Origin of the sequence: Vibrio sp. 1641 (assembly GCF_033339995.1) — a bacterium.
Taxonomy (GTDB): domain Bacteria; phylum Pseudomonadota; class Gammaproteobacteria; order Enterobacterales; family Vibrionaceae; genus Vibrio; species Vibrio alginolyticus.
Genome location: NZ_JAWOVP010000008.1, coordinates 1 through 57,671, shown reverse-complemented (window position 1 = coordinate 57,671; position 57,671 = coordinate 1). Strand labels below are relative to the sequence as shown.

49 protein-coding genes and 5 tRNA genes (1 of these 54 running past the window's edge) are annotated in these 57,671 nt (G+C 46.1%); 23 read left to right on the top strand and 31 right to left on the bottom strand.

Features of this window, described 5'->3' with window-relative positions:
• Window positions 1-262 carry the 3' portion of a hypothetical protein gene (locus tag R7Z47_RS16195; RefSeq protein WP_005379193.1) on the top strand. 137 nt of this gene lie to the left of the window's left edge, so 262 of the gene's 399 nt are visible here — the last part of the coding sequence; its start codon lies off the left edge, out of view; its stop codon occupies window positions 260-262.
• Window positions 263-463: 201 nt separating this feature from the next.
• Here R7Z47_RS16195 and R7Z47_RS16190 read toward each other — a convergent pair whose 3' ends face one another.
• The 5 genes from R7Z47_RS16190 to R7Z47_RS16170 all read right to left on the bottom strand — a co-directional run bounded on the left by R7Z47_RS16190 (window position 464) and on the right by R7Z47_RS16170 (window position 3,788).
• A complete protein-coding gene (locus tag R7Z47_RS16190) occupies window positions 464-2,128 on the bottom strand; it encodes a diacylglycerol kinase family protein (RefSeq protein WP_062730778.1) in 1,665 nt (554 codons plus the stop codon).
• Window positions 2,129-2,272: 144 nt separating this feature from the next.
• The gene (locus tag R7Z47_RS16185; protein ID WP_154204927.1) at window positions 2,273-2,704 is read right to left on the bottom strand and encodes a hemerythrin domain-containing protein; all 432 of its coding nucleotides are present in this window, start codon (window positions 2,702-2,704) and stop codon (window positions 2,273-2,275) included.
• A gap of 104 nt (window positions 2,705-2,808) precedes the next feature.
• Complete coding sequence (locus tag R7Z47_RS16180) at window positions 2,809-3,006, bottom strand: hypothetical protein (protein ID WP_005379178.1); 198 nt, start codon at window positions 3,004-3,006, stop codon at window positions 2,809-2,811.
• Window positions 3,007-3,014: 8 nt separating this feature from the next.
• Entirely contained in the window at window positions 3,015-3,191 is a 177-nt protein-coding gene (locus tag R7Z47_RS16175) for a DUF1328 family protein (protein ID WP_005379177.1), read from the bottom strand.
• A gap of 45 nt (window positions 3,192-3,236) precedes the next feature.
• On the bottom strand, window positions 3,237-3,788 hold the full coding sequence (locus R7Z47_RS16170) for a BON domain-containing protein (protein WP_005379174.1): 552 nt from the start codon (window positions 3,786-3,788) through the stop codon (window positions 3,237-3,239).
• Window positions 3,789-4,224: 436 nt separating this feature from the next.
• On the opposite strand from R7Z47_RS16170, the gene R7Z47_RS16165 reads away from it, so the two are divergent.
• Window positions 4,225-5,568 carry a sigma-54 interaction domain-containing protein gene (locus tag R7Z47_RS16165; RefSeq protein WP_005382945.1) on the top strand — a complete coding sequence of 448 codons (1,344 nt, stop codon included), beginning with the start codon at window positions 4,225-4,227 and terminating at the stop codon, window positions 5,566-5,568.
• A gap of 93 nt (window positions 5,569-5,661) precedes the next feature.
• On the opposite strand, the gene R7Z47_RS16160 is transcribed toward R7Z47_RS16165, so the two are convergent.
• The 3 genes from R7Z47_RS16160 to ftnA form a co-directional block, all read right to left on the bottom strand.
• Window positions 5,662-6,855 carry an NAD(P)/FAD-dependent oxidoreductase gene (locus R7Z47_RS16160; protein WP_065274997.1) on the bottom strand — a complete coding sequence of 398 codons (1,194 nt, stop codon included), beginning with the start codon at window positions 6,853-6,855 and terminating at the stop codon, window positions 5,662-5,664.
• 180 nt (window positions 6,856-7,035) lie between these two features.
• On the bottom strand, window positions 7,036-7,359 hold the full coding sequence (gene uspB, locus R7Z47_RS16155; protein WP_005379169.1) for a universal stress protein UspB: 324 nt from the start codon (window positions 7,357-7,359) through the stop codon (window positions 7,036-7,038).
• Between the two features lie 91 nt (window positions 7,360-7,450).
• On the bottom strand, window positions 7,451-7,978 hold the full coding sequence (gene ftnA / locus R7Z47_RS16150) for a non-heme ferritin (protein ID WP_005379167.1): 528 nt from the start codon (window positions 7,976-7,978) through the stop codon (window positions 7,451-7,453).
• Between the two features lie 282 nt (window positions 7,979-8,260).
• Between ftnA and uspA the strand changes: the two genes are divergently transcribed.
• Together uspA and R7Z47_RS16140 are read left to right on the top strand one after the other, a co-directional pair.
• A complete protein-coding gene (uspA, locus tag R7Z47_RS16145) occupies window positions 8,261-8,686 on the top strand; it encodes a universal stress protein UspA (protein WP_005379165.1) in 426 nt (141 codons plus the stop codon).
• A 64-nt stretch (window positions 8,687-8,750) separates the two neighbouring features.
• Window positions 8,751-9,629: a carboxylate/amino acid/amine transporter gene (locus R7Z47_RS16140; RefSeq protein WP_017635030.1), complete on the top strand. Its 879-nt coding sequence runs from the start codon at window positions 8,751-8,753 to the stop codon at window positions 9,627-9,629.
• A 68-nt stretch (window positions 9,630-9,697) separates the two neighbouring features.
• On the opposite strand, the gene R7Z47_RS16135 is transcribed toward R7Z47_RS16140, so the two are convergent.
• The 3 genes from R7Z47_RS16135 to R7Z47_RS16125 form a co-directional block, all read right to left on the bottom strand.
• Complete coding sequence (locus tag R7Z47_RS16135) at window positions 9,698-10,270, bottom strand: hypothetical protein (protein ID WP_104975734.1); 573 nt, start codon at window positions 10,268-10,270, stop codon at window positions 9,698-9,700.
• 186 nt (window positions 10,271-10,456) lie between these two features.
• Entirely contained in the window at window positions 10,457-11,236 is a 780-nt protein-coding gene (locus tag R7Z47_RS16130; protein ID WP_053349765.1) for a class I SAM-dependent methyltransferase, read from the bottom strand.
• An 89-nt stretch (window positions 11,237-11,325) separates the two neighbouring features.
• On the bottom strand, window positions 11,326-14,451 hold the full coding sequence (locus R7Z47_RS16125) for an EAL domain-containing protein (protein ID WP_262606839.1): 3,126 nt from the start codon (window positions 14,449-14,451) through the stop codon (window positions 11,326-11,328).
• A 113-nt stretch (window positions 14,452-14,564) separates the two neighbouring features.
• Here R7Z47_RS16125 and asnC point away from each other — a divergent pair, with 113 nt between their 5' ends.
• Window positions 14,565-15,029: a transcriptional regulator AsnC gene (asnC, locus tag R7Z47_RS16120; RefSeq protein ID WP_005389595.1), complete on the top strand. Its 465-nt coding sequence runs from the start codon at window positions 14,565-14,567 to the stop codon at window positions 15,027-15,029.
• Between the two features lie 66 nt (window positions 15,030-15,095).
• Here the strand turns inward: asnC and prlC are convergent, their stop codons facing one another.
• A complete protein-coding gene (gene prlC / locus R7Z47_RS16115) occupies window positions 15,096-17,138 on the bottom strand; it encodes an oligopeptidase A (RefSeq protein WP_176311223.1) in 2,043 nt (680 codons plus the stop codon).
• 399 nt (window positions 17,139-17,537) lie between these two features.
• Between prlC and R7Z47_RS16110 the strand changes: the two genes are divergently transcribed.
• Both R7Z47_RS16110 and gorA read left to right on the top strand, forming a co-directional pair.
• A complete protein-coding gene (locus R7Z47_RS16110) occupies window positions 17,538-18,377 on the top strand; it encodes a 23S rRNA (adenine(2030)-N(6))-methyltransferase RlmJ (protein WP_005379158.1) in 840 nt (279 codons plus the stop codon).
• A gap of 259 nt (window positions 18,378-18,636) precedes the next feature.
• A complete protein-coding gene (gene gorA, locus R7Z47_RS16105) occupies window positions 18,637-19,992 on the top strand; it encodes a glutathione-disulfide reductase (RefSeq protein ID WP_005478739.1) in 1,356 nt (451 codons plus the stop codon).
• Window positions 19,993-20,073: 81 nt separating this feature from the next.
• Here the strand turns inward: gorA and R7Z47_RS16100 are convergent, their stop codons facing one another.
• Window positions 20,074-20,979: a LysR family transcriptional regulator gene (locus R7Z47_RS16100; RefSeq protein WP_222712376.1), complete on the bottom strand. Its 906-nt coding sequence runs from the start codon at window positions 20,977-20,979 to the stop codon at window positions 20,074-20,076.
• 121 nt (window positions 20,980-21,100) lie between these two features.
• Between R7Z47_RS16100 and xapA the strand changes: the two genes are divergently transcribed.
• The gene (gene xapA / locus R7Z47_RS16095; RefSeq protein ID WP_222712377.1) at window positions 21,101-21,925 is read left to right on the top strand and encodes a xanthosine phosphorylase; all 825 of its coding nucleotides are present in this window, start codon (window positions 21,101-21,103) and stop codon (window positions 21,923-21,925) included.
• 104 nt (window positions 21,926-22,029) lie between these two features.
• On the opposite strand, the gene R7Z47_RS16090 is transcribed toward xapA, so the two are convergent.
• Both R7Z47_RS16090 and R7Z47_RS16085 read right to left on the bottom strand, forming a co-directional pair.
• Window positions 22,030-22,641 (bottom strand): bifunctional 4-hydroxy-2-oxoglutarate aldolase/2-dehydro-3-deoxy-phosphogluconate aldolase, encoded by a 612-nt coding sequence (locus R7Z47_RS16090; RefSeq protein WP_025624148.1) that lies wholly within the window; start codon window positions 22,639-22,641, stop codon window positions 22,030-22,032.
• Window positions 22,642-22,650: 9 nt separating this feature from the next.
• A complete protein-coding gene (locus R7Z47_RS16085; RefSeq protein WP_012841240.1) occupies window positions 22,651-24,027 on the bottom strand; it encodes a GntP family permease in 1,377 nt (458 codons plus the stop codon).
• Window positions 24,028-24,180: 153 nt separating this feature from the next.
• Between R7Z47_RS16085 and R7Z47_RS16080 the strand changes: the two genes are divergently transcribed.
• Together R7Z47_RS16080 and edd are read left to right on the top strand one after the other, a co-directional pair.
• Window positions 24,181-24,705, top strand: a complete 525-nt coding sequence (locus R7Z47_RS16080) for a gluconokinase (RefSeq protein WP_054730470.1) — start codon at window positions 24,181-24,183, stop codon at window positions 24,703-24,705.
• A complete protein-coding gene (gene edd / locus R7Z47_RS16075) occupies window positions 24,705-26,501 on the top strand; it encodes a phosphogluconate dehydratase (protein WP_222712378.1) in 1,797 nt (598 codons plus the stop codon). Before R7Z47_RS16080 ends, edd begins: the two co-directional genes overlap by 1 nt.
• Window positions 26,502-26,575: 74 nt before the next feature.
• Here the strand turns inward: edd and R7Z47_RS16070 are convergent, their stop codons facing one another.
• From R7Z47_RS16070 to R7Z47_RS16055, 4 genes are all read right to left on the bottom strand, one after another.
• Window positions 26,576-26,905: an SMR family transporter gene (locus R7Z47_RS16070; protein ID WP_005478614.1), complete on the bottom strand. Its 330-nt coding sequence runs from the start codon at window positions 26,903-26,905 to the stop codon at window positions 26,576-26,578.
• On the bottom strand, window positions 26,902-27,306 hold the full coding sequence (locus tag R7Z47_RS16065) for an SMR family transporter (RefSeq protein ID WP_005379135.1): 405 nt from the start codon (window positions 27,304-27,306) through the stop codon (window positions 26,902-26,904). The genes R7Z47_RS16070 and R7Z47_RS16065 overlap by 4 nt, the downstream gene beginning before the upstream one ends.
• Before the next feature lie 267 nt (window positions 27,307-27,573).
• The gene (locus tag R7Z47_RS16060) at window positions 27,574-28,509 is read right to left on the bottom strand and encodes a LysR family transcriptional regulator (RefSeq protein ID WP_262606838.1); all 936 of its coding nucleotides are present in this window, start codon (window positions 28,507-28,509) and stop codon (window positions 27,574-27,576) included.
• A gap of 55 nt (window positions 28,510-28,564) precedes the next feature.
• Window positions 28,565-29,572 carry a substrate-binding domain-containing protein gene (locus R7Z47_RS16055; protein WP_017636149.1) on the bottom strand — a complete coding sequence of 336 codons (1,008 nt, stop codon included), beginning with the start codon at window positions 29,570-29,572 and terminating at the stop codon, window positions 28,565-28,567.
• Window positions 29,573-29,791: 219 nt separating this feature from the next.
• Between R7Z47_RS16055 and R7Z47_RS16050 the strand changes: the two genes are divergently transcribed.
• The 6 genes from R7Z47_RS16050 to R7Z47_RS16025 all read left to right on the top strand — a co-directional run bounded on the left by R7Z47_RS16050 (window position 29,792) and on the right by R7Z47_RS16025 (window position 37,484).
• Window positions 29,792-31,144, top strand: a complete 1,353-nt coding sequence (locus R7Z47_RS16050; RefSeq protein ID WP_318130250.1) for a serine/threonine-protein kinase — start codon at window positions 29,792-29,794, stop codon at window positions 31,142-31,144.
• Between the two features lie 13 nt (window positions 31,145-31,157).
• A complete protein-coding gene (locus tag R7Z47_RS16045) occupies window positions 31,158-32,630 on the top strand; it encodes a chromosome partitioning protein ParA (protein WP_239932356.1) in 1,473 nt (490 codons plus the stop codon).
• Window positions 32,631-32,632: 2 nt separating this feature from the next.
• Window positions 32,633-33,205, top strand: a complete 573-nt coding sequence (locus tag R7Z47_RS16040; RefSeq protein WP_065274990.1) for a sigma-70 family RNA polymerase sigma factor — start codon at window positions 32,633-32,635, stop codon at window positions 33,203-33,205.
• A 2-nt stretch (window positions 33,206-33,207) separates the two neighbouring features.
• Window positions 33,208-34,767, top strand: coding sequence for a hypothetical protein (locus R7Z47_RS16035; RefSeq protein ID WP_222712381.1), 1,560 nt, complete (start codon window positions 33,208-33,210; stop codon window positions 34,765-34,767).
• Window positions 34,768-35,029: 262 nt separating this feature from the next.
• On the top strand, window positions 35,030-37,351 hold the full coding sequence (locus tag R7Z47_RS16030; protein WP_213987260.1) for an acid phosphatase: 2,322 nt from the start codon (window positions 35,030-35,032) through the stop codon (window positions 37,349-37,351).
• Window positions 37,341-37,484 (top strand): hypothetical protein, encoded by a 144-nt coding sequence (locus R7Z47_RS16025; protein WP_012841245.1) that lies wholly within the window; start codon window positions 37,341-37,343, stop codon window positions 37,482-37,484. The genes R7Z47_RS16030 and R7Z47_RS16025 overlap by 11 nt, the downstream gene beginning before the upstream one ends.
• A gap of 74 nt (window positions 37,485-37,558) precedes the next feature.
• Here the strand turns inward: R7Z47_RS16025 and R7Z47_RS16020 are convergent, their stop codons facing one another.
• The 5 genes from R7Z47_RS16020 to R7Z47_RS16000 form a co-directional block, all read right to left on the bottom strand.
• Window positions 37,559-38,572: an SPOR domain-containing protein gene (locus R7Z47_RS16020; protein WP_186584562.1), complete on the bottom strand. Its 1,014-nt coding sequence runs from the start codon at window positions 38,570-38,572 to the stop codon at window positions 37,559-37,561.
• A gap of 157 nt (window positions 38,573-38,729) precedes the next feature.
• Window positions 38,730-39,680 (bottom strand): ABC transporter permease, encoded by a 951-nt coding sequence (locus R7Z47_RS16015; protein WP_005384239.1) that lies wholly within the window; start codon window positions 39,678-39,680, stop codon window positions 38,730-38,732.
• Window positions 39,681-39,682: 2 nt separating this feature from the next.
• On the bottom strand, window positions 39,683-40,660 hold the full coding sequence (locus R7Z47_RS16010) for an ABC transporter permease (protein ID WP_005379110.1): 978 nt from the start codon (window positions 40,658-40,660) through the stop codon (window positions 39,683-39,685).
• Window positions 40,661-40,807: 147 nt separating this feature from the next.
• Window positions 40,808-42,361: an ABC transporter substrate-binding protein gene (locus R7Z47_RS16005; RefSeq protein WP_005379109.1), complete on the bottom strand. Its 1,554-nt coding sequence runs from the start codon at window positions 42,359-42,361 to the stop codon at window positions 40,808-40,810.
• A gap of 92 nt (window positions 42,362-42,453) precedes the next feature.
• Window positions 42,454-44,169 (bottom strand): dipeptide ABC transporter ATP-binding protein, encoded by a 1,716-nt coding sequence (locus R7Z47_RS16000; protein WP_005379108.1) that lies wholly within the window; start codon window positions 44,167-44,169, stop codon window positions 42,454-42,456.
• 661 nt (window positions 44,170-44,830) lie between these two features.
• Here R7Z47_RS16000 and R7Z47_RS15995 point away from each other — a divergent pair.
• Window positions 44,831-45,556, top strand: coding sequence for an HAD family hydrolase (locus tag R7Z47_RS15995; protein WP_005379107.1), 726 nt, complete (start codon window positions 44,831-44,833; stop codon window positions 45,554-45,556).
• A gap of 338 nt (window positions 45,557-45,894) precedes the next feature.
• On the opposite strand, the gene R7Z47_RS15990 is transcribed toward R7Z47_RS15995, so the two are convergent.
• The 5 genes from R7Z47_RS15990 to R7Z47_RS15970 all read right to left on the bottom strand — a co-directional run bounded on the left by R7Z47_RS15990 (window position 45,895) and on the right by R7Z47_RS15970 (window position 46,491).
• Window positions 45,895-45,971: transfer RNA gene (locus tag R7Z47_RS15990), tRNA-Pro, on the bottom strand.
• A 64-nt stretch (window positions 45,972-46,035) separates the two neighbouring features.
• Window positions 46,036-46,111, bottom strand: a tRNA-His gene (locus R7Z47_RS15985).
• A gap of 48 nt (window positions 46,112-46,159) precedes the next feature.
• Window positions 46,160-46,236: transfer RNA gene (locus R7Z47_RS15980), tRNA-Pro, on the bottom strand.
• A gap of 69 nt (window positions 46,237-46,305) precedes the next feature.
• Window positions 46,306-46,381 (bottom strand) — tRNA-His (locus R7Z47_RS15975).
• A 33-nt stretch (window positions 46,382-46,414) separates the two neighbouring features.
• Window positions 46,415-46,491 (bottom strand) — tRNA-Arg (locus tag R7Z47_RS15970).
• A 335-nt stretch (window positions 46,492-46,826) separates the two neighbouring features.
• On the opposite strand from R7Z47_RS15970, the gene R7Z47_RS15965 reads away from it, so the two are divergent.
• Entirely contained in the window at window positions 46,827-47,240 is a 414-nt protein-coding gene (locus R7Z47_RS15965) for a c-type cytochrome (RefSeq protein WP_005384252.1), read from the top strand.
• A gap of 73 nt (window positions 47,241-47,313) precedes the next feature.
• Here R7Z47_RS15965 and rep read toward each other — a convergent pair whose 3' ends face one another.
• Entirely contained in the window at window positions 47,314-49,329 is a 2,016-nt protein-coding gene (rep, locus tag R7Z47_RS15960) for a DNA helicase Rep (RefSeq protein WP_005379104.1), read from the bottom strand.
• Between the two features lie 170 nt (window positions 49,330-49,499).
• Here rep and R7Z47_RS15955 point away from each other — a divergent pair, with 170 nt between their 5' ends.
• The 4 genes from R7Z47_RS15955 to ubiK all read left to right on the top strand — a co-directional run bounded on the left by R7Z47_RS15955 (window position 49,500) and on the right by ubiK (window position 54,724).
• Window positions 49,500-50,081 carry a TetR/AcrR family transcriptional regulator gene (locus R7Z47_RS15955; protein ID WP_005384254.1) on the top strand — a complete coding sequence of 194 codons (582 nt, stop codon included), beginning with the start codon at window positions 49,500-49,502 and terminating at the stop codon, window positions 50,079-50,081.
• A gap of 18 nt (window positions 50,082-50,099) precedes the next feature.
• Window positions 50,100-51,206, top strand: a complete 1,107-nt coding sequence (gene vmeC / locus R7Z47_RS15950) for a multidrug efflux RND transporter periplasmic adaptor subunit VmeC (RefSeq protein WP_005398173.1) — start codon at window positions 50,100-50,102, stop codon at window positions 51,204-51,206.
• A 12-nt stretch (window positions 51,207-51,218) separates the two neighbouring features.
• Entirely contained in the window at window positions 51,219-54,341 is a 3,123-nt protein-coding gene (gene vmeD, locus R7Z47_RS15945; protein ID WP_005379100.1) for a multidrug efflux RND transporter permease subunit VmeD, read from the top strand.
• 131 nt (window positions 54,342-54,472) lie between these two features.
• Entirely contained in the window at window positions 54,473-54,724 is a 252-nt protein-coding gene (gene ubiK / locus R7Z47_RS15940; RefSeq protein WP_005379099.1) for a ubiquinone biosynthesis accessory factor UbiK, read from the top strand.
• Between the two features lie 266 nt (window positions 54,725-54,990).
• Here ubiK and ilvC read toward each other — a convergent pair whose 3' ends face one another.
• Entirely contained in the window at window positions 54,991-56,475 is a 1,485-nt protein-coding gene (ilvC, locus tag R7Z47_RS15935; RefSeq protein ID WP_005379098.1) for a ketol-acid reductoisomerase, read from the bottom strand.
• Window positions 56,476-56,618: 143 nt separating this feature from the next.
• Here ilvC and ilvY point away from each other — a divergent pair, with 143 nt between their 5' ends.
• Window positions 56,619-57,509: an HTH-type transcriptional activator IlvY gene (ilvY, locus tag R7Z47_RS15930; protein ID WP_005379097.1), complete on the top strand. Its 891-nt coding sequence runs from the start codon at window positions 56,619-56,621 to the stop codon at window positions 57,507-57,509.
• Window positions 57,510-57,671: the final 162 nt, after the last annotated feature.

Here is a 57,671-nt window from a genome sequence, read left to right as displayed (position 1 = left end):
AGTGATGATCAAAAAGATGGCGAAGCTGTTCTTCGATCAAGATGGTGAACAATTCATTGCAGAAAATGCCACCGAATACGGCGTTGCCGAGTTAGGCAATTACAAAGAAATGCATTTTATGAATAAATTACTGTTAGATGATTTAAAAGCCCTGCTTAGAGCCATTGACGACACCAACTTAACCGCACTTGTTTCTTATTGGTTAGCTGCTTTACAAGTTGAAAACGATGAAATTGAAAAGCACTTACCTCAGGGTGAGTAATTGTACTCGCCCTTCTTTCACTTTGTTTAAACCACATCCCCAATCAACCTAGTAAAAGGTGCAGGTAGAAAAAAAGCCGCTGCATCTACTACGCAGCGACCTTGATAGCCTTTTTACGACGCACACCAAATCATCAAACAACACAGAAAAAGCGCCATGTAGAATACGAAGCAAATGGCGCGTTATCCGCGGATTACAGTGTTAAAGCGAAGCTGATTTACGTCTCTGGCTTGGAACAAATACGTTCAATGACTTTGGACGCAGCTTGATTGCTAGTTGCTCATCAGAATACAGTTCACCATCAATCACATACTCAATCGGTTTATTCGCAGAAATAGTGACGCTCTGAGCCGTCGCGTATTGAAAATGTGTCGATTCTTCCTGTGCGCCTACGCTCGTTAATGTCAGATCCGACAAGGCGATAAGACGTCCGCCTAAAGACTCGGTGTTATCTAAATATGTGATATGCAGCTTGCCATCATCAGGCTGCGGCGCATCACCACCTTGGGCAAGCAACGTACTAAATGGAGCGATATTCGCAACGACAAAACTATGGACTTCAAGCGTTTGTGTATTATTGTCGTGGTTTCCATCTTCAGTTGGAGCGTCTAACGAAACGGTTAAAGCTTGCGTTTCTTCCGCCACTACAGCATTAAAAAAGCCAGTGAGGTAAGCGAGTTGTCCAAAAACATTTTTCTCTTCTCGCTGAGCGTGCTCGATCATTTTCTGTTCTAGCCCAATGCCTAAGACCAACAAAATAAGCCGCTGATTACATTCCGCAGTATCAATACGTTGGCAGTGTCCGCCAAGCAACGCTTCACACGCTTTTTCGACCGGTGAGAATTTTGCGCCAACGCCATAGAGCACATGACATAACGCATTGGCAGTTCCGAGCGGAACAATACCGAGTTTTAGGTCGGTATCCACCAATTGGCTCGCCACCTCTGTTACTGTGCCATCGCCACCAGCTACGATGATTTGCTTAGCTCCACTTTCTTTTGCCTGTTGTGTTAGCTGCTCGGCGCTGAGGTTTGTGGTGGTTTGATGAATACTCAAGCGATATTTTTTGGTTAGTTCACGAATCAAGTGCTGTTCGTTTTCCTCCCATTTTCCGCCACCTGCAACAGGGTTAACCACCATCCAAGTGGATTGATCCAGCCCTAGTACGCCTTTTTCACTGATCGCTCGTAACGTTCTAATCTGTAATTTATTCAATCTCGCGGTACTGCGTACGTCATTGATTTTTTTCATCACGGATTCAACCGTCAGTGACGGGTCTTTGCTCAGTAAATACGCCGCCACAACAAACACTGAACGACCACGCCCTAACGCACAATGCACAACCACTGCCCGCGAGCACGAGATTTGAGTATCAATCCAGTTAATCGCATGGCGAAGGCGCTCTAGCGTTGGGGCTTTGTGGTCGAGTACCGGAATCGAAAGGTAATGAAACTGCTTGTCGGTCATCGCACTTTCAAGGCCTGCAAATTCTGCGGTGACATCGACAATACAAGAGATTTCATTGGATTCGAGAAAATCTAAGTCACTCTGAAACAAACGGCGAGATAGGTATAAATTGTCGCTGACTTTTTGGATTGGAGGCACTGTATCACGCCGTCTTTCCCAGGCGTTATACGCTCTAGCCCCCAATAGAAATGGGATGAATGCCCAGCGAATCCACCTGACAATCTTGCCATCTTGGTTTTTTCTAAAAATAGAGGGAATGTCGAATACGTAGGCTACGCTGACCAACGCTAAAGAAAGAGATATCCACAAGAACAGCAGACTAACGATAATTTGAGGCGTATAGATAGCGGCCAATAAACTGATCAGAGCGCCAAGAATATAATATTTGATGATAAACATTCGCTCTCCTTGCCTTCAGCGAGTGCACTTTTTAGTGGAAGTTAGAATACGCGGGGGATTGAGCTTGGATACATGAACTTGAGTAAACGCCTTGATTGAGTGCCTTCCCGTGCCGAAATGGCACGAAAAGGTCCAACACTCTACCTAGCTTGCCATCTCTTCAACATAACCATCCGCTAGTTTCATTTTCTCCTTATCGGTCATTACCTTACCGGCTAACTGGAAGAAACGCTGCTCTTCTTCCTCAAGATGGTGCAACACTTTGTGACGCAAGGTTTTCATTAGGTTGAGCCACGCTGGCGAGCTCATATCGGTTGCATCAAGCTGTGCAATCACTTTATCAATTTCATGATGCTCTGCGATGCCATGGCGAGTGAGATCAATGGTCTTATCGCTATCTATTAAAGGCGCGTAGAAAAACCGCTCTTCTGCCGCTGCGTGCTGTTCGAGTTCCTCTTTAAGGTTGTGATAAAACTCTTCACGAGCAGGGGAATCTCCAGACGTTTCCATCAGAGCATCGAGTAAAAGGCGTTGCTTTTCATGACTCTCTTTCAGTACATCAAATATGTTTTTCATCTTTGACTCCTTACCTGATTGTAAACAATTGGGACAAAAGGAAGGGCGGTGATTGACCGCCCCTCTCTTACATAGCTATGCGTAAAAAACCTAACCTAATTCGGCTAACAGTCTTGGTCTTCAGCGTTTAGGTTTTCTTTAATGTTTTCACATTCATCTTCAATCGCATTTTGGGTTTCTTCGGCGGCTTCATCTATCTTTTTGCCGGCCTGTTCCATTGGCCCTTCTTCACTACAAGCTGCCAACGCAAACACCAAACCGAATACTGCGGCGATACGGTAAATAAATGACGTAAGTCGCATGGAATCTCCTATCTATTTACGTTTTTTCTTCCCAGCAGAACAATCACTATTGATACAATTAATGACAATAGGAATAGGTAAAATATCACTTGCGCGATAGAGGCAGCAGCTCCTGCAATACCGGTAAAGCCTAATAGTGCAGAAATTAGTGCCAGTGCCAGAAAAATAAACATCCAACGAACCATAGTGTTACCTCCTAATAAAAGTGGGTTAAATCACTCGGCTCGCTATTATTGAACCACTTCTAGCTTATCAATCACCTTATTTACGTCATTGGTGTTATTTGCAATTGAAATTGCAAGATCATGCTCCGCATCTGAATTAACTTTACCTGCCAACGTTACCGTTTTGCGTTCTGTCGTTACATCAATATCCGTACCACTCACATTGGTATCCATTAGTAGGCGCGTTTTAACTATAGTCGTGATTTTAGAATCGGTCAGTGTAGCTAAAGCTTCTGAATCAGTTTCTTTCTTGCCTTCATTCACTACTGACAATTCGTTGTTTACTTTTTTCACACCATCAAGACCAGTAACAAGCTCTTCGGCAAGTGATTTTTCAAGATCATTGTTTACCGAACCAGAAAGGGTAACGACCTGATTCTCAACATCGGTATTGATATCAAAAGAGTTGAGATTGCTGTTTAGCAGTAGTGTGGTTTCAGCTTTACCATCTAGCCAAGCGTCCATGGATTCTTTTTCCCATTTATCACTCGCTAAGACTGCTGTAGATGAAGTAGCAAGAACTGACGTAAGTACAATTTTAGCTGCGATGTTATTCATGGTAATTCTCCTTTATTGACGTTGCACTTCCCTAGGAGCAAACCATGTGCCAACTTTATAACTCATTGTTTTTAAGTGACTAATAAAGGAAAGAGGTAAAAATGAGATGAGCAATAAAGTATAAGCATGAATTATTTACACGTAAAAAATGTAATTTTTAATCGGTGATAAAGCCTCCGTCACTTGTGCCTAAATAACCTGATAAAACAGAAAGGCTATTTCTCCAGAATCAATTAATAGCAAAATTATTATTTTAAAAATAAAAATCTGAACAAAAGGAAATATCTACTGATGGCTCTCACCGATATATATCAAAAAGGGGCTAACAACATAAAAATACCGAACAAATCCTTAAATCTATGCTGACAATATTTTGTCTTGTGAAGTGAGAATAATCCACGTACATTGTTTCTGTCATAGTAAAGAGGACATTTCTATGTCGATGCCAAGCCTGTTTCTAAGAATACAAGATCCATCACTTAAAAATGCCATCGCTTCTTGCCAGGAACTGAACAAATTTCGTCTGCATGACATCGATGCCGCAGACCAATGGATTGAAGATTTCCTACAACTCAAACCGGAAGTTGCGATTGTTGAAGTCGCCCACTTTACTAGTGCAGATTATCAACGTCTTTCTAATATCGAAGACATCTACGATATGGACTTGATCATCATTAGCTCTGGCGCTCCAAATGAGAACTTGGATAAGCTGATGAACTTGGGTGCTATTTTTCACTACAGAAAGCCCGTTGATATTGCCATTCTGACGGACACCCTGAGCGAAGTCAGCCAGTACTATCAACACAAACAAGATCAAGGGCGTAAAGTGTCCACCAGCGATCTTGACCAATTTGGTCTTTTGGTCGGCTCTTCCTCTCCGATGCATCAGCTCTATCGTATGATCAGACGCGTTGCTAAAACAGAAGCCAACGTCCTTATTGTCGGTGAAAGCGGATCAGGCAAAGAACTGGTGGCGCAGACCATCCACTTAGCGAGTGAGCGTAAACAACAGCCCTTTATAGCGATTAACTGTGGTGCCATTAGCCCTGAATTGGTTGATAGTGAACTGTTTGGCCATGAGAAAGGCGCTTTTACCGGAGCAAATAAAACTCACCAAGGTGTATTTAAGCAGGCAGAGGGCGGCACCCTATTTTTAGATGAAATCACCGAGATGCCTATCGAGCATCAAGTGAAGCTATTGCGGGTGCTAGAAACCGGAGAGTATCGCCCAGTTGGCAGTAATACAGTTCATATCGCTAATACTCGCATCATTGCTGCTACAAACCGTGATCCTAAAATCGCCATTGAGGAGCAGTTCCTGCGTGAAGATCTGTTTTTCCGGTTATCGCATTTCCCATTAACGATACCGCCACTGCGAGAACGAGGCGGTGATATCGTCGGTCTGGCCAAGCACTTTATCGCGCACCGCAACGCCAATGAGGCAAAAACCAAAACGATTCTTGACTCTGCGATCCAAAAAATCGCTGCACACGACTGGCCAGGTAATGTCCGTGAGCTCAAACACACGATCGAGCGTGCATTTATTTTGGCTGATGACACCATCCGAGATGAACATCTTATCTTCGACACACCACCATTGGAAACAGGCACCAGCATCGAAGACCTTGTTCCGGCGGGCGTTTCGCTAGAAGAGCTAGAAAAAGCCGCCATTCTCAATACCCTTGAAGAGAATCAAGGCAATAAAACGGAATCAGCGCAGGAGTTAGGCATTAGCGTGAAAACGCTCTATAACAAACTCGAAAAGTATCAAGACGAGTAACTCGCTATGGGAATACAAAAAGAGTACTGAATAAAACTCAGTGCTCTTTTTGTATCTTATCTTTTATGCAGTTAGGCTGTGTTTGGTGTTTGATTAAACCCACTGCCCCGCAACAAAACCGCTCGACCAGCACCACTGAAAATTGTAGCCCCCTAGCCAACCAGTCACATCCATCACCTCACCAATAAAATAAAGCCCTTTAATGTCTTTGCATTCCATGGTTTTCGAGGATAAGTGATCAGTATCGACACCGCCGAGTGTCACTTCCGCGGTTCGGTAGCCTTCAGTGCCATTCGGGGCGATATCCCAATGCTCTAGACGCTCCACAATCGCCGCAAGCTCCTTTTGATTGAACTGTTTTAGTGGTTTATCGACTAGCTCTTTACGTTCAATTAAGACTTCAACCAGACGCTTAGGCAGCACTTTGGCAAGCGTATTCTTGAGTGACTGATTTGGATGCTTCTCACGACTGCGTTCTAATAACTCAGCAACATCATCGTTTGGCACAAGATTGATCAACACCTTTTGTCCGGCCCGCCAGAATGAAGAAATCTGTAACACTGCTGGACCAGATAACCCACGATGTGTGAACAACAGGGCTTCTTTGAACATGGTGCCATCTTCAGCCGTAATTTCCGCAGGTACCGCGATACCAGATAACTCAGCAAAGTCTTCTTTGTCTTCTTTATGCAGAGTAAATGGTACAAGCCCTGCCGTGGTTGGGATAACTCGAAGACCAAATTGTTCCGCGACTTTATAACCAAATGGTGTCGCTCCCAGTTTTGGCATCGACAAGCCACCTGTTGCGATAACTAAAGACTCACATTCGACAATCTCAGTACCAGCATGCAAACGAAAGCCTCCATCAATTTTTTCAATCGAATGAACATCGCATTGGTAACGCTGCTCGATGTTCGGCATGTCACACTCAGCTAACAACATCTTCACGATATCTTTGGCCGTAAATGCATCGACACAAAACAACTGGCCGTGATCACGCTCTTCGAACTCAATGCCATGTTTACACACCATCGAGATAAAATCCCAGTTAGTGTATTGGGAGAGCGCCGACTTAACAAAGTGCGGGTTTTGACACAAATAGTGATTAGCTGAAACGTCGTAGTTAGTGAAGTTACAACGACCACCGCCCGAGATAAGGATTTTACGTCCTGGCTTTTTAGCATGATCGAGCACCAAAACACGGCGGCCTCGCTTACCTGCTTCTGCAGCACACATTAAACCTGCTGCGCCTGCGCCAATTACAACAACATCAAATTTCTTACTCATCGGTAGCTCTTAGACTGATTGGTATCGAATCAAAATAAAAAAGGATGTGCACATTGCACATCCTTGCTTTCTAGGCGCGACATTCTACCGACAAATACCGAAAGGGAAAAGCGCTTAAACTCTAAGCACTCTGTATGTACGTAAAATCTCAGACAGAACAACTATCTAGATCATCGACTCTTAGAGAATGAAGGCCGCAAGTAGCGTCACGCCGAGCAACGCGGTCGATAGAACAAACAATTCACGCACTCTTTCACACTTACCAGTAAAAATTTCATCGTGGTGATGATGATATTCTTTACTTTTAATGTAGTGATACAACCTCACCTGCTTGGTGACATTTCCATGAGTGGTAAAAAAACCATTACCATCAACTTGCTGATATAACAGCGGATGCGCTTCACGCATGATATAAATTAGAGAACGAAGAGCGGTGAGATACCGGACCATATTAACTCCAGTTACCACCATTAGCGCAAATAAGATTGTGTCTCCACTGATCATCTTTTCCTCCCTACATCTTCAACAATGCTCAAGAGAAAAAGACGATCAACACTTCGTCTTTACCCGCTACTTACAACGTCCCAAAACGCGTTTACGCAGCTGGAGCATCCATGATTGAAGATGAACCTTCTTTCGCCATTTGTGCTAGATCTTTGTCAATGAAGAACAACGCTTTACCGTCTTCACCTACCAGTTCGATCTTATCTAAAATCCCTTTAAACAACTTCTCTTCTTCGTGCTGTTCTGACACGTACCACTGTAGGAAGTTAAACGTTGAGTAGTCTTGGCTAGTAAATGCAACGTGCGCCAGTTTGTTGATTTTTTCCGTGATCATTTGTTCATGTTCAAATGTCTCGCGGAAAACGTCACCTAGGCTCGCAAAGTCATGCTTTGGCGCATCAATAGCGCCTAAGATTGGCATTGAGCCAGTTTCACTCACGTAAGTGAATAGGCGTTGCATGTGCTCCATTTCTTCTACGGCGTGAGCGCGTAAAAATTCAGCCGCACCTTCAAAACCTTTGTCTTCACACCAAGCACTCATTTGTAAGTATAGATTGGATGAGAAAAATTCTAGGTTAATTTGCTCATTCAATTGTTCGACCATAGTTTGAGACAGCATGTTAACTCCTATTATTGTGCATGCAATATACCCAAGTAACCTCGAAATAAATGACGCTGCGAGAATAGCTTGGTCTGGCAGACACGGCGAAGTTTCACTTCAACTCTAGTCAGTAACACTACGCTTATTTCAGCATATCAAAGTCACTTGGGTATAACGCCACTATAACATGATTACTGAGACAAGACTTTGTACCTACGGCACCGATATGAGATCACTTCAGCAAATTTTTTTTGGGGTTGGTGCTAATCTAAAACTATGACCTTACAAGGAGATAGCAATATGAGTTACAAACACATACTTGTGGCAGTCGACCTTTCAGACGACAGTAAAGTGTTGATTAAGAAAGCCGTATCACTGGCTAAACCTCTGGATGCGAAAGTCTCTTTTATTCACATCGACGTGAACTACGCAGAACTCTACACCGGGCTTATCGATATCAATATGGCAGAAGCGCAACATCAAGCAATGGAAGCATCGCGCACACAATTGGCAAACTTCGCAGAATATGCGCAATACCCAATTGCCCATACTTTAGTCGGTAGTGGCGATTTGAGTAATGAGCTGTGCGATACCATTCAAGACTACAGCATTGATTTGGTGGTTTGTGGTCATCACCAAGATTTCTGGAGCAAGATTCTATCTTCGACTCGACAGCTGATTAACTGCTCACCAGTCGATATGCTGGTCGTACCGCTAAAAGACTGATTGGCGCAACGATAAAACTTGGTTAGACTGCGGGCACATTTGTTGTTGATAAAGATTCTCATCCATGGCTTATCTATCCGCAGTTACCCTACTTTGGGCATTCTCATTTAGCCTGATCGGCGTTTACCTCGCCGGTCAGGTTGATTCTTGGTTCTCGGTGTTCATGCGCGTGGCACTGGCGAGTTTGGTTTTCATTCCCTTTTTGAAATTCCGTGGCGTTAGCAAACCCCTGATCGCGAAACTGATGACTGTCGGTGGCTTCCAGCTCGGTTTGATGTATTGCTTCTACTACCAATCTTTTTTGCTCCTTTCCGTGCCAGAAGTATTGCTGTTCACCGTATTCACACCCATTTACGTCACGCTAATCTATGACTTCTTGAAAGGTCGCTTTTCACCTTGGTACTTAGTTACCGCAGCAATAGCCGTATTTGGTGCCGCCTGGATTAAATTTGCAGGCATTAATGAAGATTTCCTACTGGGCTTTTTGGTCGTACAAGGGGCAAACCTCTGCTTTGCCATCGGTCAGGTGGGCTACAAATATATCATGGAGAGTGAACCCGTCGATTTGCCACAACACACCGTGTTTGGCTACTTCTACTTAGGTGCACTTTGTGTAGCAACCGTGGCTTTCGCGCTCATGGGTAACCTCGACAAACTACCTACCACTGCAACACAATGGGGCATTCTGACATACCTTGGGTTGATTGCTTCTGGTTTTGGTTACTTTGCTTGGAACAAAGGCGCGACTATGGTGAACGCAGGTGCACTGGCAGTAATGAACAATGCATTGGTTCCGGCGGGCTTGATTGTAAACATTGTGATTTGGAACCGCGATGTTGATGTCATGCGACTCGCCATTGGCGGTGCGATCATCATGCTATCCCTATGGATTAACGAAACCTGGGTGAAAAAGCGCGTAGAGATGAGTTACGCCAATAAGTAACGCAGCTAATCCTATAAACATTTCGACAATAAAAAACGCTCTCCGACTGGAGAGCGTTTTTTGTTTGATTAATGCACTTTGGCTTGTGAGATTGCGTTCATCAAAGCATTAGGTGGCGTTGGCAGCAACACTTCTAGTTTCGCATTGCGCGCTTCAAGCTTGCGCTGACGCTTAAGTAACTTTTGTTGTTTTTTCGCCACTTTTAGCAACTTCTTTTGCTGCTTATAGTGCTTTTTCAGTGTTTTTTTCGCTTTCTTGAGCGATTTTTTATCCGCTAAATCAAACCATACTGGTGCGTCGGCTCTTACTGGCTCCGGAGATTTTTCGGCTTGTTTTTTCTCTTTCACACGCTCAACAACACGCCTCACAATCGCGGCTTTTTCGTTGCTTTGTTTAGTGGTCACTGGAATCGCTTGTGCTGGCAGAGCTTCAACCAATAAGCCACATGCTTGTTGCTCACTCAATGGCTTGTCTTGGCATTTTTGTGGAGGAATTGCGGCTGGCTTACAAAGGGTATCTTTGGCCGATGAAGAGCGTGCGCAAGAACGACAAACGAATTTTGGTGCGACAACTAAACGATGGATATCACCAAGTTCTGCCGCGATCTGTTTGCGACTCATTTTACATAAACGTTTAGCCATTCTACTACTCCAGCTTCCCAGTTATCGACCGCATCACAACAAGTGAAATAATAATAATTCTTAGTTAGATATACAGTCAGGGAAGGGAATTAGCAAGAGAAAACTATCAATAGAGACGAGGAAAGAGAGGCTGAGTCACAGCACGACACACCGTACTGTGACAAGAAAAGTTGAGCCGTCAGGAAGTTATGCCATCGATGCTTTAACGTAGACATCGAAGCGATTTTTTTTCGTTTCAATCGCCATGGTCGGTTTTTTCTCGTTCAGCCAGTTAGCATAGTCTGGGCGTTTAACTACTACACGCTTTGTGGCTAACGCCATGGCTGGTTCTAGTAGGCCATCGGCGTCCAAATCGGCGCCAACCAACGATTGGAAAACGCGCATTTCTTTTTTTACGAGCGCCGACTTCTTTTTATTTTCTGGGTGCGGATACATCGGGTCAAGATACACCACATCTGGCTGGACAAAGTCTTTATCTTGCGCCAATTGCTCTAGCGCATCATGGCTAGAAGCATGGATTAGCGACATGCGCTCAGATACCCAGGTGCCGATTTCGGAGTCTTGTTTCGCTCGAGCCAAGCCATCATCTAACAAAGCGGCTACGACTGGATGGCGCTCGACCATCTGCACTTTACAACCTAGCGAGGCGAGCACAAACGCATCACGACCAAGACCTGCCGTGCCGTCTAACACGGTTGGCGTTGCCCCTTTGTTCAAACCCGCCGCTTTCGCAATTGCCTGGCCTTTACCACCACCGAACTTGCGACGATGACCGACCGCACCACCAATCAAATCCACAAAGATTGCACCCAGCTTTGGCTCATCCACTTTACGTAGCTCCAAACGCTCGGTGGTTAGCACCAAAGCAAAATCGCTATCGTCAGTGTGAGAAAGCTGCCAACGCGCAGCGAGTTCATCAAGATGAGATTGTTGAGACGGGTTTTCACAGATCAATTGCAGTTGCAAAAGGAGGCTCCAATAAAAATCGAGGTAACTGGCGCTGAGTGTATACCTAAGTTACCTATTAATGCTAGGTTGAGCTTGCTACGCAGAGGTTATACAACCGTCAGTTGCTCCACTAGCTCAGAAAGCGGCTTAGGATGGCCAATACCGTAGCCTTGGCCGTAGTCCACACCGAGGTCTATCAAATGCTGCATAACCTGGTCATTTTCGACAAACTCCGCCACCGTCACTTTACCGAGCTGTTTCGCCAAGTCATTGATTGAACGAACCATCACGCGGTCCATTTCATTTACGTTGATATCTTGCACGAAAAGACCATCAATTTTCACAATATCGACAGGAAGTTTCTTTAAGTAACCAAATGAAGATAATCCAGATCCGAAATCATCCAATGCAATCATGCAACCCAAAGCCTTTAGCTTGGTAAACAGCTCAATGGCTTGATCCAGATTACTCATCGCCGCTGTCTCGGTGATTTCTAAGCAGATTTTTTCACACGGCAGAGTCGAACTTTCCAATCGATCCAATAAGAAGTCAATAAACTCTTGATTCCCCATAGATTGACCTGAAAGGTTTATCGAACAGCGACCAAGCTGTTCAACCACCTCAGGACGCTGTTCAAACCACTCTAGTGTTTGAGTAATAACCTGCTTATCAATCCAATGGGCAATGTTGTAACGCTCGGAAGCAGGGATAAACAGCGCAGGAGAAACATAATCACCGTACCCATTGCGAATACGCACCAAAATCTCAAAATACATTTGAGTCTCGTGCTTTTGTAAGCTTTTTATCGGTTGAGCAAACAGTTCTAAACGTTGATTCGACAATGCCTCATGCACCAAATTGACGCTCTGCATTTCCATCTGACGACGCTGCAACTCTTCGTTATCTAAGCTGAATAGATTATAGCGGTTACGGCCTTGCTCTTTAGCGGCGTGACAAGCAGAGTCTGCTTGAGCGTGCACCATTTGTGGCGTATCAGCGGTATGATCGATGATACGGATACCAATTGAGCAACTGATGAACAGGCGTGTGTCTTCCCAAATAAAGAGGTGTTCGCTTAGTGTCGAGATGATCAGTTTGGCAATATTGATGGCGCCATATTCGTCACAGTCTTTGAGTAACACCGCAAACTCATCGCCTCCCATTCGAGCCAAGATGGAATTGTACGGCAGAACGCCTTCCAGCATACTTGCGCAGAATTGAATCGCCGCATCACCTGCATCATGCCCAACCGTATCATTGAGGACTTTTAGTTGATCTAAGTCGAGGTACAACATGGCGTGGACTCGACGATGGCTGTCCACTTCGCACAGTGCGGTCTTAAGCTCTAGTTCAAAGTGGTTTCTGTTGTAAGTCCCCGTCAGTAAGTCATAGCGAGCTTGGTATTCCAATTTCTCGGAAAGCAGTTTGGTTTCGGTAATATCTTCGCCCACAATCAGCAGTTGCTCAGATTCACTCAGCGGACGAATATTCTCGCGCACCCAAACACGATGACCATTTGCATGACGATACTCGACTTCACGTCGCCAAACACCATGCACTTGCTGGTTGGGTTGCAATAACACTTGGCGAGGGAACAGCACTTTGTCATCAAAATAGAACTCCCTCAGGCGATGTCCGAGCATGTCCATCGGTTTGTAGCCAAGAAGTAGTTGAGCAAATCGATTCACTTCTTGAATTCGGTTATTACTATCAAGCGTCACCATCATCACGGGCTGCTGCTCATAATAGTTGCGTAGGGTTGACTCACGTTGGTAGAGCTTGTCCTCCATCAATTTACGACTGGTAATATCGCGCGCTTCAAACAAGTATTGCTTATGATTCCCTACTTGCTGAGAAAAAGGCTTGAGCGAAACTTCTAACACCAATGCGCCGTGTTCTTTACTCCAAATTTCAGCTTCAAACGTCGACACTTGATGGTGAGGCGCGTGGAAATACTCCTCAAGCAACGCTTGTGCTTTTTCACTCCAGTTGGGGTGAAACCAAAGTGGTCGGTCTAAACGCAGTCCTTGGTGATAAAGTAAGGATTGAAGGTGATCGTTGCCCGATTTAAGCACACCGTTGGCATCCAAAATGCCCATATACTGCATGCTCTGATCGAAAATCGATTCTAGAATAGCCTGGCTTTCTCGCGCAGCGCTCTCACTTCGACGCATCCGCTGTAAATAATAACCCATCAGCAAAATGACCACCGACATCACCACAAACAGGCTACCAAACAGGCGAATTTCCTTGGCAAAACGTTCAGAAAGCTTCATTGGCTTATTAAAAAATACCGCAGAAACCTCTTGTTCAGCCCCCAATCCCCAACGCGCTACCGCTTGGTAATCGAGCTTTATTTCAGAATCACTTTTTTTCACGGCAGGCAGAGGCTGATCAGGGTTATCCAAAACGAACTCAAGCATCTCTGCGCTCTCAATACCATGCCGATAACCACTTTGAATAACCCCTCCAACTGCGCCATGACCCAAACCAATGTCATGCACCATAAACAGCGGCGCGTTTGAGACTTTGTTGACACCAACCCAGTCACGCTCGCTGCCAACCATACCTTGTTTATCTCGGTAATAGGTCCAGAACAAGACGACTTTATCGGAACTCAGTTTTGCGACTTGTTGTTTTAGATCGATGATGCTGTCTGGGACAAGTTGTACGATTTTGTCTCGATATTGCGGGAACTTGAGGACAAAATTGTCGATTTGATAACGCAACACCTCACCGGTCACCGAGTGGTCACTGACGATGAGAACTTGTGTGTAGTTCGGATGTAAGCGCTCAATAAGAGCGAGATTCGCTTCCAAATCGACATCTTCCATGACTCCGGTTGCATTCAGAGAACGATGTAAAGAAGGATGGTAGTTATTAATGCCGTTAAATATAACTGGGGTGTCTTTGATGATTGGGGCCAAACGCTGCATGAGTTCAAGTGCATTGTTATCGCTCACTAAAATGGCATCGAATCGCTCTTTGCGTAATTTCGTAAGATATAAGGATTTTAGTTGTGCAAAAAACTGCTCACTCTGGTTACGTTTCGAGTCTAGATAGAGCACACGCATGTCCAGCGCTCGATCGCCCAGCTGTTGCTCGATGCCTCGCTGTATGGAGTCCGTCCAGAAAAAACCCTGATGATAGGAGTGCACGACCAACACCTTCGGATCTGAGGCCGTAGCAAACGCGCTCCAACATAGCGCGGCAATAACCAGAAAACGCTGCACATTATCTCCATAGCTCGGAGTTAACCCGCAGTTACTCCTGCCAAACCTTGTGAATCCTATCCGCTATGAGTATAAAAGGGAGGTAAAACTCTATCCCTAACGGAAATCATAGTATGAATGCGAGCCTGCCGAAACTCGACGACCTTGACCGCGCAATATTAAAAACACTGATGGCTGACGCCAGAACGCCCTACGCAGAAATGGCAAAGCAGTTCGATGTCAGCCCTGCCACTATCCATGTGCGTATCGAGAAGATGAAGTCGGCGGACATCATCGAAGGAACGGAGGTGATCATCAATACTAAAAAGCTTGGCTACGATGTGTGCTGCTTTATTGGTATTAACCTCAATGCAGCTCGTGATTACCACTCCGCGTTAGAAAAACTCAACGCGCTCGACGAAGTCGTTGAAGCTTACTACACCACGGGCGCGTATAACATATTCGTCAAATTGATGTGCAAATCGATTGAAGAGCTGCAATTTGTACTGATCGACAAGCTGCAAGCCATTGATGAGGTTCAGTCCACGGAGACATTGATATCGTTGCAGAACCCGATCAACCGAAACGTAAATCCGTAAAATTTTTTATAAAAAATGTACAAAAAAGGCCAACCGTTCGGTTGGCCTTGATGTTTTTTGCTCAATTTACGCCGCAATACCCGAATGGCGCAACAGTGCATCGATTTGTGGCTCGCGGCCACGGAAGCGCTTAAACAGCTCCATTGGCTCTTCACTGCCCCCCATTTCTAGGATGTTGTTCAGGAAGCTTAGACCCGTATCTTTGTTGAAGATGCCTTCTTCTTCAAAGCGAGAATACGCGTCTGACGACAGCACTTCAGCCCACAGGTAGCTGTAGTAACCCGCACTGTAGCCACCAGCAAAAATATGGCCGAAGCTGTGTGAGAAACGCGCCCACTCAACCGCAGGAACTACCGCGACTTTCTCTTTCACTTTCGCCAGAGTTTCCAGTACACGCGCACCCACTTCAGGGTCATATTCGGTGTGAAGCGTGAAGTCGAACAAGCCGAATTCTAGCTGACGCAAAATACCCATCGCAGATTGGAAGTTTTTCGCTGCGAGCATTTTGTCTAGCATCGCTTTCGGTAGCGGCTCACCTGTCTCATAGTGACCAGAAATGAACGCCAGAGCGTCCTCTTCCCAACACCAGTTTTCTAGGAACTGACTTGGTAGCTCAACCGCATCCCAAGGCACGCCATTAATACCTGAAACAGCACCTGTATCAACTTGCGTCAACATGTGGTGGATTCCATGACCAAATTCATGGAATAGCGTCACGACTTCATCGTGCGTGAACAGTGCTGGTTTGTCGCCCACTGGACGGTTGAAGTTACACGTTAGATACGCAACCGGCGTTTGCAGCTCGCCAGATAGCGTAACGCGACGACCACGACAATCATCCATCCACGCGCCGCCACGTTTGTGTTCACGAGCGTAGAGATCTAGGTAGAAGCTGCCACGGAGTGTGCCTTCAGCATCAAAGATATCGAAAAAGCGCACGGACTCATGCCAAGTGTCTACGCCTTCGCGCTCAGTAACGGTCATGCCAAACACGCGGTTTAGCACTTCAAACAGACCGCTCACGACTTTTGACTCTGGGAAGTATGGGCGCAGTTCTTCATCCGAAATTTGGAACAGGTGCTGCTTTTGTTTCTCGCTGTAGTAAGCGATATCCCAAACGTTCAGCTCTTCAACACCAAACTCACTTTTCGCAAACTGACGTAACTCTTCGACTTCACGTTCACCTTGCGGCTTCGCTCGTGTCGCTAGGTCATTCAGGAAGCCCAGCACTTGATCCGGCGTTTCAGCCATCTTTGTTGCTAACGACTTTTCACTGTAAGTATTGAAACCTAGCATACGTGAAATTTCATGGCGCAGTTTTAGCTGCTCAGTAATGATTTCTGAGTTATCCCATTTGCCTGCGTTTGGACCTCGATCAGAAGCGCGCGTCACGTACGCTTCGTACACTTCTTTACGCAACTCTTGGTTATCGCAGTACGTCATGACAGGTAGGTAAGATGGGATATCTAGCGTAATTAGGTAACCATCTAACTCTTTTGCTTCTGCGGCAGCTTTCGCTGCTGCCAGCGCCGATTCTGGCATACCTGCTAGGTCTTTCTCGTCTGTGATGTGCTTGGTCCAACCCATGGTGGCATCCAGCACATTGTTAGAGAATTTAGAGCTCAGCTCAGACATACGTTTGCTGATCTCGCCGTAACGGTGCTGCTCATCGGATGGCAAACCAATGCCTGATAACTCGAAATCACGCAGTGCATCAGTGATGGTTTTCTGCTGGGCACGAGTTAACGTTGCAAATTCTTCGCTCGCTTTGATGGTTTTGTACGCTTCGTACAACCCTTTGTGCTGACCAACCCAAGTGCCGTACTCTGACAAAATTGGTAGGCAACTTTCGTAAGCTTCACGTAGCTCTTCGCTGTTCACTACCGAGTTCATGTGACCCACTGGCGACCAGATGCGGCTTAAGCGATCATCCGCTTCTTCAATTGGCGCAATCACACTGTCCCAAGTTGGATGAGCGTTGTCTTGTAGAACTTCATCGATTTTTGCTCGGCAGTCAGCAATCGCTTGCTCAACGGCAGGCTTGATGTGTTCTGGTTTAATTTGAGAAAACGGAGGTAGGTCCGTAAACGTCAGAAGAGGATTAGACATGAATAATTCCTTTTGTGTTTTGACTCTGTGATTGCCTGTCTATTTTGTGTAGATAGGCCAACTCAATGTACAGACGAGCCAGCAACATGGATTGGGGGAGCTCCGTTCCCTTTCTCTATGCCGCGATGACCATCATATAGTCAACCAGCGCTACTCTGTCCTTGAGTCTTGTTATACCTAAATGAAATTTCACACCCTTTTGAGTGCGAGAAACTCACCTAGTTCAATTCGATTACCAATAGTAAGTGTGGGTGACTTAAAGAAATTTCAATAGCGTCCCCTTATCAGAGGAACAGATTTGATTGGAAGTTCTACATCTTTAAGTTACTTGAGTATAATACCGCCATAGAGTGAAAATCACAGACCACACTCAACCAAAGAGTGTTTCGAGAGTTTAATTTGTTAAGTTACCGCCACAGCTTCCACGCTGGCAACCATGCCGACGTGGTCAAACACATCGTTCAAAGCCTCATTCTTGATGCGCTGAAACAAAAAGATAAGCCATTCGTTTATCACGATACCCACTCGGGTGTGGGCCGTTACGATCTGACTCACGAATGGTCTGAAAAAACGGGCGAATACAAACAAGGCATCGCACGTATTTGGGATAACCCAAGCATTCCCGAAGACATCAAAAGCTACATCGATGCCATTAAAGTGCTCAACAATGGCGAGAAGCTGCGTTACTACCCAGGCTCACCACGTGTGGCGCGCGCGCAAATCCGCCCACAAGATCGCATGGTGCTGACCGAGTTGCACCCGGCCGATCACCCATTGTTAGAGCAAGAATTCCATCGTGATCGCCAAGTGAGCATCTTCAAAGAAGACGGATTCCAACGCCTCAAAGCAAGCTTACCGCCACAAGAACGTCGTGGTTTGGTGCTGATTGACCCACCATACGAACTCGCGAAAGAGTACCGCGATGTGGTGCGAGCGATTCATCAGAGCCATAAACGTTGGGCAACCGGTATCTACGCGATTTGGTACCCAGTGGTAAACCGTCACGACATCGAAGATATGATCGAAGGCTTGGAAGCACTGGGCATTCGTAAAATTCTGCAAATCGAGTTAGGTGTTGCACCAGATACCAACGAGCGCGGCATGACGGCATCCGGCATGATTGTGATTAACCCGCCATGGAAACTGGAAAGCCAGATGAAAGAGATTCTGCCATTCCTGCAAGACGCGATCGCACCAGCAACTGGCCACTGGAAAGTGGACTGGATTGTGCCAGAGTAAGCACTTCAGTACTGATATCTTCAAGCGCAACGATATTCTCGTTGCGCTTTTTTATGCTCTCACCTTCTCCCTCCAATCGTGCTTATTCTTCTTTTTGTGCCTCTCATCGCTATTTGTCATAAGTATTGTCGCTTTTTCCCATTTAGGAATTAGTCGAATTCGATTTATGATAGTGGGATAACGGTGGCATTGAGTTCGGGCAAGGTCATCCCAATCTATCTATGTACCAGATAAAATTTATAAGCTCTTGGAGAAAGTAATGGCGACTCATTTTGACTATATCTGTATCGGTGGCGGCAGTGGCGGCATCGCATCTGCAAACCGTGCGGCGATGTACGGCGCGAAAGTTGCGCTAATCGAAGCTCAAGACCTTGGCGGTACCTGTGTAAACGTAGGTTGTGTACCGAAAAAAGTGATGTGGCATGGCGCGCAAATCGCAGAAGCAATGAACCTGTACGCAGAAGATTACGGTTTTGATGTCGACGTGAAAGGTTTCGACTGGAGCAAACTGGTTGAGAGCCGTCAGGCGTACATTGGTCGTATTCACCAATCTTACGATCGCGTTCTTGGCAACAATAAAGTAAACGTGATTAAAGGCTTTGCTAAGTTTGTTGACGAAAAAACTGTCGAAGTAAACGGTGAACACTACACAGCAGATCACATCCTGATCGCGGTTGGTGGTCGTCCTACTATTCCAAACATTCCAGGCGCTGAATACGGCATCGATTCAAACGGCTTCTTCGACTTAGCAGAGCAACCAAAACGCGTTGCGGTTGTGGGCGCAGGCTACATCGCAGTTGAAATTGCTGGCGTACTGCACGCGCTAGGTACAGAAACGCACCTGTTCGTACGTAAAGAGTCACCACTACGTAGCTTCGATCCAATGATCATCGATACGTTGGTTGAAGTAATGGAAGCAGAAGGCCCAACACTGCACACCCATTCTGTACCAAAAGAAGTGGTAAAAGAAGCCGATGGCAGCCTAACTCTGCACCTAGAAAACGGTGAGAGCCAAAACGTTGACCAACTGATTTGGGCAATCGGTCGTCACCCAGCAACTGATGCAATCAACCTAGCGTCAACTGGCGTGGCAACGAACGAAAAAGGCTACATTAAGGTAGACGAATACCAAGAAACCAACGTGAAAGGCATCTACTGTGTGGGTGACATCATGGAAGGCGGTATCGAGCTAACGCCAGTAGCAGTGAAAGCGGGTCGTCAACTTTCTGAGCGTTTGTTCAACAACAAACCAAACGCGAAGATGGACTACGATTTGGTACCAACTGTGGTATTTAGCCACCCACCAATCGGCACTATCGGTCTTACAACGCAAGAAGCGGAAGAGAAGTACGGCAAAGACAACATCAAAGTCTACACATCTGGCTTTACGGCGATGTACACCGCCGTTACCAAGCACCGTCAACCATGTAAGATGAAGCTTGTATGTGCGGGCGAAGAAGAAACGGTTGTTGGCCTACACGGCATCGGCTTTACCGTAGATGAAATGATCCAAGGCTTCGGCGTAGCAATGAAGATGGGCGCAACCAAAGCAGACTTCGACTCTGTTGTGGCTATCCACCCAACGGGCTCAGAAGAGTTCGTAACGATGCGTTAATTGCGCGCTAATCGCATTGCTGATTTCAGCGAATCATTTGAAAAGGTCATCTTAGGATGACCTTCTTTTGTTATCCCATGCTTAACTCGCATTCTCTAATAATGTGCGAATAAACTCGGCTTTAATAGCACTCTCCTGCTTACCATCATGAATCAGACACAAGTCTGCACGCAGTGACTCTTTCAGCTTGATAAAACGAATCCCATGCCAATGATGCTGAGAAAACGTCGACGGCACCAACGTCACGGTATTGCTGTTTGCCACATACGCCATCAAGGTGCTTGGCTCCACCACTTGTTTGCCAATATGGGGTGAAAAGCCTTCTTGCAGACAGGCATTGATGATGAAGTTTGCCGAGGCAGAATTCGCCAAACTCATAAACGCAAACTCACACGCCTTTAAATCTTGGAGCCGCAGCAAAGATTTGCTGGCTAACTCATGTTGCTCCGACACCGCCACCACAAACACATCTTTGCCCAAAGATACCGACTGATACGGATAAATGTTGAGTGCATCAGCAAAACGCACAATGCCCACATCGATTTTCTTCTCGCTAAGGTGCTTCTTTTGCGTCTCTGGGTTAAGGTCAAAAATATCGGCGTGATAAGTGTCATGCTCAGCATGGAAGCGCTGTAACAAACGATCAAATCCGCCCCAAAATGCACTACTTACCACACCAACTCGCAAGATATTTCTCTGGTTCAAACCCACTTGCTGCACTTGATTGAGTGAGACATCCAAGGTCTGAAAAATCAGTTGGCATTTGGACTCCAACAATCGCCCGGCCTCCGTCAGCATGACGTTTCTTGAATCACGCTCAAACAGTTTGACGTTAAGCACCTCTTCCAACTCTTTGATGCGATTGCTCAACGGCGAATTGGTGATATTGAGGTTGTCGGCCGCCTTAGTGAAATGCTTGGTTTGTGCGACCTCGTAAAAGTAACGCAGCATCTTCAGCGTCACGCGCTCAAATGGTTCTGACTTCATGCATTGAGTCCTAGCGAATTTCATCATCCTCTTTTTAAGGATGATAGTAGCGAATAAAGCAAAGATAACCAGCGCAGAAAGTCACACAATGGAATCAACACACAACCAGAAGGTGACTAACATGAATCACGATCCAGTAATCGGCGCGCTACAAACCATTCGCGAACGCAAACCAAACTTCCAACCTAAAGCGGCGTTTATTTTAGGCTCTGGCTTAGGCGTATTGGCAGACGAACTACAAGACAAAGTGGTCATTCCATACGAAGAGCTCGAAGGCTTTCCGGTTAGCACCGTGCAAGGCCACTCTGGTGAGTTGGTACTTGGTACCATGGGCGGCGTAGACGTAGTGTGCATGAAAGGTCGCGGTCACTACTACGAACACGGCTCAATGAAGGTCATGACCACGCCCGTGCGCACCTTTAAAAAGCTGGGCTGTGAGTTTTTACTCGTCACCAACGCGGCAGGCTCACTTCGCCCTGAACGCATTGATGTCGGTTCTCTGGTGGTATTTCATGATCACATTAATACCATGCCTGAATCGCCAATGATCGGTCCGAATGATGAAGAGTACGGCCCGAGGTTCTTCAGCCTCGCCAATGCGTACGACAAAAACCTGCGCGCAGAAGCGTTTGAAGTAGGCAAAGCCAATGGCATTCACCTGAATGAAGGTGTGTTTGTCTCTTACACAGGCCCCAACTTTGAGACCGCAGCCGAAATCCGCATGATGCAAATCATCGGTGGTGACGTAGTGGGCATGTCGGTCGTGCCAGAAGTGATTTCTGCGGCGCATTGCGGCTTACCCGTATTGGCAGTGTGTGCGATCACCAACATGGCAGAAGGCTTGGGAGATGTAGAATTGTCTCACGCCCAAACATTGAAGTGCGCGAAGCTAGCCGAAGCAGATTTCATTCGCTTTATTAAGCACTTTATGAAGCATCACTTCTAAAGCCGTTTCATTCCAAAAAGCAAAAGGGTCATCAAGTAACTTGATGACCCTTTTTCGTATCACTTTTTCTAACGTTCGGGGTATTTCGGAGCCGTTTGTGCGTTTTACTTAACTGCGCGAACCAATTCAGCAATGCCTTCCCAATCGCCGTTGTCCATCATTGCGGTTGGCACCATCCAAGTACCGCCACAAGCCACAACCGATTTCAACGCTAGGTAATCTTCCACGTTAGATGGGCTTACGCCACCTGTTGGCATGAATTCCACTGGGTAAACCGCCGTGAGTGCTTTCAGCATGTTTACGCCGCCTGATGGCTCAGCAGGGAAGAACTTCAACGTACGCAGACCCATTTCCATCGCTTGCTCAACCAAGCTTGGGTTGTTTACACCCGGTACGATAGTCACACCACGTTGCTGACAGTATTTCACTGTGGTTGGGTTGAAGCCTGGGCTAACGATAAAGTCCACGCCCGCTTCGATTGCGATATCAACTTGTTCTGTGGTCAGAACGGTGCCCGCGCCAATCAACAGTTCTGGGTACGCTTCACGCATGATGCGAATCGACTCCGCCGCCGCTTCGGTGCGGAATGTTACTTCAGCACATGGTAAACCGTTTTCTACCAACACTTTTGCCAGTGGCAGAGCGTGTGCTACGTCGTTGATTGCGATAACTGGGACGATTTTGATATCTCTTAATCGTTGTTCAAGTGTTGTCATGGGGAACCTCTAAAGAATAAAGCTTAATGTTGCGACGATAATAAACGCGATACCGCCAAGTAACGTTTCCATTACCGTCCAAGTTTTTAATGTGGTTTTCTCATCCATCTCAAGCAGACGAGATACCAACCAGAAACCAGAGTCATTGAAGTGAGACAGTACCGTTGCACCACCCGCAATCGCGATTACGATAAAGCAAAGGTCTAGTTCACTCAAACCTGTTGATGCAGCCACAACTGGTGCGATAAGAGCCGCCGTAGTGGTTAGCGCTACGGTTGCCGAGCCTTGAGCAACACGCAGACAGGTTGAAATCACAAACGCCGCCACAATCACAGGCATACCTGTATCTGTAAGAACGTCAGCCAGTGCATCACCGATGCCGCTTGAGCGCAGTACGCCGCCAAACATGCCACCAGCACCCGTTACTAGGATAACGCCACAGATTGGAGCCAATGACTCACCACACAATTTTTCTAGTTTTGCCATGCCGTAGTCTTTGGCAAACACAGCCAGACAGACAATCAAAGTGATCAGCAACGCAACTGGGGTTTTACCTAGCATGCGTAGGAACTCAACCAGTGCCGTTTTGCCATCAATCACACCCGCAACCGCCAGTGTGTTCAATACCGTATCCAAACAGATTAGCAGGACTGGCAGCACAAGGATGGTCATAACCGTGCCAAATTTTGGTGCGTTGCGCTCATCCACCATCGCTTCGCCATTAAAGAAGGCTTTAGATAGTGGGATATCGAATTTTTTGCCCGCGTACAAACCAAATAGGTAAGCGCCAAGGTACCAAGTTGGAATAGCCACCAGAATACCCACCACCAATAACAGACCGATGTTTGCACCAAGGAATTCTGCCGCTGCAACCGGACCTGGGTGTGGTGGAACAAACGCGTGCATAACCGCAAAAGCACCAGCTGCAGGCAACGCGTATTTAATTGGTGAGCCACCAAAACGAGCCGCCACACTTAGGATGATTGGCATCATCACTACAAGGCCAGCATCGAAGAAGATTGGGAAGCCAAACAGTAATGAAGCGACGCCCAAAGCAAATGGTGCGCGCTCTTTACCAAAGCGACCAATCAAAGTGTCTGCCAGCACTTTCGCACCGCCAGTCACTTCAAGAATTTTACCGATCATCGCACCAAGACCAACCAGCAATGCCACGGAAGCCAGCGTGCCGCCGAAGCCGCCCATCATGGTCGATACGACTTTCTCTGAAGGAACGCCAGTGGCGATTGCCGTACCTAAACTCACCATAGTAAGGGAAGCAAAAGCATGGACTTTCAGTTTAATGATCAGAACGAGTAACGCTGCAATGGCAAGGCCTGCAATCGTCAGTAGGAACGTAGGATCTGGGGCTTGGGTTAATTGCTCCATAGGTTCACCTTTAAGAATTATTGTTTGTGTTATGGTTCACATTTATTTCAGTTACCGGTAACATGTTACCGATAACATTAATAAGATAAACCCATATTTTAAAGTGAATTCAAAAATTGAGATCACGCGCAAATTTGGTTATGAGGATAAGTTATGGCTGGTAGTAGTGTCATCGTTATGGGCGTTTGTGCTAGTGGTAAAAGCACAATTGGTGAGCATCTAGCGAAAAAGCTAGGGCGTAAATTCATTGATGGTGATGATCTTCATCCACGAGCGAACATTCAGAAAATGGCATCGGGCCAGCCTCTGAACGATGATGATCGCAAGCCATGGCTAGAACGCATTCGTGATGCGGCGTACAGCCTAGAAAGCAAAAACGAACACGGCATTATTGTCTGTTCAGCACTGAAAAAGATTTACCGCGATCAGATCCGCGAAGGCAACGACAATGTGACCTTCCTGTTCCTTGATGGCGATAGGGAGTTGATCCTTAATCGCATGCGTATGCGCAAAGGCCACTTCATGAAAGAAAACATGGTGAAGAGCCAATTCGAGACGCTAGAGCGCCCAGACAACGAGCCTCAAACTCTGATCGTCAGTATCGACGGAGACATCAGCGACGTGGTGGAACGCTCTGCCGCTGAGCTAATCAAAATGCAAGCGATCGAGGTGGCGTAATGACTCACTCTGTTGTTCTTGAGGTCACACAACGCTTGACCGAGCGCAGCCGTGAAGCGCGCGCTGCCTTTCTTACTCGCACCGAAGTCCAAGCCGAAGCAGGTAAAGGCCGCGTTGGTTTATCTTGTGGTAACTTAGCCCATGCAGTCGCCGCTTCTTGCTCTTCTGAAAAGAAAAATATTCTCGATTTTACTCATGCCAATGTCGCGCTGATCAGCGCCTACAACGACATGTTGAGCGCCCACCAGCCGTACCAAGATTACCCAGTGCAAATCAAACAAGTGCTGGCGGACTACGGCCATACGGCGCAAGTCGCAGGTTGTGTGCCAGCGATGTGCGATGGGGTGACTCAAGGTCAAGCAGGCATGGATATGTCGCTGTTTTCACGTGACTTAATTGCGCAATCAACGGCGTTGTCTTTGAGTCACAATGTCTTTGATGCCACATTACTGCTTGGCATATGTGACAAAATCGCACCGGGGCAACTGATGGGCGCGCTTTCTTACGCACACTTACCAACGGCGTTTGTGCCTGCGGGTCTGATGGCAACAGGCATCAGCAACGAAGAGAAAGTCGACGTGCGCCAAAAATACGCAGCGGGAGAAGTCGGCAAAGACGCTCTGCTGGATATGGAGTGTCGCGCTTACCACTCTGCGGGGACGTGTACGTTTTACGGCACCGCCAACACCAACCAGTTGGTGTTCGAAGCCATGGGCTTGATGCTGCCAGGTTCGGCATTCATTCATCCCCATACCCAACTGCGTAAAGCGTTAACCGATCACGCGGCTCTGAAAATCGCCTCAATGACGGCGGGTTCTGCACACTTCCGTCCGCTGGCCGAGGTGGTCACAGAAAAGAGCTTGGTCAACGGCATCATCGCTCTACTTGCATCTGGCGGCAGCACCAATCACACCATTCATATGATCGCCGTGGCGCGTGCTGCTGGCATCTTGCTCACCTGGCAAGACATCAGCGATCTGTCGGATGTGGTTCCTTTATTAGCGCGCGTTTACCCGAACGGCCCAGCCGATATGAACGCGCTCCAAGACGCGGGGGGCGTGCCCGCGTTATTGCACCGCTTGAACCAATCCGAGCTTTTGCATCGCGATGTGAAACCCGTGTTTGGTGAATTTGAAGACCAAATGACGCTGCCGAGCCTTGTCGATGGCCAACTGACCTGGACATCGTGCCAAGGCAGCCAAGACGGTGACGTGATCGCCAAACCGGACGCCACTTTCCAAAACACTGGCGGCACTCGCGTACTGACTGGCAACTTGGGTAAAGCCGTGGTGAAAGTGTCTGCGGTGAAAGAAGAGCAACGCGTGATTGTTGCACCTGCGATCGTATTCCAATGCCAACATGAAGTGGAAGCTGCGTACAAACGTGGTGAGCTGAACAAAGATTGCATCGTTGTGGTCACACACAACGGCCCAGCAGCAAACGGCATGCCTGAACTGCACAAGCTGATGCCAATTTTAGGTAACGTGCAAAAAGCGGGCTTTAAAGTCGCGCTAGTGACGGACGGTCGTTTATCTGGTGCATCCGGTAAAATTCCGTCTGCGATTCACGTTTCTCCAGAAGCCATTCGTGGTGGCGCGATTGGTTTGGTGCGCAACGGTGATTTGATTCATCTGGATTGCCAAACGGGCGAACTGAACAACTTAAGCGATACCACTGGTCGCGAGTTGATTCATTTCGATACCGAATCGACCCAACAAACTTGGGGACGAGGCTTGTTTAGCGTGATCCGCCAAAACGTATCGAGTGCAGAAGAAGGCGCAAGCTTTATTGTGTAAGCCAGACAAACAAAAAGAGCGGAGTTTGATACTCCGCTCTTTGTATTTGTCTTCGTTGTTTTTGTTTGGCTTGATTAAGCGGTTTTCATCACCACGACGGCAGCAATCACCACAAAGATACCAAACCAGCCGATTGGTTTGAGTTTCTGCTTAAACAGCAAGGCTCCACCCACTGCGGTACCCAAGATACCGATCGCACCCCAAGAGGCATAAGCAATGGCTAAGTCGATCTCTTTCACCGCTTGTGCCAACAGCGTGAATGCTGTCAGTACCAACACAATCGCCGCAATGCCCCAGCCTTTGTATTTAAAACCTTTTGAGCGTGTCAGCGCCATATTGGCCATGATATCGACCAAGGCAGCCATCACGACAAATCCAAATGACATCGTAAAAAATTGACTCATGATTCGCACCTTGTACTAGTAGAAAATGAACGTTCTTTTGCCGGTTTATCGGCATTTTTCTTGGCGTTAGGTTGACCATGTGATTCCCCTAAGGTCACACACACAATGCCAACAACGGCTAACATCAAACCAAACAACTCTTGATGGTTTAAGTTGGCATCAAAGGCGATGATCGACACCACGGTGATCAACGAGATACCCAACCCTTCCCAGACAGCGTATGCCACACCGATAGATATTTTCTTCGCGGCAAACGCGAGAAAGTAGTAAGAGATTGCGATCAGCACATACATTACGATGTAGCCCCACCACCCGTGCCCTTGTCCGATAAGAGACATAGTGCTGGTGCCAGCCACTTCGGCAACGATGGCGAGCAATAAAAATAGACGTGCAACTAGCATGATTAATCCTCCATCAGAAATTAAAAAAATGCATAACGGAGAATGGTGAATGCCGCGTACCTGTATCGACATTCAAAAAGTTAAAAAGATAAAAATGAGCCACTTCTCCTGACTATTTGAGATAAGGTTAGCGCTGGGTAGGAAAAAGAGACAGGTAATTGAGATATTCATTTTTGAATATCTTAAGAAGTAAGTTGTCTATGTAATCACACAATATTGATAAGGTTAAAGTATCTACTCTCATTCAGCCTATGCCATAAAGTGACATCACTGCGTAAAAATCAGCGGCGTATTGAGGGTTTGTCGCACCACTTTATGCAGGTGTCTGTGCAAAGGATGGTTGCGGTTGGTTTGAAGGAAACCGCCAGAGACAACAAACTGGCTAAACTCACGATTAACGGGTGGCATTGCGTAAGAGGCGAGTTCTGGCATCAACAATGCCGAGCTTTGACTGGCATACATAATCGCGTCGGTTTCTTGCAACATTTGGCAAGCCAAACGCAAATTATAGGACTTCAGTAACACTGCTGGCTCATAACCCATGCGTCGATACTCGGACTCCACGGTACAAAGCGGTTTATATGACGCAGGCGCAGGCAAAGAGACAAGTGGTAGTTTGGACACCGTGTCCCAATCATTGCTGACTTTCGACAACGTTGGGTGGTTTTTGCGCGCCAAAATCACTCGTTTTTCAACGAATAACGGGCGCATGTAAATGTCTTTCGACAGCTCGGTCTCTTGGTCAAGAATGCAGTAATCGTGCTCGCCTTCTAACATTTCATCGTGCGAGTAAGTATTCCAGCTGGAAAAAGCAAAGTGCGCTTTGGGAAAGGCTCGATGACAACCAGTGAGCAGTCGCTGCCCTTGTTCATCCATCAAATAAGGGTCAGTTACAATAGCAATCTGCCCTTGGTATTGCAGCGGGTCGAACACTTCAAATTCTTGCACCACTTTTTCCAGTGGTGCAACCATATTGTCGAACTCGGCGGCGAGACGAATCGCCATGGGTGATGGCTCTACCCCATGTGCTTTACGCACAAAAAGCGGGTCATCAAACACTTGTTTCAACTTCATCACGCCGCGGCTGGCGCTCGGTTGAGAAATGCCAAGCTGCATTGCGGCCAGCTTGATGCTGCGGTTTTCCACCACGGCTTTTAATAAACGCATTAAGTTGAGATCCAATGCATCCAGCTGATGTGCCATACCCTAACCTACCAATACCATTGATGAGCGAATACAAAGAGCAGTTAACAATTAGTTAAACACTCTCTCCCGACGTGATCTGATAACCCATATCGAAGACTTTTTCTTCTTGCGTTTCGCCTTTCAGGCGCGCAATTAATAGCTCTGCGCTCTTTACACCAATTTGGAAACGCGGCGTATCAACGCTGGTCAGTTTCGGACTGATGGTTTGACCGATATCCAACGCGTTATAGCCCGCCACTGCCAATTGCTGTGGAACTTGAATGCCACGTTGCTGCGCACTCAGCATGGTGCCAATTGCGATGTCATCGTTGGTACAGAACACCCCATCGAGCGTTGGGTGCGTTTCCAGTGCGCGTTCGAGCAAATCATGCGCTAAAGAAAAACTAGAATGATCACCAGTTAATACATGTTTGGGTTCTAGCCCTGCTTCTGTCATCGCGCGATCGTAACCTTGCATCCGCAATTTGGTTCGCGTATCCAGACGCGCGCCAAAATAGACGATTGTACGCTTCCCCGTATCTAGCATCTGCTTAACCACGGTGTACGACGCATCTTCATGATCGAGTCCAACCGCCATATCAATCGGCTCCGATGGCAGTTCCATGGTTTCGACCACCGGAATGCCCGCATTTTTGATCATCTGTAATGTACGCGGCGTGTGATGGCTTTCAGTTAGAATAAGCCCATCGACTTGATAAGAGAGTAATGACGCGATCTTGCGCTCTTCTTCAAGCTCATCGTAGCTAAAATGCGCTAAAAGCGTCTCATAGCCATTGGCTTTGGTCACCATCTCTATGCCCTGAACAAAGGAAGCAAAAATTTGGTTGGACAAAGACGGCAGTAAAATACCAATGGCTTTACTGGAGGACTTTGACAACATCGCCGGTGCACGGTTTTCGATGTAACCCATCTCTTCAATCGCAGTCGCAATCTTGGCCCGAGTCTTTTCCGCCACCGATTCAGGGTTACGCATGTAGCGTGAAACGGTCATCTTCGTGACGCCAACCTGGTCTGCGACATCCTGCAATGTCGTACGAGTTTTCTTATTCTGTTGAGCCATAAATATGTGATTTATCAGTAATGTTACAAGTAACATTATGACGAATAGACTCTCTGCCGACAAGCTCAGTGAAAATAATTCGCAAAATCATGACGTTATTACTCCACTAGCCATCAAATTGCGTTTCATGGATTGTGAATCAAAACCGAATAAATAAATGACATTTATATCAAAGTTCTTATAAAATGCCGTACCTAAAAGAATAAGACATTAGTCACAGTGCAGTTAGGCTCTAGCGAAACCCAGATTTACTACCACCTGCTTGCTCTGGACGACTCCCAAAAGCAGCAATACCTCCAAGCATTGCAACGAAGTCAACCTGAGCTGTATCGACAACTCGTTCCTCTTTTAGCCAACGAGACACCGGAAGAACAGCTAACGCAGTTACTTTATTTTGGTGCTCATCAGGCAACGAACCAAGACGTCGATCTAAGCGGAGAAATCATCAGTAAGTACCGCCTAACTCATGAGTTGGGGCGTGGTGGCATGGGTGTCGTATACGCCGCTCTACGTGCAGATGAAACGTTCGAGCAAGATCTGGCTATCAAGTTTATTCAAAGCAATTTGAGCAATGTGTTAGGGCAACGCGCACTCTTCGATGAAGCTCAACTTCTCGCGCGTCTAAACCATCCTTACATCGCGAAAGTGTTTGACGGCGGTCTTCATCAAGATTCGGTTTACATCGTGATGGAGCGGGTGTTTGGTCAAACTTTGGATGAGTATCTATCTGAAAAGAAGCTAGAAAAAACGGAGAAGCTGCTGTTGTTTAAGCAGATCTGCCAGGCGATGGAGCACGCCCACCAGCACCAGGTTTTGCATGCCGATCTAAAACCAGAAAATATACTGATTGATCGTAGCAAGCGTCCCAAGCTGCTTGACTTCAACTTGACTCAAAAAGCGCACTCCAACCGAGAAGATTCACCCTCAGCGCTGATTGCGTTTAGCCAAAATTTTGCCAGCCCAGAGCAGCAAGCAGGACAGGTTCTAACAGAGCAAAGCGACGTGTACTCCTTAGGCAAAATTCTCGCTTTGATGTTTCCATCACCAACAATTTGGTCTGATGTTTACTGGGTGATAAGACGCGCAACGCGTCCTGCCACTCAAATGCGATATATCAATGTTCGAGCATTGCGCATTGATATCGAACGAATTATCGAACGCCGTCCAATCGAGCAGAAAAAAAACTGGCCATTGTATAGCGCCTTTCGCTTGGTACAGCGACGTCCCCTTGCTTCGGTATTGTCAGGCATCATTGTGCTCTCTGGTGTGTTATTTGGCAGCGCCATGATGCAAAAGAATATCCAGCTGCAACAAGAGAAGAAGATTGCAGAAGATATGATGTACGAAATGACTCGCCTCATCTTCCACGCGAAGGGGCAAAATGTCGAACATCTCTCAGTGAACTCCATGATGGAGTTAACACGAAGGCGGATACTCTCTAACCCAGATATCCCCAAACATATAAAACAAAAAATGTTGTTGGCGATGATGACACCGGTGCCAGAGAAGCACCTAACTACACCAATGAGTTGTCAGCCAAATTGTGCGTCTAAGGACAGCACCAACCAATAAGGCTTAAAACAAGATGTATACACGTTCAGTGGTATTTTGGCTGTCTGCATTGACGGCTACGTCCACGTTGGCAGCAGACGTTTCAGCTGCCACTTCACACCCACCAGCTTCAACCTTGAAGCAAGGCTACTTTATCGACGCCCCAGTGACTGGCCTGTATTACAAAACCAGTTCCAATATCACTGGCGTCACTCAGCAAGGAGCATTTCATTACCAACCCGGTGATGTAATTAGCTTCTTCCTTGGTAACGATGATAAAGGTTATCTGCTGACGACCTTATCAAGCCAAGAAGTGCTGACGCCGACGATGGCGACAACCAAACCTAGCCGCAGCATCAATATGACGCGTCTGCTGCTTTCTCTCGACAGCACGCCTGAGAATCGTGAGGAAATTGTCCTAGCAAACCGTGTGCTGTCTGATCCTCACTTTCAAAGCCAGCTCAAAGGCCTTGATCTCAATTACCTGGATGACGCTAAACGCTACCTCAATCTCGATTGGGTATCTGTCAATGAGGCGATTGAGCACCTAAACGAAAGCCAGCAGTACATTGAAAAAAACTTTACCTCTGATGAGATCATTTTTGAACCTCGCGACATAACGTTCAAAAACATCGTCATCAAAAAGAAGGATTGGCAAGGCCGCGCTTGTGCTTACGATCTACGCTATCAGCATCATCCCAAATATCGTCCTCCTATTGGTGAAACTCGATTCACCATCACCAAAGACTCATTGATTGAACACCCAAGCATTGGCGACCATTTTCAAGGCTGCTTCCTCTCGATGAAGCGCCCTATCACGGAAGATGTCGTCGAACCGATAAGCAAGTTTGCGGATTGGTTTAATATCGTTGGTTGTTCAATCACAGGGTGCACCCGCAACGACTTGAATGGCTTTTCTCTCGAAGACTTCGATGATGAAGGCGACTGGAAGTACCGCTCCGTTGCCCTCAATTTTGATCCGAGCACCGAGTTATTGATGGAAAAAGTACAAGGTCTCGGGCGTAAAAAAAACATCCAACACAATAACCGCACAGAAATGCTCTGGTTTACGTATCCCAATACTAGCGAACACGATATTGACTACCTCGGCGTGTGGCAGCAAACCGAATACCACCAACAGTCCATGACACAATCGTGCCTATTGATGCGCCATCAACAAGTCATGCGACTGCCGAAAAATACGGACACCTGCCCAACCGATACAAGCCTGTACACCCAAGATGTTACCCGCGAATTTGCCGACATGTGGTGGGTCAACAATAGCGCCCCCAAAGCCGAACTCGCGCAAATGAACGTCATGGTACGTTGGTCAACAACCCCATCTGAAATCAATTACACCACCTGGGAATACTTGCCAGCTGGTGCAACTTGGGAGCAAGGCATTTTATATCGCTATCAACAAAATGTTCTGCGCAACCAAGACGGTTCCGATCGCATTGAAACCCACACCATTTCTGAATTTGTCAAAGTGAGCGAGGATGTATAACCATGACAACAGCAGTAGCACTGACACAAATCATTCAACAATGGCAATCTGGTGATAAACGAGCTGAGAGCGAGCTCTATCAGTTTGCTTATTTACAGTTGCGTAAGATCGCCCAACATGAGCGTGAACGAAATGCAGAAAAGTACGGCACCGACAACAAAGTACTGGCAGACAGCGTCAACAGCACCACGGCATTAATTCATGATGCTTACCTGAAAATGTCCAACTGCGACATGAGTGAAATTGAAACAAAGCGCGATTTCTTTTTGATGGCCGCCAAAGTGATGCGTCAAATTTTGATCGACAACGCACGCTCGCACCAAGCACAAAAGCGTCAACACATTACATTGATGAGAGATGAAGAAGATCGTTTCGAGCAATTGATTATCATGGATAAAGCTCTGGATAGTTTCAGTAGCCGCTATCCACGCCAATCGAGCGCACTCAAACTCAAGTATTTAATGGGCATGAAAAACCAAGAAATCAGTGAGCTACTCGAATGCAGCGCAAGCCTGATAGAGAAAGACCTCAAATTCTCTCGCAGTTGGCTACAATCACGAATGGCGCACACGTAATCATGAACAAAAAGCTTTGGATAATCGGCGCAGTATGCGTCGGTTTGTTCGGTATTTACTTCATTTCAAACAAACACAATTTGGCATCTGTGGAAGGATCGTCAGACAACGCCGACAAGTCAACCCAGCAAGCACATCGTCAATATGAGCGCACATCTTTAGTTGAAGTAAAGCAAGCGTTGACAGGTTCTGCGTTGGATCGCACTCATAAAAAAGCGGGAGATGACGCATTTAACTCCGCCCTTTTAGGACAACCAGGCCCTGTTACGAATCCATTTCATACCACAGAAGACAACACGTTTTACGAGTCAGCATTGGGTGATAAGAACAGCCGACCACAAGAGGACCCATCAGAGAATAATAAACCCATCATCAACCTCACTGTGGAACAGCAGCTACAAACCATTATTTATGCTTGGGAGCTGAAACAAAACTCTCCGGTGAGTTATTCGCTCAACCTTAACCAGCTTTTTGAAGACCCAGATGGCGATCTCCTCACCACTCAGATTTGGCTTGAAAACGCCAATGGGTTAAGAGTCCTCAACCAAGGACAAATGATGGTGCAAGGAGCGCCTGAGGAAATAAAAACCACCACATATTTAGCGGTAGCAGCGCGCGATGATTATCACGGTAATAGCGATCATGCATGGGTTACAACGCGCTTTGAGTTACCCGTTATCACACCCGATCAAAATGACACAGAACACTCGTTAGTTGGCGATGTAGTTTATCGCCTAGAGACGACACAAAATCTTGCCGGTATCGCGTACGCGTATGAAGTGGTGTATTGCGAGGCCTTTCAGTTTGAGGGGGGCGAAGTAAGTTATGCCGCCTCACACAACAAACGCCAGTGTCCTGAAAAGGGAGACTTGAAAAAAGTGGGCAAGTACAAAATCAGTGATGACTCGTTGATCGTTTATGTCCAAGGTGTACGCCAAATTTGGACCATCAAAAAAGAATACCCATCTCAGGTTCATGAAGATACTCGGAACTACTTCACCACCGTGTTTGATGGTAAACAATTCGAAAGCTACACCATGCAAAAAAACAAGCAATCGATGGAAAAACGCATCAATGTCCACACTGGTGAGTACGAATATCAAGGAACGTTGTTTGACTACCTCTTTCCCATTTCAGGAGGGGGTTACATAAACGGGACTGCTAGCAACTACATATTTGATAGAAGTGTTCAGGGTAACGAACCAGTGCACAAGCTGGACTCTGATCTCAATATGAAATCAAATCAACATGACCTATTTTGTCATGATTATTTATTTTACTGGTACAGCTCTATCGTAGCGGGGCGAGGCGAGTTTGCCGATATTATCTCTAGCTCAATGGATTTTGACGGCGTAAATCCAATACATTGTGCTGAATGGCCAGATAATTACTGGCAACGAACATTTATGTTTTACAACCTTGAATACACAGATTACGACATATTCATTCCAGGCGAAGTCTACAGTTATGTGCTTAAACCTCACCCTCAATTTGCTGATCGCGTTGAGGAATTTAAGATCAACATGATTTATCACGCCCCTGTCCTTAGCGACACCCAATAAACCTTTTTTACCGGTGGTTATTTTAACAAAACAATCATTCCCAAAATAAAACTGGAACCGTGATCAAATTATAAATTTTCCATCATAGACAAAAAATAGAAATAAATTTTACGGGTTTTGTGCGGATTTTCGTGTCTTGAACCTAAGCTCAATAGTCATTAAAAAGACACAACTCTCTTATATCTCACTAGTGAGATATAAAGAAAAAAATAATAAAAAAAGCGACTTTCTCATTCGGAAACGAAACAAGGACAAATAAATAATGAATAAGGTGAGTTTACTAGCAGCGTCAGTGGCTATCGCTCTTACAGGCTGTGGCGGTTCAGATGGTGGTTCAAACAGTGCTAACGACGGCGTTGTGATCACAGGTTTTGACGGCTACTTCAAGCATGCCGTTGTTTTTGAAGATACGAACAACAACGGCCAATGGGACACTCAAGAAACATTCCTTGGTCTGACCGATGAGAAAGGTCAACTGAAATTGGATGCAAAACCAGAAAGCACTCTAGCGCTACAGACCATCACACCAAACGGTTCAAAGCAGAAACAGCTCATCGCCTTGGATGCGAAAGAGTACGCTGGCAAATACACGGTAGATATGGATCATCCAGGCCAAGCTATGGCGCACGAAATCGTATTCCGTGCACCAACATCATCAAACGTGATTTCACCTATCACGGATCTTGTGGCGATTGAAATGGCAAAAGATCCAGCCATTAGTGAAGAAGACGCGAAAGCGAAAGTAAACCAAGCGCTAGGAGGCTCAGAAGAAGCACCAATTGATCTGTACAGTGATTTTGTTGAAGGTGCGACAAAAAACGCCGAACTACATAAAACCGCTCAGATTCTGACCGACTCGAAAGCACAAAACCCAACGAATTACGAGAAAAAAGCCACGGAGTTTGCTCAAGCGGCAAACCAAGAAGTGGAACGTCTTGTTGCATCTGGCGAAAACATCAATGACCCAAATCTACGTCCAATCATCACTGACGCGACCCCAGACAGCGACACCTTAGCACCTGAAACGGCAGTTAATAACAAGCTAACCGTAAACAAAATCGTCGAAAAGGCAGCTAAAGATAAGCTAGAAAAACTACCAAAAATCGTACAAGGCGTGGACTTTGATGGCTTAGAGCTAGACATTGAAGGTCTATTTGCAGACAAAGACCAAAACCTTGTGACAACCAAACTGACGCACAACTTTGCAGGCACAGGCATTGAAGTTGTGCAAACTGGCAACCTGATTGTTCTACATCCAACTGCAATCGTAGAGAAAGCTGGTGATTTTGAGATTGTTCTAACGGCGCAAGACATTGATTCGTCAGGTAAGGTTTTGGGTACAGTAAGCACCGTATTTCAGTTCGAAATCGAATCGGCAAACTTACCACCAATGGTTGTAGAAACAGAACAAGCGCGTCTGCAGTCCATCGTTGATGGTTGGTACCTACAACAAGGTGAAGTGTTTGAACAAACACTCGATATTTCTGGTTTGTTCCAAGATAAAGACGGTCAAATTACCGACTACTCAGCGGACTATGTAGACATTGAAGGTCTAACAGTATCTGAGGATGGTAATGCAATTATCACCATTAAAGGCACACCAACAAAAGCAGGTGAAGCTGGAGCAGTACTTGCGATTAGCGCAACAGATGGCCATACCGCGGTACAAATTGCGCTCAGCATGCCAACGGTTATCGAAGGCGTCACGCCACCACCAGTAGTACCGACTTTGGGCTTCACTCACGAGCACTTCAACGGTCAAGAATGGAAAATGGGTAGCTTTGCACAGAAAGATGGTGAAATTGGCTACGCCATGTTGATGCAAGATTCTGAAGGCCTACTATTCTGCTGGGGTTCAAACCACGATGAGATGAATCAAGAGTACAAAGCGAACATCAGTGACTTCCTAAAAGACACATGGGAACACGATGCTTACGCCATTCTTGCCGATCTGGACCAACAAACTGGTTACACGGAATACAACAATAAAGACTGTAACGACGTTGAGCTGAAAGACGGTAAGCTATACAACAGCTACGGCGACGAGTATGAAATGTTGTACCAGCACAAAACCGAGCATAACGGCACTCAAATGATCGTTAAAATATCAGATGATGAGCTGTTCTGGATGGACTCAAGCAATACCCCATTTGCAGAATCACTTTCGGTTGCAGAACACATCAAACACGGCACGGTAGAGCATGACTTGATGGTAGAAAGTAATGGCACAGGCGACGACACAGTCCTGAAATACTCGTCAGGTGCGTACGAATACGACACTGATACTTACAACTACACTTCGTTCATGCCAACAGGATTCCAAACTCCAGGTAATTGGGAAATCCAGAATGCTGAAGACCGTGAACTGCTGATTCTAGAAGAAACGGGCTCAGAGTCAGATTACAAAACTCGTCATCGTTACATTAACCGCGATTTTGGTGATTTTTATATCGGTATTCGTTGGAGTAAAGAACAAAACGGTCATGAATCCGCGCCGGAATATGGTCTGTACTCTAACAGCAAAGAAGCCATGACAAGCATCGCGAGTTCACTACCGATTTTGGAGCCTGGTGATGATGACTAAAGCAACCATCGTTAACCCTTGCTGTGATAGCGTGCATTTGCGTAGAAGACGCAGAACACTTTGGGAACGATTGGTCGGCATCAAAGAAGTGTATATCTGCTCTAACTGTCACAAAGAAACGCCACTCAAATAGCGATAATATTTGAGACCGCAAAAAGCCCCGAACTCGGGGCTTTCTTCTATATTTTGACCGCAATATCTGAGTCGTTATTTCACGCACACCACGTTCAATAATGAGGTCCCGGTGAGCTGATTGGGCTCACGATCGGCGAACAAACCTTTCTTATCTTTGCCCCAATACGGCAGTTGCAGTGGCCATTGATTTTTTTCCATCACCCCAGACGCCCTCAGCGCTTTAAACTCTGCAGGGTTGGCTAAGCTCATACCCAGTTGCTGACATACTTTGTGCGAGTTTTCGTAGTTGAGGCGGTTCCACGGCTTACCATGTTCCATGTAAAACTGATTATGGTGATCGAGTAAATATGGGACCACGTACGTTTTGCCCTGTACTGAAGTTCTCAACCGAACTTCAATGTCATCATTTCCAGTGACAATTGGCTTCGCTTTGGTCTTAGCAACAGGCTTAGACGAAGAGCTATCACGCGAACTTTTTGCATTGGTATCTGGCTTCTCTGCCCGCGCTTTAAAGGCGTCGGTATCAGCTCGCACAGCAGGAACTGGCGCGGGTTTCGGGGTCACCGTCGGTGTTGGCTTAACCGAAGATGCGGCTGATTTCGACGGCACAGCGGGTTTAGATAGTGTCGTAGACTGTTTATTCTCTTTTCCAACCACGCGGATGAACGCCTCTTTGTAATTCGACAAGGTTTTGACTCCTCGCAAATCTCCCCTCGCATCAGACAGATCTTTGTAAGGCCCAATCAAACAGCGATAACCTTTGGATTCAGGCTTCATCCACACGTCGGTCGTAATCTTGCTGTAAAGCGGCTTTGCTTTCGCGAGTGACATAGGCTTTGGTAGTAATCCGCATTGAATCCAGTAGAGGTAGTTGCCTCCTTGCGGCACTTTCTTTCCCCATACTCCGTTACCAATTGGGCATGTTTTCTCAAGCATCGGTAATTCTTTCTCGCTGGCTTGAGTGGCTTGGCAAAGGAACTCCTCCGCCTCAACTGGATTAGAAAACTGGGCGCATACCAGCAACAAACCCAAAGCCAGGCTTGCTTGGAAGACGTTAGATGGGCGTTGGGCCTTCTTCATTTCCATACACTTCACTCTAAATTAGTGGGTAAGGTCATCATGGCGGAAAAGCGCCAAAAAAATGTGAACAAAGAATAACTAGCAAAAAAAGAGCCGGAATTTGCATCCGGCTCTCAGTTTAGGAAGGAATTAAGTGAATTTACAACGCTTGGTGGGAAAATTCTTATCCTTTGTACAGTTTCGGGTTGAATACATCACGTAGCCAGTCGCCCAACAGGTTGATAACCAAAACCAATGTTACTAGCACGATGCCAGGGAAAGCAGTAATCCACCATGCACCAGAGAAGATGTAGTTAAAGCCGATGCTGATTAGCGCACCCAGTGACGGCTGATCAACAGGAAGACCCAAACCTAGGAATGACAGTGCCGCTTCCGACATGATCGCATTCGCTACCTGTACCGTCGAGATAACCAAGATTGGCGATAGACAGTTTGGCAGAATGTGACGGAACATGATTCGCGGAGCTTTAAAGCCCATCACACGCGCCGCTTCGACGTATTCTTTCTTCTTCTCTGCCAATACCGAGGCACGAATAGTCCGTGCGTATTGCGGCCATTCAGCCACACCGATGATCACCACCAGCATCACCACTGCGTATTGGCTGTAAAAATCGCTGCCAAAGCTGGCTTTGAAAATGGCCGATACGATGATCGCCACCATCATGGTTGAGAACGATAGTTGAACATCCGCAAAGCGCATCAAGAAGCTATCGATACGACCACCGAAGTAACCCGCCGACAAACCAATGATGATACCCAGAATCAACTGAAGACCGACGGCTAAAAAGCCGATCGTCAAAGACAAACGAGAACCGTAAAGAATGGTCGATAAAATATCACGGCCTTGCTCATCAGTACCCAACACAAAGCGTTCATCGCCATCTTCCATCCACGAAGGTGGCAACTCAGAATCCATGATGTCGATAGACGTCAGATCGTACGGGTCTGTTGGCGCAAGAATCGGTGCAGCCAATGCCAATACTAAGAACATCATAAAGACGGTAAAACTCGCCATCGCCACTTTGTCGCGTTTGAAATAATACAGAAAATCTGACTCTTTGAAACGCTGCCACGCTGATGGAGCAGGAGCTGGTGTTAAATTTGATTGGCTCATGATTAAGCTCCTTTTCCAGTTAGGTTCACAGTTGGGTTGATGATGCCGTATAGCAAGTCAACGATGGTATTGGTTACCACGAAGATCAGACCAACAAAGATAACGTAGGCAGTGATCAGCGGTGTATCTACACGGTTGATTGCCTCTAGGAAAAGGAAGCCAGTGCCCGGCCATTGGAACACGGTTTCAGTAAGAATGGTGTAGGCCACCATGGTACCAATCTGCACACCACCTACTGTCAATACTGGTAGCATGGTGTTCTTAAGTGCATGTTGGTAATAAATCTTTTGTAAGTTCAAACCTTTTGCTTTGGCGAACTTAATGTATTCCGAACTCAGAACTTCCAGCATTTCTGAACGCACCAAGCGGATGAACAACGGCAACATGATAGACGCTAGCGCAATACAAGGTAGGATGAGGTGCTTGATACCATCAATGGTAAAGAAGCCAGATTCCCAACCGAGCACATTAGCGGTCTCGCCCCGCCCGTAGGAAGGCAGCCAACCGAGTTCTATGGAGAAGACATACATCAGCATGATTGCGGTTAAGAACACCGGAATCGAGATACCGACACTGCTCATCGCCATGACAAATTTGGTAAAAACACTCTTAGGATGAATCGCAGAGTACACCCCAAGCGGAATAGAGAAAACAATGATGATAAGCGTCGCGCCAAACACGAGCTCTAATGTAGCCACCAGCTTGTCGAGAATCACCTCAACCGCAGGTCGCTTGAAAAAATATGAGGTACCCAAATCACCTTGCAGTGCATTACCCACAAAGCGCGTATACTTTGTGATAAAGGGATCGTTCAGGCCTAAGTCGTCGCGTAGCGCTTGACGCTCCGATTCCGAAACCGACTGACCTACAAGCTCACGCAGCGGATCACCCAGGTTGTCCTGAATGGCAAACGCCACCAAACTGATCACAAACATCACTATCAGTGCCTGAAACAGGCGCTTGACCAGAAACGAAAACATTCCTTGCCCCTTAACTATCCATAGATCTCTAAATTAGAGAGAAAATTCAGTCTAAATAACCAACTCAATCCGACTGAAACAAAATTGAGTCGAGTGCTTTAAGTTGAGGAGGGAAATCCATCCCTCCTCAAAGTAGACTAACCGTGATTATTCAACCACTAGGTCACCGAAGTAAGGCATTACCATTGGGTTAACGATATCTGCCGCTTTCACGTTAGACTTCGCGCCCCATGCTTCACTTTGCCAGTGTAGCGGTACGAATGCTGCGTCGTTGTATAGTGTCGCTTCTACGCCCTTCAGCATTTCTGCACGTTTCGCAGGGTCCGTCTCTACGTTCGCAGCTTCAACCACTTTGTCCATTTCTGGGTTTGAGTAGTAACCACAGTTGTACTGACCACGACCGGTTTCTTCGTTACGAGTCATAGTTAGGAACTCGTTGAAGTTCGCTGAGTCTTCTGTATCTGAGTGCCAACCGATCATCAGCATGTCTGCCGCACACTTGTCGAACTCAGGCCAGTACTGCGCTTTTGGCATGGTCTTCAGATCAACCTTGATACCGATCTTAGACAACATTGCCGCCGCCGCTTGTGCTACTTTCGCATCGTTCACGTAACGGTTGTTTGGTGCGATCATCGTTAGCGTCAGGCCGTTTTCGTAACCCGCTTCTTTCATCAGTTCTTTCGCTTTCTTCAAATCGTAGCGAGGTACTAGCTTGTCATCGTGACCTACGTAACCTGCCGGGCTTTGCTGACCAGCAGCCGTTGCGAAGCCTTTCATGATTTTCTTCACGATACCTTCGTTATTGATTGCGTGAACAATCGCTTGGCGAACGCGAACGTCTTTCAATGCTTCGTTGCTGTTTTGGTTTAGTTGGAACGTGATGATACGAGTACCAGGCAGCGTGACGAGGTCGATGCCGTCAGCATCTTCAACGCGTTTGTGGTCGTTTGGCGCTACAGGGTGAATCATGTCTACACCGCCAGAAAGCAGCGCTGCTACACGAGTTGCGTCTTCTTTGATTGGCACAAGTGTTAGCTTATCAACATTACCTTTCGACTCTTTGTCCCAGTAATCTTTAAAGCGTTCAAATTCCACTTTTACGCCCTGTTCACGTGAAGTCACAATGAATGGCCCCGTGCCAGATACGTTAGTCGATGCAAATGAGTTACCGTGCTTCACTAACTCAGACTTGTCTTTGCCGTCCGCAGTTTTGCCAGTGTAGAACTTGCTGTCCATTGGGAAAATGTACGTTGCGGTTTGCAACACTAGTGGGTAAGGACCTTTAGTTACAAGATCGAACGTGTTGTCGTCAACTTTGACGATTTTTTCGTACGGGTCGAAGATGTTTTTAAAGTCAGGAGAGCTTTGTAAACGCTGGAACGTCCACACGACGTCGTCAGCCGTTAGAGTATTGCCAGAATGGAATTTCACACCTTCACGTAGTTTGAAACGAACAGTCGTATCGTTAATACGTTCCCAGCTTTCTGCTAGGCGAGGCTCGAAATCCATTTTTTGAGTAAAGCGAACCAACGGATCAAATACCATGTGTGACATTTGCAGTGTGCCACCTGATAGCTGCTCATGTGGGTCAAGCGATACTGGGTCAGCTGCATAGCCAACTTTGATATCTGCTGCCATTGCGTTAAAGCTTAGGCCCGCAGCCATTAGCGCCACTGCTAATTTGCTTTTCATGGTTTTCATTTGCATAACTCCTTCATGCGGGGATACGGATCCCTTGTTGTTGTGTTTGCGTCTTTGTTATGACTAAAGGTTAGCCAAGCGAATTGCTTGGTTTATGCCGTTTCGATCTCTTCTCGCAAGCCAGTAAACTCCGGCATCAGAGAAATCAATTTTTTGCTGTATTCGTGTTGAGGTGCCGTGAATAACTGTTCTGTTGGTGCCACTTCTAAAAGTGTACCCATTTGCATCACACCTACTCGGTCACACATCTGACGAATAACAGGTAAATCGTGGCTGATAAACAACATAGTCAAGTTCAGCTCACTTTGCAGATCTTTCAGCAAGTTTAGAATTTGTGCCTGTACCGATACGTCCAGTGCTGAGGTCGGTTCATCACAAATCAAAAGTCGAGGACGAGTCGCCAACGCACGCGCAATAGAAATACGCTGACGCTGACCACCGGAGAATTCATGAGGGTACTTAAGCCCAGCCATTCGACCCAAACCAACATGATCCAATAGGTCATTCACGATTTGGCGAGTTTCCGACTCGTTTTTCGTCAATTTATGGAAACGGATTGGCTCAGCAATAATATCGAATACCTTCATACGAGGGTTCATTGAAGTATATGGGTTTTGGAACACCATCTGCATTTGACGACGCATCGGGCGGCGCTCTTTCTCAGAGGTTAAAGCGGTCAGGTCAATGCCCTCGAATTTCACCTGACCAGAATTAGGTTGGTATAAACCAGCAATCACACGTGCAATGGTCGATTTACCTGAACCAGACTCGCCCACCAAACCAAAGGTTTCGCCTTCGTGCACTTCAAAGCTCACATTATTAGATGCTTGCACGTATTCTCGGCGGCTCTCGAACAAAGAGTCTTTGGTCACAAAGCGAAGATTGACGTTCTTCACGTCCAAAAGCGGGCCAGTGTACTCACGCTCATCTTGGCTTTGTCCTAACCAGTGGTTCTTGATATCGAGTGGCTCCATTTCCGCCGCTTCTTCGATATAGCTTACTAACGGGAAACGATCTAACTTTCTATCTGAACGTGGTACCGCTGAAATTAGACTGCGAGTGTAAGAGTGATCAGGATCGCCCAATACTTTGGCTGTTGGTCCAAACTCCACCAAGTCACCACGATACATTACCGCCACGCGATCGGTGACGTTGGAGACTACCCCCATATCGTGAGTAACCAACATACAGCCGACATTGTTCTTGATACACAGCTCGCGGATCAAGTTGAGGATTTGGTCTTGGATAGAAACGTCTAACGCCGTAGTTGGTTCGTCCGCAATGATGAGATCAGGCTCACCAGCCAAAGCAATGGCAATGACAACACGCTGACGCATACCACCAGAGAATTGATGCGGGTACTGCTTTAAGCGGTTTTCTGGTTGAGGAATACCAACCTGCTGCATAAGAGAAAGCGCGCGCTGATACGCCTCTTCATCAGAGACCTTCATGTTGGCGTGGATCGTCTCTTTCAGCTGTTGCTCAACAGTAAAAAGTGGATTGAGCGAGGTCATCGGATCTTGGAAAATAAAACCTATTTTCGAGCCGCGAACCTTACGCATCGCTTCTGGTGATAGGCCAGAAATTTTTTCTCCATCCAGGAATACATCACCGCTAGCAACGCGACCTGGAGGGCTAAGCAAATCGATAACAGCGTTACCAACGGTGGATTTACCCGCACCTGATTCGCCAACAACACCCACGATTTCACCACGTTCAATATGAAAAGAAAGTGACTTCACGGCAGCGTGAACGCCGTGTCGGGATGGGTATTCAATACGAAGGTTTTTCACTTCTAATAGTGACATTTCAGACCCCTACTGCCTTGTCTGTGGTATCGAATCATGCCAAAGGCACCATTCATCACCTGAATGAATCCGTTCAAATTCAGAATAATACTCTGAAATCTTAATGCGGAAATAATTTGGCAAAAATCACACAAAAAAGCAACAATTAAAGTATATTCCGCCGAAAAAACATTAAATAAACGCACAATTAGCGAATAAAAATGCATTAACAAGTATTTAACCATTTTCATATCACACTATTTTTGTGCGTCATGCACCAATAAAACTAGAAAAATGCTCTAAAAGTAAACATGAGCTAAACAAGATCATTAACCATATTATTCATGTGCATTTATTAACATTTAACAAACAATATCATATGCAAAAAGTGTTTTTTCAACATAAAAAACTATTAATAAAATAGTCGGCAAATACAAAAAGCCAAACTTAGGAAGAGAAAGGATAGGTCAAAACGTGAACAAAACAGCAAAACCACACAAATCCTGCTCCAACGCAGATTATGCGCCACTTAAGCGGTTTATTGACTAAGCAAAGGAAAGTACCGCTATCCTCATTCGTACGTCATAAGAAAACTCGCCGGTTTTAACCCTTTACGACACAATTGAGAGTGGGATAATAGATGAACAGTGTCAAAGCCAAGCCGTAAATAAAAGGAGCCCCTGTGCTTAAAGCGATTTTTTTTGATATGGACGAGACTTTATGTGCAACGTCACAAGCCGATAAAGTTGCAGGACAAGCGTTTACAACTTGGATTCATAAGACCTACCCACAAGTTACCGAGCCAAAAGCGTTTTTGCAGCGCTACTTACAGGGTGTATACAAAAAGCTGAATGCTGAGTTCCCTCACCTTGTGGCTCTGCTACCCGATGAAAATGCCTTCCGTTGTGGCCTGATCCAAAACATCTTGGCGGAGCAAGGCGTCAGCATCACTGCAAAAGAGGCTCAACAAGCTCAAGACTACTTTGACTCTGCACGTATGGGCGCGTTCACCTTCTTCCCTGGTGTAAAAGAAATGCTCAGCGACCTTCGTCAACATTACAAACTCGTCGTGATCACTAACGGTCCGATTTTTTCTCAACACCCTAAATTAAACGCGACACAAATGAGCAACTGGGTGGACCATATTATTGTGGGAGGAGAAGAGCCAGAAGAGAAACCTGCTACAAGTATTTTCCAAAAAGCGCTCGACTTGGTCGAAGTAAAACCAGAAGAGGCTCTACACGTGGGCGACTCTTTACCTGCTGACATTGCTGGCGCTAACAATATGGGCATTTTGAGTGTATGGGTGAATGCGACAGGCGCAAGCAACTCAACGGATATAACGCCAAGTTTTGAAATCCAAGAAACGGTAGAACTGAAAGAAATCCTTAAAACACTCGCCCAATAAAAGCAGCGGATTAGAAAACTACAAAACCCCAGACACTGCTCTGGGGTTTATTTTGTCAGCTCGAAAAGCATTTAGATCATAGGTGGTCAAAAGCCCCTAGAGCTGTACACTTTTGGGAAAAATTGAAATGGAATGCCGATTCTTTTCAGGAGAGATGCAAAAAAGCCCCAGTCTTTCGACTGGGGCTCTAAATAGCGGTCGGTGAAGAGCCGAATTCTAACTTCAGGCGAACCCCACTTGGGTTCAAATCCATTGATACATTACCGACTAATACAGTCCAAGCGAGATCATAAACTCTAAAACGACGAAAGCCTGCTAAAAAGCAGGCTTTCTAATAGTGGTCGGTGAAGAGGGATTCGAACCCCCGACCCTCTGGTCCCAAACCAGATGCGCTACCAAGCTGCGCTATTCACCGAACTGTATTTACTGATTTTCTCAAATCAGACAGGACACTTCAACTAAGAAGTCACCTTAATTAATGGGGTGGCTAACGAGATTCGAACTCGCGACCACCGGAATCACAATCCAGGGCTCTACCAACTGAGCTATAGCCACCATCAATTTTTGCTGTTTACCGCTCTATTAGAGCCATAAACTAAATAGTGGTCGGTGAAGAGGGATTCGAACCCCCGACCCTCTGGTCCCAAACCAGATGCGCTACCAAGCTGCGCTATTCACCGACGATGTTTTATCTTGATTGAATCAAGATTGGGAGCAATGCTACCGCATTCAATCTAAAAAAGAAAGAATGGGGTGGCTAACGAGACTTGAACTCGCGACAACCGGAATCACAATCCGGGGCTCTACCAACTGAGCTATAGCCACCACTGATTTTTACCGATGTATCCTCCGAGGCAATGGTACGCCCGAAAGGATTCGAACCTTCGACCTTTGGCTCCGGAGGCCAACGCTCTATCCAACTGAGCTACGGGCGCATGCCCTATCGGCGGAGTGGAATAATACGGATATCACACTATGCCGTCTAGTACTTTTTTTACTTTTTTTATCGTTTGGTCTCTTTTTCGACAGTTATCTTCCGTTAAAGTGGATTTTTGATGTGATTCACGCCCTGTCATGGATAACTTGTTGTTTATTGCAACAAGTTATCGGGATATAATCACCCATTATTTACATTGATTTAACAGCTGCAACCAAGTTGTCTAATCATTCTATGCCATTCAGTGGAATTTAATGATTTCTCTGCTCGGCATTAATACTCTAACTATATAAATAGGTAAGTCACTTACCTCGGGAATGTGAAGTGGGTTTAATGGATATGTCTCGACAAATGATTAGCGTTTTGTTCGCTGCCTTAACGTTTTCTACGGCAGCTTTAGCTTCTGACATCAGCCAAACTGAATACGATGCGATCGCAGAACGCATCCAACCTGTCGGTGATGTTTATCTAGCGGGTTCTGAGCCAGTGAAAGAAGAACCAACCGGTCCACGTGATGGCGCCACAGTTTATGGTACTTTTTGTATTGCTTGTCACGCATCTGGTGTAAACGGCGCACCTAAAACAGGTAATGCCGATGATTGGGCACCGCGTATTGCACAAGGCAAAGATACGTTAGTGAAGCACGCATTAGAAGGCTTCAATGCGATGCCAGCCAAAGGAACCTGTATGGACTGTTCTGACGATGAAATCATCGCAGCAATTGACCACATGATTGAAGGTCTATAAGTAAAGACATCAACGAAAAAGGCTTGCCAGTTGGCAAGCCTTTTTGTTTTTAGTCAGTGAGAACAAGGTTACTTTACTTCTTAAACATTGCTCGAATATTGGCAATGTGTGCTTGACCTTTCGCCATACGCTCTTCTGCTGATACTGGCTTTTTGTTTACTTCCCATTCAACGTCATCAAATGGCAACTCATCCAAAAAGCGGCTTTGAGTCGGTTTGATCAACTCGCCGAACTGCCGACGCTCTTTGCACATAGTGAAAGTCAGTTCACGTTGCGCTCGAGTAATACCAACGTACATCAGGCGACGCTCTTCTTCCACGTTATCTTCATCAATACTGGTTTGGTGCGGTAAAATACCTTCTTCGGACCCAATTAAGTATACATATGGGAACTCAAGGCCTTTTGATGCGTGCAAGGTCATCAGTTGTACTGCATCACTGTCTTCATCTTCTTCACCGCGCTCCATCATGTCACGCAAGGTCAAACGTTGAACGACTTCTTTTAACGTTTTCTCTTCTTGATCGTAGTTGTCACCCTCTAGGTCCGCCACTATCCAGGAATAAAGGTCAGAAACGTTCTTCATTCTCATTTCAGCGGCTTTCGGACTTGCTGAAGTTTCGTATAGCCAATCTTCATAATGGATATCACGAACTAGCGAACGAACCGCTTCGACGGTATCACCACGCTCAGCTTGATCAGCAATCGCCACTAGCCATTGGGTGAAACGACGCAGGTTTTCTAGGCCACGTCCCGTTAGGTGCTGTTCGAGCCCCATTTCAAAGCTCGATTCAAACAAGCTCTTCCCTCGCATATTGGCATAACTGCCTAACTTCTCTAACGTTACTGGGCCAATTTCACGTCGTGGAGTATTCACAATGCGCAAAAATGCATTGTCGTCATCCGGATTAACCAAAACGCGCAAATACGCCATGATGTCTTTAATCTCTGCGCGCGCAAAAAACGAGGTGCCGCCAGAAATTTTATACGGTACACGGTTTTGCATCAGAGACTTTTCAATCAAACGTGATTGGTGGTTACCACGATATAGAATCGCATAATCTTTATATTCGGTACGGTTTAGGAACTTATGCGCAATTAGTTCACCCGTTACGCGCTCTGCTTCGTGCTCTTCATTTTTAGCCAACAACACTTTGAGTTTTTCACCGTCAGGAATTTCAGAGAACAGGGACTTCTCATAGACGTGAGGGTTGTTAGCTATCAAAATGTTGGCCGCACGCAGGATTCGACTCGTTGAACGGTAGTTTTGCTCTAGCTTAATCAAACGCAAATTCGGATAATCTTCACCCAGCAACACGAGGTTCTGAGGTTTCGCACCACGCCATGAATAAATAGACTGATCGTCATCCCCTACAACAGTCAATCGCCCACGTTCTCCGACAATTAATTTGACCAGCTCATACTGACTCGTGTTGGTATCTTGATACTCGTCAACCAGTAGGTAACGGATACGATTCTGCCAACGCTGACGAACGTCTTCATGATTACGTAAGAGTAAAACGGGCATCAAAATTAGGTCATCAAAATCGAGCGCGTTATAGGCTTTCATTTGCTTTTGGTACATATCAAAACAGAACGCAAACAATTGTTGCTGTTCACCTTGCGCACGCGCTTTGGCTTGCTCTGGCGTCAACATGTCGTTTTTCCAGTTGGAAATACAACTCAGAAGCTGGCGTAGCAGATCTTTATCACCATCAAGCTGCTTTTCAGTAAGCTCTTTGAGCAGAGCTAGCTGGTCTTGGTCATCAAACAGTGAGAAGCCCGCTTTCAACCCTAAATGTTTGTACTCACGCTTGATGATGTTCAATCCTAAAGTGTGGAATGTTGATACCATCAAACCTTTAGACTCACCTTTCCCTAACGTTTGACCTACACGCTCCTTCATTTCACGTGCTGCTTTGTTGGTAAACGTCACCGCCGCAATGTTACGCGCTTTGTAACCACATTGCTGAACCAGATAAGCGATTTTATTGGTAATAACACGAGTTTTGCCCGAGCCAGCACCAGCTAGCACTAGGCATGGACCAGACACGTATTTCACGGCTTCATCTTGACTAGGGTTCAGCTTCATAGAAATTCTCTGCGGGTGATGAATGTGGCGCCTATGATAAAGGGGTGGCCTCGTGAAAGCTATGCTGATTTCTTGTAATTTTCACACCAATTAAGTGCAATATTCTGTTGCATAAATGGCGGGTATTTAAGCTATAATGAATGAACGTTCATTCACTAAAGGGTGACATTATGAAGGATAACCCTGCTGTAGATAAACGAGAACAAATCTTAGTCGCTGCTGAACAACTCATTGCTGAATCTGGTTTTCAAGGGCTTTCCATGCAAAAGCTCGCCAATGAGGCAGGTGTCGCAGCAGGGACGATTTACCGTTATTTCTCAGATAAAGAACATCTTTTAGAGGAACTACGCCTTAACGTTGCTAAGCGTGTTGCTACTGCGGTGCAACTAGGTGTTAGTGAAGAGATGCCTTTAAAACAGCGTTATCGAACCATGTGGCTCAATATTTGGAATTTAGCGAGCTCGAACTTAAGTGCGATCAGCAACCGAGTCCAATATGAGTCTTTACCCTGTTCAAATAGTAGCAAAGCTCGGGAACTTGAGAGACAAATGTTTGCCCAAGTAGATCTTCTTTTTAATCAGGGTAAAGACGAGGGAGTATTCAAGCTTCTCGATAACGAAGTACTTTCTGGATTAAGTTTTGAGGCAAGTGTTGCACTTGCTCGGAAACACGCTTTGGGATTTTATCAACTGGATAAGACGGCATTAGAGGCCGCTATTGAAGCCAGTTGGGATGCAATTATTAAACACTAACTTGGAGTTCTTAATAGAATGAAAAAGTGGACTTTCTTTATGTTACTTATCGCCGTTCTCTTGTTCGGCAGCGTGATAGGTTTCAATTTATTTAAGCAACAAAAGATCGCTGAATACATGGCAAACCGTCCTGAACCTGAGTTCCCAGTAACCGTGACAGAAGTGCAAGCGGTGGATTGGGTACCAGTCATCGAGGCAATTGGTTTTATCGAGCCAAATCAAGGCGTGACGGTAGCGAACGAAACGAGCGGTGTTATCGATAAAATCGCATTTGATTCCGGTACTCAAGTCAAAGCAGGTCAGCCACTAGTACTGCTTGACTCTGACGTTGAGAAAGCGAATTTAAAGAGCTCGCAAGCTAAGTTGCCAGCGGCAGAAGCGAAATACAAACGCTACCAAGGCCTATTCAAAAAAGGCTCTATTTCTAAAGAAGCGTATGACGAAGCAGAAGCAAACTACTTCTCCTTAAAAGCAGACATTGAAAGCCTGAAAGCGACCATCGACCGACGCGAAATCAAAGCGCCATTTGATGGTGTGGTAGGTATTCGTAACGTGTACCTCGGTCAGTACCTACAGGCGGGCACCGACATTGTTCGCCTTGAAGATACCAGCGTGATGCGCTTGCGCTTCACCGTGCCACAAACCGATATTTCACGTATCAATATCGATCAAGAAGTGGATATCTTTGTTGACGCTTATCCAGACCAACCTTTCAAAGGGTCTATTTCTGCGATTGAACCAGCTGTAAACGTACAAAGTGGTTTGATTCAAGTTCAAGCGGATATCCCTAACAGTGACGGCAAACTGCGTAGTGGTATGTTCGCGCGTGCAAACATCATTCTGCCTAAATTAGAAAATCAGGTCACTCTACCTCAAACCGCGATCACATTTACGCTGTATGGCGACAATGTTTACATCGTAACAGAAGAAGATGGCGAAAAACGCGTTAAGCAGCATGTGGTAAAAGTTGGCGAACGCTCTAAAGATATCGCACACATTCTAGAAGGCGTGAAGCCAGGTGATGTAGTGGTGACATCGGGTCAAGTCCGTTTGAGTAACCATGCGAAAGTAAGCATTGTCGAAAGCGATGCAACTACCCCACCTGCTGAAACACCAATGCTTTAAGTTGGAGGCATCATGCGCTTTACAGATGTTTTTATAAAACGTCCAGTTTTAGCGGTATCGATCAGCTTTTTGATTGCATTGCTTGGTTTGCAAGCGGTGTTCAAAATGCAGGTTCGTGAATACCCTGAAATGACGAATACGGTGGTCACCGTGACCACCAGTTACTACGGTGCAAGTGCCAACTTGATCCAAGGCTTTATTACTCAGCCATTGGAGCAAGCGGTAGCGCAAGCCGATAATATTGATTACATGACTTCGCAATCGGTACTGGGTAAATCGACCATTACTGTAAACATGAAGTTGAATACTGATCCAAATGCGGCGTTGTCTGACATTCTGGCGAAAACCAACTCGGTACGTTCACAGCTACCAAAAGAAGCCGAAGACCCAACCGTAACCATGTCGACAGGTTCGACAACGGCGGTACTGTACATCGGCTTTACGAGTGACGAGTTATCTTCAAGCCAGATCACTGACTACCTTGAGCGTGTAATCAACCCGCAGTTGTTCACCGTAAACGGTGTGTCCAAAGTTGACCTGTATGGTGGTATGAAGTACGCACTGCGCGTATGGTTAGATCCTGCCAAAATGGGCGCTTTGAAGTTGACCGCAACCGATGTGATGAGCGTTCTTAACGCCAACAACTACCAATCTGCAACCGGTCAAGCGACGGGTGAGTTCGTGCTTTATAACGGTAGCGCAGATACTCAGGTATCAAACGTTGCTGAACTTGAAGCATTGGTCGTGAAAACTGGTGAAGGGGATGTCATCCGCCTAGGTGATATCGCTAAAGTAACGCTAGAGAAGAGTCACGACGTTTATCGCGCAAGTGCAAACGGTCAAGAAGCTGTGGTTGCGGCGATCAACGCAGCGCCAAGTGCTAACCCAATAAACATTGCAGCAGACGTACTTGAACTGTTGCCTCAGCTTGAGCGCAACCTACCAAGTAACATCAAAATGAACGTAATGTACGACTCAACTATCGCCATCAACGAATCGATTCACGAAGTAGTGAAAACGATTCTTGAAGCAGCAGTAATCGTACTTGTGGTTATCACACTGTTCCTAGGTTCATTCCGCGCGGTAATCATTCCTATCGTGACCATTCCACTTTCATTGATTGGTGTGGCAATGGTGATGCAGGCAATGGGGTTCTCTTGGAACTTGATGACGCTACTGGCGATGGTGCTTGCCATCGGTCTGGTGGTGGATGACGCGATCGTTGTACTAGAAAACGTTGACCGTCACATCAAAGAAGGGGAATCGCCATTCCGAGCTGCAATTATTGGTACGCGTGAAATTGCGGTTCCAGTTATCGCGATGACATTGACGCTAGGTGCAGTGTACGCGCCGATCGCATTGATGGGTGGTATCACCGGTTCATTGTTCAAAGAGTTCGCTTTGACACTGGCAGGTTCAGTATTCGTATCCGGCATCATCGCTTTGACACTATCACCAATGATGTGTTCGAAGATGCTGAAGGCGAACGAGAAGCCAAGCAAGTTTGAGCAAAAAGTTCACCATATCCTTGATGGCATGACCACTCGTTACGAAGGCATGTTGAAAGCGGTAATGGCTCATCGTCCGGTTGTTATTGCGTTTGCAATCATTGTATTTGCAAGCTTACCGGTCTTGTTCAAGTTTATTCCTAGCGAACTAGCACCATCTGAAGATAAAGGTGTGGTCATGCTGATGGGTACTGCCCCATCAAACGCGAACTTGGACTATATCCAAAATACCATGGATGACGTAAACCAAATACTCTCAGATCAACCGGAGGTGGAATACGCACAGGTCTTTAATGGTGTACCAAACTCAAACCAAGCGTTTGGCCTAGCAACATTGAAGCCTTGGAGTGAACGAGAGGCAAGCCAATCTGAAATCACGAAACGTGTGGGTGGCCTAGTATCAAGTGTGCCTGGTATGTCTGTCACTGCATTCCAAATGCCAGAGCTTCCAGGTGCAGGCTCAGGTCTACCTGTTCAGTTTGTAATTACAACACCAAATAGCTTCGAGAGCTTGTTTACTATCGCTAGCGATATTCTAACCGATGTTGCAAGTAGCCCAATGTTTGTCTATTCCGACCTGGATTTGAACTACGATTCAGCAACGATGAAGATCAAGATCGATAAAGACAAAGCGGGTGCCTACGGTGTGACTATGCAAGACATTGGCATCACTCTCAGCACCATGATGGCAGATGGTTATGTAAACCGAATCGATCTGAATGGCCGCTCGTATGAGGTGATTCCTCAAGTTGAGCGTAAATGGCGTCTAAACCCAGAATCGATGAAGAACTACTATGTACGCTCTGTGGATGGTAAAGCGGTTCCATTAGGCAGTCTGATTACTATCGATGTGGTGGCTGAGCCTCGCTCTTTGCCACACTTCAACCAGCTAAACTCAGCGACTGTGGGTGCAGTACCATCGCCTAGTGTTGCTATGGGTGACGCAATCGACTGGTTTGAGAATATTGCACAAACCAAGCTGCCTGCAGGCTATAACCACGATTACATGGGCGAATCTCGTCAGTTTGTAACGGAAGGTAGTGCCTTGTATGCAACCTTCGGTCTTGCACTTGCGATCATCTTCCTCGTTCTGGCGATTCAATTTGAATCACTCCGCGATCCTATTGTCATCATGGTATCTGTACCTCTGGCAATATGTGGTGCCTTGATCGCATTGGCCTGGGGTACGGCCTCGATGAACATCTACTCGCAGGTTGGTTTGATCACGCTGGTCGGCCTAATAACCAAGCACGGTATCTTGATCTGTGAAGTCGCCAAAGAAGAGCAGTTACATAATAAACTGTCTCGTATTGATGCGGTGATGGAAGCTGCGAAAGTGCGTCTTCGCCCTATCCTAATGACCACTGCAGCGATGATCGCAGGTCTGATCCCGCTGATGTACGCAACAGGTGCAGGTGCCGCGCAACGTTTCAGTATCGGTATCGTCATCGTTGCTGGCCTTGCAATCGGTACACTGTTCACACTATTCGTACTACCTGTGATTTACAGCTACCTAGCTGAAAAACACAAACCTCTGCCAGTATTTGTTGAAGACAAAGACTTGGAGAAGTTAGCGCGAGTTGACGAAGCGAAAGCAGCTCATCGTGAATTAGCGGATAACAGATAAGCTATTAAGGCATTCAAAAAGGTCACTTCGGTGGCCTTTTTTATTGCCGCTCTCTTTTTTGCCATCTAAGTGGCGACTTTCACGTATCATTTACTTAAAATGAGGACAAATCAAAAGGAGTTTTAGCCACTATGTTTGACCCAAAGAAATTAGAGCAAATTGCTAAACAGATTCACGACTCAATGCCTCAACCTGTAAAAGAATTGGGCTCTGATGTCGATCAGAAAGTTCGTCAAGTAATCCAAGGCCAGCTAAACAAGCTAGATGTTGTAAGTCGCGAAGAGTTTGATGTTCAAACTCAAGTTTTACTACGTACACGTCAAAAGCTAACAGAAATGGAACAGAAGTTGGCGCAACTTGAAGAAAAGCTTGCTGAAAAATAAGTATCAAAGCGCTCCTCACAAAGGAGCGTTTTTCTTATCGGCGCGCAGATAAATCGGCTAAAAACAAAAAGGCTTGGTCAACGGCGACCAAGCCTTTTGATTAGATGTTGTGTTTTATTTTGTATCTATCACTCCAGTCTGCCTGGAGTTTATCTACTGCGTTACTTGAGACTAAGTAAATTACGCTGTATTAAGGTTTCATTTCTAGGAGAAGGCGCGGACTTTACGATAGTAAACGAGCACCTTCGACACCGAAATGGAGTCATTTAGCCGCCCACCGCGATACGCTTCATATCAGTCATGTAACCACGTAGCTCTTCACCGATGTACTCTACAGGGTGGTTACGGATTGTTTCATTCACAGCGATAAGAGTCGCGTTATCCACTTGGTTAGACGTTTCACCTAAACCTTTACCAATTACGTCAGTATTTACGGCTGGCATAAACTTCTCACGTAGAAGCGGCGTTGCTACGTTAGCGAACAGGTAGTTACCGTATTCCGCAGTGTCTGAGATAACCACGTTCATCTCGTATAAACGCTTACGTGCGATAGTGTTTGCGATAAGTGGCAGCTCGTGTAGAGACTCGTAGTAAGCAGACTCATCGATGATGCCAGATGCCGTCATCGCTTCGAATGCTAGCTCAACACCCGCACGAACCATAGCAACCATCAAGATACCGTTATCGAAGTACTCTTGCTCAGAGATTTCTACGTCAGTTTCTGGGTAGTTTTCGAAAGCAGTTTCACCTGTTTCTGCACGCCAGCCTAGTAGATTTGCATCGTCGTTTGCCCAGTCAGCCATCATAGTGCTAGAGAAGTGACCGGTGATGATGTCATCCATGTGCTTGTTGTATAGCGGACGCATCAGTTCTTTTAGCTCTTCAGAAAGCTCAAATGCTTTCACTTTTGCAGGGTTAGTTAGGCGATCCATCATGTGAGTGATACCACCAAACTTCAGTGCTTCAGTGATGGTTTCCCAACCGTATTGAAGAAGCTTACCAGCGTAGCCAGGATCGATACCATCAGCAATCATCTTCTCGTAACATACGATAGAGCCAGCCTGTAGCATGCCACAAAGGATAGTTTGCTCACCCATTAGGTCAGATTTCACCTCAGCAACAAAAGAAGACTCTAGACAGCCTGCACGGTGACCGCCTGTTGCTGCAGCCCAAGCTTTCGCGATATCCCAACCTTCACCTTTTGGGTCGTTCTCTGGGTGAACAGCGATAAGAGTCGGTACACCGAAACCGCGCTTGTATTCTTCACGAACTTCCGTACCTGGACATTTAGGTGCAACCATTACTACCGTTAGGTCTTTACGGATTTGCATGCCTTCTTCAACAACGTTGAAACCGTGAGAGTAACCTAGTGCTGCGCCTTCTTTCATCAACGGCATTACCGTCTCAACAACGTTTGTGTGCTGCTTATCTGGAGTAAGGTTTACTACTAGATCAGCTTGTGGAATTAGCGTTTCGTAGCTACCTACCTCAAAACCGTTGTCTTTTGCGTTTTTGAATGACTGGCGTTGCTCATCAATCGCGGCTTGGCGAAGCGCATAAGCAACGTCTAGACCAGAGTCGCGCATGTTCAGACCTTGGTTAAGACCTTGAGCACCACAACCTACAATGACTACTTTCTTACCTTTCAGATAATCCGCTTCTGAAGCGAACTCACTGCGGTCCATAAAACGACAACGACCTAATTGGTCCAACTGCTCGCGCAAGTTTAGGGTATTGAAATAATTAGCCATCTGGGTGCTCCTTTGAGATTCTTCCATTGAGGTCAGTAATTGCCTTACCGAATAACTTCATACTAAAACAGACATGAGATTGCTTAAAGTGATATATTCACAATTAGTTATTGCAATTTATGCAACATGGAAATGAAAATTTAATGAATATCAAAAGCCTGCAACTTTTCATTCATCTCTGTGAGAGTAAAAGTTTCGCCAAGACCGCAGCGGCAATGCATATTAGCCCTTCAGCCTTAAGCCGACAGATACAAAAATTAGAGGAGGAAACCAGCCAACAATTGTTTTTACGCGACAACCGTAGCGTTGATTTAACTATCCAAGGTAAAAAGCTAGTCCCAGTAGCCTTAAAGATTCTTGGCGAATGGCAGCAGTATCAGAGTCACCTGAAGGGAACCGAGGATGAATTGAAAGGAGAAATCCGTCTCTTTTGTTCTGTTACTGCAAGCTACAGCCATCTTCCGGAGCTAATCTCTGACTTTCGTATTCAGAACCCTTTCATTGAGTTCAAACTATCAACCGGCGATCCAGCTCAAGCGATCGACAAAATACTAGCAGATGAAGCCGATATTGCCATATCAGCCAAGTCAGAACAGATGCCAAATAAAATCGCATTTGAAACGATCAGTGAAATCCCACTTTCTGTCATCGTACCTGTTGGGGTTAGTGCGTTTGCTGAAGAGCTACAAAAAGAAAAACCAGACTGGTCGGTCATTCCATTCATACTCCCAGAAGCAGGAACGGCAAGGGACAGGGCCAATACTTGGCTCAAACAAATGAAAATAAAGCCAAAGATCTACGCACAAACCTCCGGACATGAAGCCATCGTAAGTATGGTTGCATTGGGGTGTGGAGTAGGTATCGCACCTGATGTTGTAATCAACAACAGTCCGGTAAGAGAAAAGATAAATCGTTTAAAAGTCTTACCAATTAAACCTTTTAAACTTGGTGTTTGCTGCAACAAAACTCAGCTGGAGAATCCGCTTGTTAAAGCCTTTTGGAAGGTTGCAGAGAGCAAGTATATCGCACCTTAGATGAACACTTTTTAGGTATAAAGTGAGCTAATTTTAAAACTCTATAGATGCAAAAAAGCCCGCTCTTTCGAGCGGGCTTCTTAAATTTAAAGCCTGGCGATGTCCTACTCTCACATGGGGAAGCCCCACACTACCATCGGCGCTATTTCGTTTCACTTCTGA

Bases quoted from the DNA above. Each gene is read 5' to 3' on its own strand.
- R7Z47_RS16190 (WP_062730778.1), bottom strand. From the start codon at position 2,128: ATGTTTATCATCAAATATTATATTCTTGGCGCTCTGATCAGTTTATTG.
- R7Z47_RS16185 (WP_154204927.1), bottom strand. From the start codon at position 2,704: ATGAAAAACATATTTGATGTACTGAAAGAGAGTCATGAAAAGCAACGC.
- R7Z47_RS16180 (WP_005379178.1), bottom strand. From the start codon at position 3,006: ATGCGACTTACGTCATTTATTTACCGTATCGCCGCAGTATTCGGTTTG.
- R7Z47_RS16175 (WP_005379177.1), bottom strand. From the start codon at position 3,191: ATGGTTCGTTGGATGTTTATTTTTCTGGCACTGGCACTAATTTCTGCA.
- R7Z47_RS16170 (WP_005379174.1), bottom strand. From the start codon at position 3,788: ATGAATAACATCGCAGCTAAAATTGTACTTACGTCAGTTCTTGCTACT.
- R7Z47_RS16165 (WP_005382945.1), top strand. From the start codon at position 4,225: ATGTCGATGCCAAGCCTGTTTCTAAGAATACAAGATCCATCACTTAAA.
- R7Z47_RS16160 (WP_065274997.1), bottom strand. From the start codon at position 6,855: ATGAGTAAGAAATTTGATGTTGTTGTAATTGGCGCAGGCGCAGCAGGT.
- uspB (WP_005379169.1), bottom strand. From the start codon at position 7,359: ATGATCAGTGGAGACACAATCTTATTTGCGCTAATGGTGGTAACTGGA.
- ftnA (WP_005379167.1), bottom strand. From the start codon at position 7,978: ATGCTGTCTCAAACTATGGTCGAACAATTGAATGAGCAAATTAACCTA.
- uspA (WP_005379165.1), top strand. From the start codon at position 8,261: ATGAGTTACAAACACATACTTGTGGCAGTCGACCTTTCAGACGACAGT.
- R7Z47_RS16140 (WP_017635030.1), top strand. From the start codon at position 8,751: ATGGCTTATCTATCCGCAGTTACCCTACTTTGGGCATTCTCATTTAGC.
- R7Z47_RS16135 (WP_104975734.1), bottom strand. From the start codon at position 10,270: ATGGCTAAACGTTTATGTAAAATGAGTCGCAAACAGATCGCGGCAGAA.
- asnC (WP_005389595.1), top strand. From the start codon at position 14,565: ATGAATGCGAGCCTGCCGAAACTCGACGACCTTGACCGCGCAATATTA.
- prlC (WP_176311223.1), bottom strand. From the start codon at position 17,138: ATGTCTAATCCTCTTCTGACGTTTACGGACCTACCTCCGTTTTCTCAA.
- gorA (WP_005478739.1), top strand. From the start codon at position 18,637: ATGGCGACTCATTTTGACTATATCTGTATCGGTGGCGGCAGTGGCGGC.
- R7Z47_RS16100 (WP_222712376.1), bottom strand. From the start codon at position 20,979: ATGAAGTCAGAACCATTTGAGCGCGTGACGCTGAAGATGCTGCGTTAC.
- xapA (WP_222712377.1), top strand. From the start codon at position 21,101: ATGAATCACGATCCAGTAATCGGCGCGCTACAAACCATTCGCGAACGC.
- R7Z47_RS16090 (WP_025624148.1), bottom strand. From the start codon at position 22,641: ATGACAACACTTGAACAACGATTAAGAGATATCAAAATCGTCCCAGTT.
- R7Z47_RS16085 (WP_012841240.1), bottom strand. From the start codon at position 24,027: ATGGAGCAATTAACCCAAGCCCCAGATCCTACGTTCCTACTGACGATT.
- R7Z47_RS16080 (WP_054730470.1), top strand. From the start codon at position 24,181: ATGGCTGGTAGTAGTGTCATCGTTATGGGCGTTTGTGCTAGTGGTAAA.
- edd (WP_222712378.1), top strand. From the start codon at position 24,705: ATGACTCACTCTGTTGTTCTTGAGGTCACACAACGCTTGACCGAGCGC.
- R7Z47_RS16070 (WP_005478614.1), bottom strand. From the start codon at position 26,905: ATGAGTCAATTTTTTACGATGTCATTTGGATTTGTCGTGATGGCTGCC.
- R7Z47_RS16065 (WP_005379135.1), bottom strand. From the start codon at position 27,306: ATGCTAGTTGCACGTCTATTTTTATTGCTCGCCATCGTTGCCGAAGTG.
- R7Z47_RS16060 (WP_262606838.1), bottom strand. From the start codon at position 28,509: ATGGCACATCAGCTGGATGCATTGGATCTCAACTTAATGCGTTTATTA.
- R7Z47_RS16055 (WP_017636149.1), bottom strand. From the start codon at position 29,572: ATGGCTCAACAGAATAAGAAAACTCGTACGACATTGCAGGATGTCGCA.
- R7Z47_RS16045 (WP_239932356.1), top strand. From the start codon at position 31,158: ATGTATACACGTTCAGTGGTATTTTGGCTGTCTGCATTGACGGCTACG.
- R7Z47_RS16040 (WP_065274990.1), top strand. From the start codon at position 32,633: ATGACAACAGCAGTAGCACTGACACAAATCATTCAACAATGGCAATCT.
- R7Z47_RS16035 (WP_222712381.1), top strand. From the start codon at position 33,208: ATGAACAAAAAGCTTTGGATAATCGGCGCAGTATGCGTCGGTTTGTTC.
- R7Z47_RS16030 (WP_213987260.1), top strand. From the start codon at position 35,030: ATGAATAAGGTGAGTTTACTAGCAGCGTCAGTGGCTATCGCTCTTACA.
- R7Z47_RS16025 (WP_012841245.1), top strand. From the start codon at position 37,341: ATGATGACTAAAGCAACCATCGTTAACCCTTGCTGTGATAGCGTGCAT.
- R7Z47_RS16020 (WP_186584562.1), bottom strand. From the start codon at position 38,572: ATGGAAATGAAGAAGGCCCAACGCCCATCTAACGTCTTCCAAGCAAGC.
- R7Z47_RS16015 (WP_005384239.1), bottom strand. From the start codon at position 39,680: ATGAGCCAATCAAATTTAACACCAGCTCCTGCTCCATCAGCGTGGCAG.
- R7Z47_RS16010 (WP_005379110.1), bottom strand. From the start codon at position 40,660: ATGTTTTCGTTTCTGGTCAAGCGCCTGTTTCAGGCACTGATAGTGATG.
- R7Z47_RS16005 (WP_005379109.1), bottom strand. From the start codon at position 42,361: ATGAAAACCATGAAAAGCAAATTAGCAGTGGCGCTAATGGCTGCGGGC.
- R7Z47_RS16000 (WP_005379108.1), bottom strand. From the start codon at position 44,169: ATGTCACTATTAGAAGTGAAAAACCTTCGTATTGAATACCCATCCCGA.
- R7Z47_RS15965 (WP_005384252.1), top strand. From the start codon at position 46,827: ATGGATATGTCTCGACAAATGATTAGCGTTTTGTTCGCTGCCTTAACG.
- rep (WP_005379104.1), bottom strand. From the start codon at position 49,329: ATGAAGCTGAACCCTAGTCAAGATGAAGCCGTGAAATACGTGTCTGGT.
- R7Z47_RS15955 (WP_005384254.1), top strand. From the start codon at position 49,500: ATGAAGGATAACCCTGCTGTAGATAAACGAGAACAAATCTTAGTCGCT.
- vmeC (WP_005398173.1), top strand. From the start codon at position 50,100: ATGAAAAAGTGGACTTTCTTTATGTTACTTATCGCCGTTCTCTTGTTC.
- vmeD (WP_005379100.1), top strand. From the start codon at position 51,219: ATGCGCTTTACAGATGTTTTTATAAAACGTCCAGTTTTAGCGGTATCG.
- ubiK (WP_005379099.1), top strand. From the start codon at position 54,473: ATGTTTGACCCAAAGAAATTAGAGCAAATTGCTAAACAGATTCACGAC.
- ilvC (WP_005379098.1), bottom strand. From the start codon at position 56,475: ATGGCTAATTATTTCAATACCCTAAACTTGCGCGAGCAGTTGGACCAA.
- ilvY (WP_005379097.1), top strand. From the start codon at position 56,619: ATGAATATCAAAAGCCTGCAACTTTTCATTCATCTCTGTGAGAGTAAA.